The following is a 56,281-nucleotide window of genomic DNA, read 5'->3' on the forward strand; positions in this document are numbered from 1 at the left end:
CACCGCCTCGGAATCGTCCGCGTCCCATTCCAGCTCGGGTGGTACCGACTGCTCAGCAATGAATACAGTTTCACGAATCCGCCGCAGATCGGCATTGTCCTGCTGCCAGTCGGCGATGCGAACTTCTATATCACTCATCAGCAAACTCCAGACTTCCCTGTTTGACCAATTGCCATACCAGATTACGCCCGTCCTCGTCGTTCAGCCATTCAGAGAGGTTTTCCGTATGCAGAGCATCCGCTGAGCAGATCAGCTTCAGCAGGTCCTTCAGATGACCGGGCAGCAGGCGGCTTTGGCCGCTGGCGAATAATAGCAAGCCGATGTCGACTTCGCTCCAGGCCAGGCGCGCGCTTAGGTTTCGCACCAGCAGGGCGCCGTCCTCCAGCGCCGAAAATAGCGCCTGCTCTTCGATCTCAGGACCCTGCACGCGTTCCGGATAGCGGGGCTCGGTCATGAACTGACCGAACCAGGTGAGCAGCAGCCGCTCATCACCCATATGCTCGGCAAGCATGGCCCGCAGACGGTCCAGCGCATCGCTCTGGATCTGGTGCGGATCTTCTATCGGGGCCAGATCGGCGTCACTGTAACGCTCTTCATCAGGTAGGAACTGCACAAGAAAGTCGGTGAAATGGGTCAGAACTTCCGCCGCGCTAGGCGCTCGGAAGCCCAGCGAGTAGGTCATGCAGGCATTTTCGGCTATGCCGAAATGCGCCAGCCTCGGTGGCAGATAGAGTATGTCGCCGGGCTCGAGGACCCACTCGTCCGTGCCCTGGAAGTCGGCGAGGATGCGAAGATCCGCGTGTTGCAGCAGAGGGCTGTCACCATCGCACATCTGCCCCAGCCGCCAGCGGCGTTGGCCATGAGCTTGCAGTAAGAACACGTCATAGTTATCGAAATGCGGCCCGACGCCGCCACCCGGCGCCGCAAAGCTGACCATCACATCGTCGATCCGCCAGTTGGGCAAGAAGCGAAAATGCTCGATGAGTTCGGCTACTTCGGGTACCAGCTGATCCACCGCCTGGACCAGAAGCGTCCAATCGCGCTCTGGGAGGTTCTGGTAGGTCTCTTCGTTGAACGGACCGCGACGCAGCTCCCATGGATTCGCGCCGTGCTCGATGACGAGGCGCGACTCGACTTCTTCTTCCAGCGAAAGGCCGGCCAGTTCGTCCGGGGAAACCGGGCTTTCGAACGAAGGAATCGCCTGACGGATCAGGAGCGGTTTTTTTTGCCAGTAATCACGCAGGAACTCGCGGGCGCTGACGCCACCGAGAATTTGCAAAGGGATATCGGATGTCATGCCAGGTACCTTGCTCTGCTACAGAGCTGCAAATAAAAACGCCCGGCACAGCCGGGCGTGCAAATAGGGGATTCGCTCAGATCCGCTTGGCTTGAGCTGCGGCGTTGCCGATGTAGCTCGCAGGGGTCAACTTGCGCAATTCTTCCTTGGCGTCGGCCGGCATATCCAGGCCATCGATGAAAGCTTGCAGCGCCTCGGGACTGATGCCTTTGCCTCGGGTCAGTTCCTTGAGCTTCTCGTAGGGGTTCTCGATGGCGTAGCGGCGCATGACGGTCTGGATCGGTTCGGCCAGTACTTCCCAGCAGGCATCGAGATCTTCGGCGATGCGCGCTTCGTTGAGCTCCAGCTTGCCGATGCCCTTGAGGCTTGCCTCGTAGGCGATGACGCTGTGCGCGAAACCGACGCCCAAGTTGCGGAGCACGGTGGAGTCGGTCAGGTCACGTTGCCAGCGGGAGATCGGCAGCTTACTCGCCAAGTGCTGCAGCAGCGCGTTGGCGATGCCCAGATTGCCTTCGGAGTTTTCGAAATCGATCGGGTTGACCTTGTGCGGCATGGTCGAAGAGCCGATTTCGCCAGCAACGGTACGCTGCTTGAAATAGCCCAGCGAAATGTAGCCCCAGATGTCGCGGTCGAAATCGATGAGAATGGTGTTGAAGCGCGCAATCGCATCAAACAGCTCAGCGATGTAATCGTGAGGCTCGATCTGGGTGGTATAGGGATTAAATGTCAGGCCCAAATCGCCTTCGATGAATTCGCGGGCGTTAGCCTCCCAGTCGATATCGGGATAGGCCGATAGATGCGCGTTGTAGTTGCCGACGGCGCCGTTGATCTTGCCAAGCAGCGGGACGGCGGCGACCTGCGCGATCTGTCGCTCCAGGCGGTAAACCACGTTGGCCAGCTCTTTGCCGAGGGTTGTTGGCGAGGCGGGTTGGCCGTGCGTACGCGACAGCATGGGGACATCAGCATGGGTGACCGCCAGGGTGCGGATGGCGTCCGCGAGTTGGCGCATCAGCGGCAGCAGAACATCATCGCGGCCTTCACGCAGCATCAGCGCGTGGGAAAGGTTGTTGATGTCTTCACTAGTGCAGGCGAAGTGGATGAATTCGTTGACCTTGGCCAACTCCGGCAGCTGTTTGGCCTGCTCCTTGAGGAGATACTCCACTGCTTTCACGTCGTGATTGGTGGTGCGCTCGAATTCTTTGACCCGCTCGGCATGCTCGAGCTGAAAGTTCTCGGCCAACTGGTCGAGGAGGGCGTTGGCCTCGTCGGAAAAGGGCGCGACCTCCGGTATCCCGGCATGTGAGGCCAGACGCTGCAACCAGCGGACTTCAACCTGAACGCGGCAGCGAATAAGACCGAACTCGCTGAAAATGGGGCGCAGGGCGCTGGTTTTGCCGGCGTAGCGGCCATCGACAGGGGAAACCGCGGTGAGCGAGGAAAGCTGCATAGAAGGCATTCTCGGACAGTCGAGCAACGAAAAGAGGGCGCAGATTATACATGAATGCGGAGGAATGACTGCCGCCGTGGCTAGAACGGTTGTCGCGTCGGGCGGCCGCCGCTTATTCCGGTCGGAGCATCGGATACAGCGTGTCGAGCAACTTACGCCGGCTGAAAACCATTTGCCAACGGTGCCCGCCGAGCTGCCGCCAGAGACGCGCGGAGCGAATCCCGGCTAACAGCAGGGCGCGGATCTTGGCGGCATTATCGCTTTGTTGAAGGTGGCGCATATCGCCTTGCACCTGGATGCGTTGGCGAAAGGTACTGAGCGTGTCCTGATACAGACCACCAAAGGAGGCGATCACGTTTTCGTGGGTCAGCCCGAAATGGTCGACTTGCTGCTGTATCTGATCCAGGCGGTTGCCGATCACTTGTAACAGGTCCTTGCGCTTGTCCAGTTGACGCTCCAGGCCGATCATCGCCAAGGCGTAGCGCAATGGCTCGCGTTGCAGGCTGCTGGTGTCGCGCTCCAGGGCTCCGACAAGGGCTCGATAGCCGTCGCGCAGATTAAGGTCGTCGCCGCCGTAGATCTCCAGCGCAGGTTTATCCTCGCGAACCAGAAGGCTCCCCAGCATGCTGCCCAGCGCGGCGTTTGGTATTTGCCCTGTGCGGGCAATCCGGTCGACCAGCGCGGCTGCTTCGAAGACTGCGCTGAGCGCTATCAGCTGTTCTTGCAACGGCGTCATGGACGAACTCCTGCGAACCAGGGCTCGGCCTTTTCGATCACTCCGCCGCCGAGACAGACGTCGCCGTCGTAGAACACTACGGACTGCCCAGGGGTGACGGCGCGTTGGGGTTCGTCGAACACGGCCCGATAGCCGTTGGCGGTCTGCTCCAGTGTGCAGGCTTGATCAGCTTGCCGATAACGAACCTTGGCGGTGAGCCGCAAGGGAGCCGACAGTTCGATCGGATTGACCCAGTAAATCTCCGAGCAAAGCAGGGCGCGCGAGAACAGCCAGGGATGGTCGTTGCCCTGTCCGACCACCAGCACGTTGCGCTCGAGATCCTTGCTCAATACGTACCAGGGCTCGTCGCCCGCATCCTTGAGGCCACCAATGCCCAGGCCCTGACGCTGGCCGATAGTGTGGTACATGAGGCCGTAGTGACGGCCGATCACTTCGCCGTCGATCGTCTCGATGTCGCCTGGCTGAGCCGGTAGATATTGCTTGAGGAAATCGCTGAAACGCCGTTCACCAATGAAGCAAATACCGGTTGAGTCTTTCTTTTTTGCGGTCGCCAGGCCGTGCTTTTCGGCAAGGGCCCGGACGGCTGGCTTTTCCAGTTCACCCACTGGAAACAGCGTCTTACTCAGTTGGTCGCCGCCGACGGCATGCAGGAAGTAGCTTTGGTCCTTGTTCGGATCGAGCCCCTTGAGCAGCTCGCTGCGCCCAGCAATGTCACGGCGACGCACGTAATGCCCGGTCGCAATCATGTCGGCACCGAGCGCCAGGGCATAGTCGAGGAACGCCTTGAACTTGATTTCGCGATTGCAAAGGATGTCCGGGTTCGGAGTTCGTCCCGCTTTATATTCGGCCAGGAAGTGCTCGAACACGTTGTCCCAGTATTCAGCTGCAAAATTCGCGGTATGTAGCTTGATGCCGATCCGGTCGCAGACGGCCTGAGCGTCAGCCAGATCTTCCCGTGCGGTGCAGTATTCGGTGCCGTCATCTTCTTCCCAGTTCTTCATGAACAGGCCTTCGACCTGATATCCCTGCTCGAGGAGAAGCAGGGCGGAAACCGAGGAGTCGACGCCACCGGACATACCGACTATGACGCGTAGGTGTTCAGGAGCAACGGACGTTGAATCAGACATAAAGACTCAGGGCTGACTGCAAAGGAGCAATTCTAACAGGCTGGCCCAGCCAGCGGTTAAGGCGGATCAGTCGCGGATTACGGCAAGGTCGTAAACCAGTCCCGCTAGATAGTCGTCGATGCAGCGCAGGATCAACTCGCTGCGCCAACGCTCCGGTTGCGCTGCCAATTCGTCACGTGTCATCCAGGGCGCGCCGACGATACCGCTGTCGAGCGGGCGCTGTGGATGATGTCGAACCGGGTTGGCCGAGAAGCAGACGCGCTGATAGGTCACGCCATTGCTTGGCGCGGTATAGAGATAGATGCCAACGACACCGCTCAGCTCGACGTCCCATCCCGTTTCCTCGAGCGTTTCGCGCACAGCGGCCTGGCGCAGTGTCTCGTTGGGTTCGAGATGACCCGCCGGTTGATTCAGTACCAACCGGCCGCCTTTGGATTCTTCGACCATGAGGAAGCGGCCGTCTGTTTCCACTATCGTTGCCACGGTGATATGGGGGTGCCAGGTCATGTCCGGTGAGTCCTTCGCGTAAAAAAGCTGATGGTAGCGACCCGTGCGCAGCATAAAAACGAAAAACCCCGGCACCAGGCCGGGGTTCCGATACAGCGGCGCCATCTAGCGCCAGGCGACTCAGGCCAGCGCGGCGAGCGCGGCGTTGAAGGTCGCGCTAGGACGCATGACCTGGCTGGTCAGCTCCGGGTTGGATCGGTAGTAGCCACCGATGTCCACCGGCTTGCCCTGGACGGCGGCCAACTCGGCGATAATCGCTTCTTCGTTTTCGCTCAGCTGCTTGGCCAGCGGTGCGAAGTGCGCTTGCAGTTCCAGGTCTTCGGTCTGTGCGGCCAGCTCCTGAGCCCAATACAGCGCCAGATAGAAATGGCTGCCGCGATTGTCCAGCTCGCCAGTGCGGCGCGATGGGGACTTGTTGTTATCGAGCAGCTTGCCGGTGGCGGCGTCCAGTGTCTTGCCGAGTAGCTTGGCTTTGACGTTGTCGGTCTTGATTCCGGTTTCTTCCAGCGATACCGCCAGCGCCAGGAACTCACCGAGTGAATCCCAGCGCAGGTGGTTTTCTTCGATCAGCTGCTGCACGTGCTTAGGTGCCGAGCCGCCGGCGCCCGTTTCGTACATGCCGCCGCCGGCCATCAGCGGGACGATCGAGAGCATCTTCGCCGAGGTGCCCAGCTCCATGATCGGGAACAGGTCAGTGAGGTAGTCGCGTAATACGTTGCCGGTCACCGAGATGGTGTCCTGGCCGCGGATCAGGCGCTCCATGCTCACGCGAATGGCTTCGTTGTAGTCCATCATGCGGATATCAAGACCCGTCAGATCGTGCTCCTGGAGATAGACTTCGACCTTCTTCTGGAGCTCGCGGTCATGGGCGCGTTCCGGATCCAACCAAAATATTGCTGGGGTGTTCGACTGGCGGGCGCGGGTCACGGCCAGTTTGACCCAGTCACGAATAGGCGCGTCCTTGGTCTGGCAAGCGCGCCAGATATCACCTTTTTCCACCTCGTGTTGCATCAGGACTGTACCGTCCGCCAGCACGACGCGCATGGTGCCGTCGGCCGTCATCTCGAATGTCTTGTCGTGCGAGCCGTACTCTTCAGCTTTCTGCGCCATCAGGCCGACGTTCGGGACGCTACCCATCGTGGTCGGGTCGAACGCGCCGTTGGTTTTGCAGAAATTGATCATCTCCTGGTAGATGCGGGCGTAGGTGCTTTCCGGCATCACGGCTTTGGTGTCCTTGAGCTTGCCGTCCTTGCCCCACATTTGTCCGGAGCTGCGAATCATCGCCGGCATGGACGCATCGACGATTACGTCGCTCGGGATGTGCAGGTTGGTGATGCCTTTGACGGAGTCGACCATCGCCATTTCCGGGCGTCCTGCATAGCACGCGTGGATGTCATGCAGGATCTCTTCCTGCTGGGAATCAGGGAGAGACTTGATCTTGTCGTAGACGCTGCTCAAACCATTGTTCGGATTGACCCCCAGTTCCTTGAACAGCTCGCCGTACTTGTCGAACACGTCCTTGTAATAGACGCTCACGGCATGGCCGAACACGATTGGGTGGGAGATCTTCATCATCGTGGCCTTGACATGCAGCGACCACATCACGCCGGTTTCCTTGCAGTCCTGCAAGGTGTCTTCGAAGAATGCACGCAGTTTCTGGCAGCTCATGAACATGCCATCGAGAACTTCGCCTTGCTGCAGAGTGAGTTGCTTCTTGAGCTCCACTCCGCCGTCTTTGCCAACAAATTCGATGCGCACATCACCAGCGCTAGCCATGGTGATGGATTGCTCGCTGGAGAAGAAATCGCCGCCACGCATGTAGTCGGCATGCGACTGCGAAGCCTTGCTCCACTTGCCCATCGAGTGTGGATGCTTGCGGGCGAACGCCTTTACTGCTGCGGGCGCGCGGCGGTCGGAGTTGCCTTCGCGCAGTACCGGGTTCACCGCGCTACCGAGAACCTTGCTGTAACGTGAACGAGCGTCTTTCTCCGCTTCGGTCTGTGGATCTTCCGGGAAGTTGGGGATGTTGTAGCCGAGCGCCTGAAGTTCGGTAATGGCTGCCTTGAGCTGAGGAACGGAAGCGCTGATGTTCGGAAGCTTGACGATATTGGCGTCGGGCTGGTTGGTCAGCTCTGCGAGCTCGGCCAGGTCGTCAGCGACCGCCTTGTCTGCGTCCAACTGGTCGGCAAAGCTTGCAAGAATGCGCCCTGCAAGAGAGATGTCACGTGTTTCGACGGAGATGCCGGCGGAGGCGGCGAAGGCTTCTACAATAGGCAGAAGCGAGTAGGTGGCTAGCGCCGGGGCTTCGTCGGTGAAGGTATAGATAATCTTCGAGCGGGTGGACATGTAGAGTTGACTCTCTCTTGCTGAGCGTGCACAGAATCCAGAAATGCGCAGGTAAGCGCTCTGGCTACAGTTTGTCGAGCCAGTTTCGAGATTCGCCGCGATGATGTTGGATGCAGCACCACTAGAGTGTTGAGCGTTTGATCCGTCCGGCTGCGGTTGGCAGCTGGCGGTTTCAGGAGCAAGGATCTCGTTGGAGATCGGTTGGCCCCTCATGACTCGTTAGTCACCTAAGCAGTATATCACCGCGACCCGTTGTCAAAGAATGCCCAAGCCATAAGACGAATGAACATCTAGTTTCGGCCGATTCAGCTGGGTTACTCTTCGGAGATGACCACTGTTTAATGTTTAACCACAAAACGGAGTCCAGCATGGGATACCAAAAGATCCAGGTGCCTGCCAGCGGTGACAAAATCACCGTCAATGCCGATAACACCCTGAACGTTCCCAACAACCCCATCATTCCTTATATCGAGGGTGACGGGATCGGGGTCGATATCAGTCCGGTGATGATCAAGGTTGTCGACGCGGCCGTTGAAAAGGCCTACGGAGGCGAGCGCAAGATCGCCTGGATGGAAATCTATGCGGGCGAGAAGGCGACCCAGGTCTACGATCAGGACACATGGCTGCCGAAAGAAACCCTGGACGTCGTTCGTGATTACGTGGTGTCAATCAAGGGGCCGCTGACTACACCGGTCGGTGGTGGGATCCGCTCGTTGAACGTTGCTCTGCGTCAGGAGCTGGATCTCTACGTCTGCCAGCGCCCAGTTCGCTGGTTCACCGGTGTGCCTAGTCCAGTGAAAAAGCCTGCCGATGTGGACATGGTCATATTCCGGGAGAACTCGGAAGACATTTACGCGGGTGTCGAGTGGAAGGCCGGTTCACCGGAAGCGGAAAAAGTCATCAAATTCCTTACCGAGGAAATGGGTGTCAAGAAGATCCGTTTCACTGAGAACTGCGGCATTGGCATCAAGCCGGTTTCGCTCGAGGGCACCAAGCGTCTGGTTCGCAAGGCCCTGCAATATGCAGTGGATAACGATCGCAGCTCCGTGACGTTGGTGCACAAAGGCAACATCATGAAGTTCACCGAGGGTGCCTTCAAGGAGTGGGGCTACGAGGTGGCTCGCGATGAGTTCGGCGCCGAGTTGCTGGACGGCGGCCCTTGGATGCAGTTCAAGAACCCGAACACCGGTAAGAATATCGTCGTCAAGGACGCCATTGCTGATGCCATGTTGCAGCAGATCCTGCTGCGTCCGGCTGAGTATGACGTCATCGCTACGCTGAATCTGAATGGTGATTACCTGTCCGATGCGCTCGCGGCAGAAGTCGGTGGTATCGGTATTGCTCCGGGCGCCAATCTATCCGACACCGTGGCCATGTTCGAAGCCACCCACGGCACTGCCCCGAAATACGCCGGGCAGGACAAGGTCAATCCGGGCTCTCTCATCCTCTCCGCCGAGATGATGCTGCGCCACATGGGTTGGTTGGAAGCAGCGGATCTGATCATCAAATCGACCGAAAGCGCAATCGCTGCCAAGACAGTGACCTATGATTTCGAGCGTCTGATGGACGGCGCGAAGCTGATGTCCTGCTCGGAATTTGGCGACGCAATGATTTCCCACATGTAATTCGTGGGAGCAACACAAAAAGGCCGATCATCGATCGGCCTTTTTGCTGCCTGGAATCAGGCGTCTACGGTAGCGCTCTGTGAGACAGGCGCCACTGTTTCCACAGCGCTTTGCAGCGATTGAATATTGGTTGCGTGCAGGCCCTTGGGACCTTGCAGAATATCAAACATGACCGCTTGCCCAGCTTTCAGAGTTCTGTACCCTTCCATCTGAATGGCAGAGTAGTGGGCGAACAGGTCCTCATCGCCGCCGTCTGCTACGATAAATCCATAGCCCTTGGCGTTGTTGAACCACTTGACCTTACCGCTTAGCATGCTGTTATCCCTCTGCAAAGGAGTCCATCACTGGAGTAACATCCATTTCATTCCGCGCTGATGCAGCTCATGGTCCACACGCGCAGCCCGTTGCCGTTGTGGCACATACTGTTTGTATCATCGTTTTGCCGATAGTCAAGGCGACTCGTCAGGTGGCTGTGAAGCCCTTCCAATTACCCGGCCTCGGCGCCCCGATCTAGAACTGTTATACGCATGCGTGCATCTCCAAAGATTCGACTAATATTCAATCAGGATCGCCCCAAGCCCTTGGACGACGACTCTTCCGGCTTGGCAGTCGAAGAAGCCAAGCCGCAACTGAAGGCACCACCGATGTTCAAAGTTGTCATGTTTAATGATGACTACACGCCGATGGATTTCGTCGTGGAGGTGCTTGAGGGAATTTTCAATCACAATCGGGAGCTCGCCACCAAGATTATGCTGGCGGTTCATACCGAAGGGCGGGCCGTCTGTGGCGTCTATACACGGGACGTTGCGGAAACCAAAGCGATGCAGGTCAATCAATATGCAAGGGAATGCCAGCACCCGTTGCTTTGTGAGATCGAGAAGGACGGTTAAACCCGACTGCTGGGTAAGAGGTGAAAGCTATGTTGAACCGTGAGCTCGAAGTCACTCTGAATTTGGCGTTCAAGGAGGCTCGTACCAAGCGTCATGAATTCATGACGGTTGAGCATCTCCTGTTAGCCCTGCTGGACAATGAAGCCGCCGCAACGGTCTTGCGGGCCTGCGGCGCCGGCCTCGATAAATTGCGGCACGACCTGCAGGAATTCATCGACTCCACTACGCCGCTGATTCCCCAGCATGACGAAGAGCGTGAGACCCAGCCAACCTTGGGCTTCCAGCGCGTGCTTCAGCGTGCTGTGTTTCATGTGCAAAGCTCCGGCAAGCGTGAAGTGACTGGCGCGAATGTCTTGGTTGCGATCTTCAGCGAGCAGGAAAGCCAGGCGGTATTTCTGCTCAAACAGCAGAACATCGCCCGCATCGATGTCGTCAATTACATCGCTCATGGAATCTCAAAGGTTCCTGGGAATAGCGGTAATCCAGAAAGCGATTCGGAGATGCAAGACGAGGAGGGGGGGGACTCTGCTGCCTCGGGTAATCCGCTCGATGCCTATGCAAGCAATCTCAACGACTTGGCTCGTCAGGGGCGTATCGATCCGCTGGTCGGGCGTGAACACGAGGTCGAGCGAGTCGCTCAGATTCTGGCTCGTCGGCGCAAGAATAATCCGTTATTGGTGGGTGAGGCTGGGGTCGGCAAGACCGCTATTGCCGAGGGGCTGGCAAAGCGCATCGTCGATAATCAAGTCCCTGACCTGCTCGCCAGCAGTGTCGTCTATTCCCTCGATCTTGGCGCTTTGCTGGCCGGCACAAAATATCGTGGCGATTTCGAAAAGCGCTTCAAGGCGCTATTGAACGAGCTGCGCAAGCGGCCCCAGGCGGTCCTGTTCATTGACGAGATCCACACGATTATCGGCGCTGGCGCTGCGTCTGGCGGCGTGATGGATGCGTCCAATCTACTTAAGCCGCTCCTGTCCTCAGGAGAGATTCGCTGCATTGGATCGACCACGTTCCAGGAGTTTCGCGGGATCTTCGAAAAGGATCGGGCGCTGGCTCGACGCTTCCAGAAGGTTGACGTCTCCGAGCCGTCCGTTGAGGACACCATTGGTATTCTGCGTGGCCTAAAGGGGCGCTTCGAGCAGCATCATGGCATCGAGTACAGTGATGAGTCGCTTCGTGCAGCTGCTGAGCTGGCCTCGCGCTATATCAATGATCGGCATATGCCGGACAAGGCGATAGATGTCATTGACGAGGCGGGGGCGTTCCAGCGTCTGCAGCCGGAGGACAAGCGCGCCGCTCGGATCGATGTCGAACAGGTTGAAGACATCGTTGCCAAAATCGCGCGGATTCCGCCTAAGCATGTCAGCACGTCGGACAAGGAGTTGCTGCGCAATCTGCAGCGCGACTTGAAATTGACTGTGTTCGGTCAGGACGATGCGATTGATTCGCTGGCTACTGCCATCAAACTGTCCCGGGCAGGGCTCAAAGCGCCTGACAAGCCTGTGGGCTCGTTCCTTTTTGCAGGCCCTACCGGTGTCGGCAAGACGGAGGCGGCTCGTCAGTTGGCTCGGGCGCTGGGCGTCGAGCTGGTGCGCTTCGACATGTCCGAGTACATGGAGCGTCATACCGTGTCGCGTTTGATCGGTGCGCCGCCAGGCTATGTTGGCTTCGATCAGGGTGGATTGTTAACCGAGGCGATCACCAAACAACCGCATTGCGTGCTCTTGCTCGACGAAATCGAAAAGGCGCATCCAGAGGTGTTCAATCTGTTGTTGCAGGTGATGGATCACGGGACGCTGACGGACAATAACGGCCGCAAGGCGGATTTCCGTAACGTCATTTTGATCATGACCACCAATGCAGGGGCAGAGACCGCGGCGCGCGCTTCGATTGGTTTCACCCATCAGGACCATGCATCGGACGCGATGGAAGTTATCAAGAAGAGCTTCACGCCCGAGTTTCGTAACCGCCTGGATACCATCATCCAGTTCGGTCGTCTGAGTCACGAGGTCATCAAGAGCATCGTCGATAAGTTTCTCATTGAGCTACAGGCACAGCTCGAGGATAAACATGTCACGCTCGAGGTGTCGGATGCGGCGCGTGGCTGGCTGGCTGAGCGTGGTTATGATCCCCAGATGGGCGCGCGGCCGATGGCTCGTTTGATTCAGGATAAAATCAAGCGTCCGTTGGCCGAGGAAATACTCTTTGGTGAATTGGCCGAACATGGAGGCGTGGTGCACATCGATATTCGTGATGGCGAACCGTTCTTCGACTTCGAAACCTCGGCCGAGTTGGCTTAGAACCTGTCACTGCGCTGTAACAGAAACGCCCGGCGATGCCGGGCGTTTTCTTGTGATCATCTGGTCTGAGCGATGGCAAAGTCTTTAGCCGTCGGTGAATATGACAAGCGTCCGGCTAGGCCTGAATACTAACTCCGCAGAAACAAAAAGCCCGGTCATTACCGGGCATTCATTCTCGCGACCTGTTAGCGGGCGCGGTAAGTGATGCGACCTTTGCTCAAGTCATACGGCGTCAGTTCTACGCGAACCTTGTCGCCGGTAAGAATCCGGATGTAGTTCTTGCGCATCTTTCCAGAGATGTGCGCAGTAACGACGTGCCCATTTTCCAACTCCACACGAAACATGGTGTTGGGCAGGGTGTCGACGACAGTACCTTCCATTTCGAAGCTGTCTTCTTTCGACATTCAGTAGAGCCCTCGGTGTTCAATGATTGACCCGGTGCGAAGAATGCCCGGGTAAAAGCGGCAAGTATTGTGCCTGAAAGGGCTCCGAGAGCCAAGGGCTCAACTCAGAGTTATCCAGCGCTGGTTAACCAGCAGTTCGATAGGGCGATATTCGGTCTTGTAGCTCATCTTGCGGCAGTTCTTGATCCAATAGCCTAGATAGACTGCCTTCAGGCCGAGCCGTGCCGCCTCGCCGACCTGCCAGAGAATTGCGAAGCGACCAAGGCTGCGGCGCTCCTCGCTTGGGTCGTAGAAGGTGTAAACCGCAGACAGGCCGTTGGGCAGCACATCGGTCACTGCGAGGGCGAGCAGGCGACCGTCCAGGCGGAACTCGTAAAAGCGAGAGAAGGGTAGATCACGAACCAGAAAGGTATGGAACTGATCTCGGCTCGGCGGATACATGTCGCCGTCAGCGTGACGTCGCTCGATGTAGCTGGCGTAGAGCGAGTAGTACTCTTCGGTGAATGAAGGCCGAACATTGGTAACGATCAGGTCCGCGTTGCGCTTGAGAATACGCCTCTGCTGGCGATTGAGCTGTAGTCCTTCGGCAGATATGCGAGCAGGAATGCAGGCGGTGCAGCGCTGGCAATGGGGGCGGTAAAGATGATCGCCGCTGCGGCGGAACCCCATTTCCGAGAGTTCTGCATACACCTGTACGTCCATCGGCTGACTGGGGTCGAGGAAGAGCGTAGTAGCCTGCTCGTCGGGCAGATAACTGCACGCGTGGGGCTGGGTAGCATAGAACTTGAGACGAGCCAGTGAAGTCATGGTCAGCTCTCGAAAATCTTAAAGTCAGTGTAGGTCAGCTTGGCTTCGTGGACTAGGTCTCCCATCGGGCGGAACTGGGGTCGTCCAGGTATCTGGCGAGCATCTCGGCGAAGGTTTGGCGGGCGATGGTTCGCGCACCGAAACTGGCCAAGTGCTGTGTCGGCATCTGGCAGTCAATCAATTTGAAGCCCCAGCCTCGGAGACGTTCCACTAATGTCACGAACCCCACCTTGGATGCATCAGTCGTGCGGCTGAACATTGATTCGCCGAAGAATAGTCGACCCATGGCCAGGCCATAGAGGCCTCCGACCAGCCGTTCGTCTTGCCAGACTTCGACCGAGTGCGCGATGCCGAGCTGATGCAGTTTTTCGTAGGCTTCCTGCATCGGTGTCGTGATCCAGGTCCCGTCAGCGTAACTGCGCGGGCCGGCGCAGCCCTCGATCACGTCTCGGAAGGCGCGATCGAAAGTGATGTCGAACGCCCCTTGGCGTAGTTTCTTGCGCAAGCTGCGTGAGACGTGCAGCTCCTCTGGAAACAGCACCGTGCGAGGGTCGGGCGACCACCAGAGCAACGGTTGTCCGTCCTGATACCAGGGGAAGCACCCATGCCGGTAGGCTGCCAGTAAACGCTCTGGCGATAAGTCGCCTCCCGCGGCGAGTAGCCCGTTGGGGTCACGCATGGCCTTTTCTAGCGGGGGGAACGACAGGTCGTCGCGCTGCAACCAGGTCAGCATATCGATACGTCACGAGGGGCGGATGTGGACATCCGCCCTGAGGGCTGGTTATTGATCCAGATACTTTTCGGCATCGAGTGCGGCCATGCAGCCGGCGCCGGCGGAGGTAATCGCCTGACGATACACATGATCGGCCACGTCGCCCGCTGCGAATACGCCTGGAATAGTTGTGCAGGTAGCATCGCCTTCGCTGCCCCCTTTGATCTTGAGGTAGCCGTCTTTCATTTCAAGCTGGCCTTCGAACAGATCGGTGTTGGGCTTGTGACCGATAGCAATGAATACGCCCGACAGGTCAAGTTTCTGTTCTTCTCCCGACAGGGTACTCTTCAGTCGCACGCCGGTGACGCCGCTGGCATCGCCCAGTACTTCTTCCAGTGTGTGGTTCCAATGGAGGTGAATGTTGCCATTAGCGGCTTTCTCCATGATCTTGTCCTGCAGAATCTTTTCAGAGCGCAGCTTGTCGCGACGATGGATCAGATGTACTTCTTTGGCGATGTTGGATAGATAAAGCGCTTCCTCGACGGCCGTGTTGCCGCCACCGATCACTGCAACCACCTGGTTGCGGTAGAAGAATCCATCACAGGTAGCGCAGGCTGACACGCCGCGCCCCGCGAATGCTTCTTCCGATGGCAGTCCAAGATACTGAGCCGAAGCCCCTGTCGCGATAATCAGCGCATCGCAGCTGTATGTAGCGCTATCGCCTTTGAGAACGAAAGGACGCTGTTGCAGTTCGGCGGTATGGATGTGGTCGAACACTACTTCGGTGTCGAAGCGCTCTGCGTGTTTTTGCATCCGTTCCATGAGCGCCGGGCCAGTGAGTCCTTCGACATCACCGGGCCAGTTGTCCACTTCGGTGGTGGTCGTGAGCTGGCCGCCGGGCTGGATGCCGGTGATCATGACAGGCTTCAGATTGGCACGGGCGGCATATACCGCGGCGGTATAACCGGCCGGGCCCGAGCCGAGGATGATCAGACGTGAATGCTTGACTTCATTCATAAAAAGCCCTCATAAGCCTTTGTTGCGAATAGAGAAGCGTGCTCCAGTCGAGCCGCGCTGAAAAAACTGGCGTTTATGCTACACCGAAGCATCGAGAAAAGCCCAAGCCGGCGCGGAACCGGCATGCCATCGAATCGACAAACCCGTACAATGTCCAATTATCTGGCTGAATACGGTTCATAGAGCGCGCCGCAGGCGCAGGAAATAAAGCGTTTTGAAGAATACCTCCTCTACCGCGCCGGCTTCCGTCTGGCGGCAACAGTTGCATTACCGTCTCAAAGAGGGCGCTTTGATTGCGCTTGGCGCTCTGTGCGCGTACCTCTGGATGGCATTGCTCACCTACGATCCGGCCGATCCCGGCTGGACTCACACCAGCAACGTCCAGCAAGTCCAGAACGCCGCTGGTCGCGCCGGGGCCTGGTTCGCCGATGTCCTGTTCATGGCGCTCGGCTATTTTGCGTTCCTGTTTCCGTTGCTGCTGGGGATCAAGACCTGGCAGGTGTTTCGTGCGCGTCATCAACCCTGGGCCTGGAACGGCTGGCTGTTTTCCTGGCGGCTGATCGGGCTCGTGTTCCTGATCCTTTCGGGCTCTGCGCTGGCCTATATCCATTTCCAGTTCGCCAATAATCTGCCTGCTTCGGCAGGAGGAGCATTGGGCGAAAGTCTCGGTCAGCTCGCCGAGGCGGCGCTCAATGTTCAGGGCAGCACCTTGTTGCTGCTGGCTTTCTTCCTGTTCGGCCTGACGGTTTTCACCGACCTGTCCTGGTTCAAAGTAATGGACCTGACTGGCAAGATCACGCTCGACCTGATCGAACTGATCCAGAGCCTCTTCAGCCGTTGGTGGTCTGCTCGAAACGAGCGCAAGCAGCTCGTCGCGCAACTGCGTGAGGCTGATGATGTAGTCAACGAAGTGGCCGGTTCGCTCTCCGATCAGCGTGAGCGCGCCAGGGTGAAGGAGCGCTTGCTCGAGCGTGAGGAGTCGCTGAGCAAGCACATGAGCGAGCGGGAAAAACGCCCAGCGCCGGTTATCCCGCCCGTCGCACCGCCGAAGCCTGTTGAGCAAAGTAAGCGCGTCTTGAAGGAAAAACAGGCCAACCTCTTTGTCGACCCGCTTATCGAGGGCAGTGTCCCGCCGCTATCGCTGCTGGATGTCGCTGAAAAGCAGCAGAAGCAGTACTCGCCTGAGTCGCTGGAAGCCATGTCGCGGTTGCTGGAAATCAAGCTGAAGGAGTTCGGTGTCGAGGTCATTGTCGAGTCGGTCCACCCGGGTCCGGTCATCACTCGCTTCGAAATCCAGCCGGCGGCTGGCGTCAAGGTCAGCCGGATCTCCAACCTGGCCAAGGATCTGGCGCGCTCTCTGGCTGTGATCAGCGTGCGCGTGGTCGAAGTGATTCCCGGCAAGACCACCGTGGGCATCGAGATCCCCAACGAAGATCGTCAAATCGTGCGGTTCTCAGAAGTGCTGTCGTCCGCGCCATACGACGACGCCAAGTCGCCGGTCACCATTGCGCTCGGCCACGACATCGGAGGCAAGCCGGTGATCGCCGATCTAGCGAAAATGCCTCACCTGCTGGTTGCTGGTACCACCGGTTCGGGTAAATCGGTCGGGGTGAATGCGATGATCCTGTCGATTCTGTTCAAATCCACGCCTGAAGATGCGCGGTTGATCATGATCGACCCGAAGATGCTCGAATTGTCGATCTACGAAGGCATCCCGCATCTGCTGTGCCCGGTGGTGACCGACATGAAGGAGGCGGCTAACGCGCTGCGTTGGAGCGTCGCCGAGATGGAACGTCGCTACAAACTGATGGCAGCCATGGGCGTACGTAACCTGGCGGGCTTCAATCGCAAGGTGAAAGAAGCGGAGGAGGCCGGTACGCCGCTCACCGATCCGCTGTATCGCCGCGAGAGCATGGAAGATGAAGCGCCGTTGTTGAAGAAGCTGCCGACCATCGTCGTGGTGGTGGATGAATTCGCCGACATGATGATGATCGTCGGCAAGAAGGTCGAAGAACTGATCGCGCGTATCGCACAGAAGGCCCGGGCCGCGGGTATTCATTTGATCCTCGCGACCCAGCGCCCCTCGGTGGATGTGATCACCGGTCTGATCAAGGCCAACATCCCGACGCGCATGGCATTCCAGGTGTCGAGCAAGATCGACTCACGCACCATCCTTGACCAGGGCGGCGCCGAACAACTGCTGGGCCATGGCGACATGCTTTATCTGCCGCCGGGTACCGGTCTGCCGATTCGGGTGCACGGCGCCTTTGTTTCCGACGACGAGGTGCATCGCGTCGTCGAGGCCTGGAAAGCGCGTGGCGCGCCCGACTACATCGAAGAAATTCTGGTGGGCGTCGAGGAGTCGGGCAGCGGTTTCGATAGCTCAGGCGGTGACGGTGGAAGCGGCGAGGGTAGCGAGGAAGATCCGCTCTACGACGAGGCCGTGCGCTTCGTTACCGAAAGCCGTCGCGCATCGATTTCGGCCGTGCAGCGCAAGCTCAAGATCGGCTACAACCGCGCCGCTCGTATGATCGAAGCCATGGAAATGGCGGGCGTCGTCACCTCTATGAATACCAATGGCTCGCGCGAAGTGCTCGCGCCGCCTCCCACCCGCGACTAGTCGCACCGAGGGCCTCATGCAATTGATTCGCGTGTTGTTTGCATCCGCTCTGCTGTTTACCCTGGTCCCGGCTCAGGCTGACCAATCCGCCTCCGTGCAGCGCCTGACCGGCTTGCTGCAGCAGGCTGAAACCCTGACCGGGCGCTTTTCCCAACTGTCTCTCGACGGCACCGGTACCCAGCTTCAGGAAACGTCCGGCGAGATGGCCCTGAAGCGGCCTGGTCAGTTCCGCTGGCACACCGACGAGCCGATGGAGCAGTTGCTCATCTCCAATGGCAAGAAGGTCTGGTTGTACGATCCGGACCTCGAGCAGGTGACCATCCAGACACTGGATCAGCGTCTGACTCACACGCCGGCCTTGCTGCTTTCTGGCGATGTGTCGGCCATCAGCGAGAATTTCGACGTTTCGCATCAGGAAGCGGGCGAGGTGGTGGATTTCACGCTCAAACCCAAGGCCAAGGACACTCTGTTCGATACCCTGCGCCTGTCATTCCGCGGCAACGTGATCAATGACATGCAAATGGTCGATGGTGTCGGCCAGCGCACCAATATCCTGTTTCAAGGCGTCAAGCTGAATCAGCCGCTCAAGGCAGATCTGTTCACCTTCGACATTCCCAAGGGAACCGACGTCATCTCCGAGTGACCCGCGTCCGTACGTCCGCCAACCGATACGGCCTGCGCTCCCCGCGGGCCGTTTGCATGAGAGGTACCCGCCCGCGATGGACCTGTTCAGTCGCGATCCTATCGCCCAACCGCTAGCTGCACGTCTGCGCGCTGCCAGCCTCGACGAGTATGTCGGGCAGGAACATCTGCTGGCGCGTGGCAAGCCGTTGCGTGAGGCGCTGGAGCAGGGTGCGCTGCATTCAATGGTGTTCTGGGGGCCGCCCGGGGTCGGCAAGACGACCTTGGCACGTTTGCTGGCCAAGGTCTCCGATGCCCACTTCGAGACCGTCTCGGCGGTGCTGGCAGGCGTCAAGGAAATCCGCCAGGCGGTGGAGATCGCCAAACAGCAGGCGGCGCAGTCCGGCCGGCGCACCATCCTCTTCGTCGACGAGGTGCACCGCTTCAACAAATCGCAGCAGGATGCCTTTCTTCCATATGTGGAAGACGGCACGCTGATTTTCATCGGTGCCACCACCGAGAACCCTTCGTTCGAACTGAACAACGCCCTGCTATCCAGGGCTCGCGTGTACGTGCTCAAGAGCCTCGATGAGGCTGCTCTGCGACGATTGGTTACGCGCGCCTTGACCGAGCCGAAAGGCCTGGGGGATATGCACCTCAGCTTGCCCGAGGACAGTTTTCAGGTGCTCATGGCCGCGGCTGACGGCGATGGCCGCCGACTGTTGAACCTGTTGGAAAACGCCTCGGATCTGGCTGAAGAGGGCGGCGAGATCAGCGTCGAGTTGCTGCAGGATCTGTTGGGCGATAGCCGCAGGCGCTTCGACAAGGGCGGCGAGGCCTTCTACGACCAGATCTCGGCGCTGCACAAATCCGTTCGCGGTTCCAACCCGGACGCCGCACTGTACTGGTTCGCGCGAATGATCGATGGTGGTTGCGACCCGCTCTATATCGCGCGCCGGGTGGTGCGAATGGCCAGCGAGGAGGTCGGCAATGCCGATCCGCGCGCGATGGGGCTGTGCTTGTCCGCCTGGGATGTTCAGGAGCGCCTGGGCAGTCCGGAAGGCGAGCTGGCGGTTGCGCAGGCGATTGTCTATCTGGCCTGCGCGCCGAAGAGCAACGCTGTTTACATGGCCTACAAGGCGGCGATGCGCGATGTCGCTGAAAACGGCTCGCAGGACGTTCCTCTGCATTTGCGTAATGCGCCGACCCGGCTGATGAAGGAGTTGGGTTACGGCAATGAATACCGCTACGCCCATGACGAGCCCGATGCCTACGCTGCGGGCGAAGACTATTTTCCGGACGCGATGGTGCCGCGTCAGTACTATCAGCCGGTGCCACGCGGGCTGGAGAGCAAGATTCGCGACAAGCTCGAGCATCTGGCACGGCTCGATCGGGAAAGCCCGCGACAACGGAGAAAAACATGATTCGGATGGTGCTGGCAGTGGTAACCGGTGGCGTGGTCGGTACGCTGATCCGTTTCGGCGTCGCGACTTGGGTATCGGCCCATTGGCCCCGGCATTTCTATGTGGCAACGCTGGCAGTCAACCTGCTCGGCTGTCTGCTGATTGGTTACCTGTATGCGTTTTTTCTGGCGCGCCCGGACATTTCCCCGGAGCTGCGGGGCGGCCTCATCATCGGTTTTCTCGGTGCCCTGACGACGTTTTCCAGCTTTTCCCTCGACGGGTTGCGCCTGCTCGAGAGCGGCCAGCTTGCGACGGCTTTCGGCTATATCGGCGCCAGCGTGCTCGGGGGGCTGCTGGCCGCCTGGGCTGGCCTGGCGCTCGCCAGGTTATGAACCTTGCCGCGATGACAGTAAACTCCGTTTCCTCTCCGCCTTTCCTCAAAGCTTTCACAGACGAGACTCACCATGCTTGATTCGAAACTGGTACGCACACAGCTGCAGGACGTCGCCGATCGCTTGGCTACCCGCGGCTACCAGCTGGATGTGGCGCGTATCGAGGCGCTGGAAGCACAGCGCAAGACCGTACAGACCCGCACCGAGCAACTGCAAGCCGAGCGCAACGCCCGTTCCAAGTCGATTGGCCAGGCCAAACAGCGCGGTGAAGACATCGCGCCGCTGCTCGCCGACGTGGATCGCATGGGATCTGAACTGGAAGCCGGCAAGGTCGAGCTGGATGGCATTCAGTCCGACCTGGATCAGCTGATGCTGAGCCTGCCGAACTTGCCCCACGAATCGGTCCCGGTGGGCAAGGACGAAGACGACAACGTCGAAGTGCGCCGCTGGGGCACGCCGAAGGCATTCGAGTTCGAGGTCAAGGATCACGTGGCCCTGGGCGAGCAGCATGGCTGGCTGGATTTCGAAACCGCCGCCAAGCTGTCAGGTGCCCGTTTCGCCCTGATGCGCGGCCCAATTGCCCGTCTGCATCGGGCGTTGGCGCAGTTCATGCTCGACTTGCACACCCGTGAGCATGGCTATGAAGAGGCCTATACACCCTATCTGGTTCAGGCGCCCGCGTTGCAAGGTACTGGCCAGTTGCCAAAATTCGAGGAGGATCTGTTCAAGATCAGCCGTGAGAACGAGGCTGACCTTTATTTGATCCCGACTGCCGAGGTGTCGCTGACTAACATCGTCGCCGGTGAGATTCTCGATGCCAAGCAGTTGCCGTTGAAGTTCGTCGCGCATACGCCATGCTTCCGTAGCGAAGCTGGTGCATCCGGTCGCGATACCCGTGGCATGATCCGTCAACATCAGTTCGACAAGGTCGAGATGGTGCAGATCGTCGAACCGAGCGAGTCATTCGAGGCGCTCGAGAGCCTCACGGCCAATGCCGAAAAAGTCTTGCAACTATTAGGCTTGCCGTATCGAGTGCTTGCGTTGTGCACAGGCGATATGGGCTTCGGTGCGACCAAGACCTACGATCTGGAGGTCTGGGTTCCGAGCCAGGACAAGTACCGCGAGATTTCCTCCTGCTCCAACTGTGGCGATTTCCAGGCTCGTCGTATGCAAGCGCGCTTCCGTAATCCAGAAACCGGTAAGCCCGAGCTGGTGCATACGCTCAATGGCTCCGGCCTGGCGGTAGGACGCACACTGGTCGCGGTGCTGGAAAACTACCAACAGGCGGACGGTAGCATTCAGGTACCCGATGTGCTGAAGCCCTACATGAACGGTATCGAGGTCATCGGCTGATAGCGTCCGATGGGTACTTGGTGATGGTGGAGCCGGCGCGGTGAGTTGCCGCTCCACGGGCTGGTACTTGGCACTATCCTGACTTCTTGATAGCCGACAAGGGCCGTCTCCCGCGCAATGGTTGAGATGGACCAACTTTTCTCACCAGGACTCGCTGATGGATTTTCTGCCGCTGTTCCACAATCTCAAAGGTCGCGCGGTGCTGGTCATCGGTGGCGGTGAAATCGCCCTGCGCAAGGCCCGCCTGTTATCCGAAGCCGGTGCGGTGCTGCGTGTCGTGGCGCCAGAGATTGAGCCGCAGTTGACTGACTTGGTCGATCGGAGCGGTGGGCAGTCGTGTCTGCGCGGTTATGACCGCGACGACCTTGCTGGATGCGTGCTGGCGATCGCTGCCACCGATGACGAGCCGCTGAATGCACAGGTGTCGCACGACGCCAAAGCGCTCGGTATACCGGTGAATGTGGTGGATTCTCCTGAGCTGTGCACGGTCATCTTTCCCGCGATCGTCGATCGCTCGCCGCTGATGATTGCCGTATCCAGCGGCGGTGATGCCCCGGTTCTGGCGCGTCTGATGCGGGCGCGAATCGAAACCTGGGTGCCTGCGGTGTACGGTCAATTGGCTGGCCTGGCGAAGAAGTTTCGCAGTCAGGTCAAGGCTGCATTGCCGAATGTGCAGCAACGGCGGGTGTTCTGGGAAGAGGTCTTCCAAGGCACCATTGCCGAGCGGGCAATGGCGGGACAGCCGCACGAGGCCGAGCGACTGCTGGAGGAAAAGCTTTCCGGCGCAGCGCCCAAAAGCCTCGGCGAGGTGTATCTGGTCGGCGCGGGTCCTGGCGACCCGGATCTACTGACATTTCGTGCGCTGCGGTTGATGCAGCAAGCCGACGTTGTGCTCTATGACCGGCTGGTAGCGCCGGCCATCCTCGATCTGTGTCGTCGCGATGCTGATCGGATCTACGTCGGTAAACAGCGTGCCGAGCATGCCGTCCCTCAAGAGCAGATCAACCAATTGCTGGTGACGCTGGCCCGGCAGGGCAAGCGAGTGTTGCGCCTGAAGGGTGGCGATCCGTTCATTTTCGGTCGGGGTGGCGAGGAGATCGAAGAGCTGGCGGCTCACGATATCCCGTTTCAGGTCGTTCCCGGTATCACGGCCGCCAGTGGCTGTGCTGCCTACGCCGGTATCCCACTGACCCACCGTGACCATGCGCAGTCAGTGCGTTTCGTCACCGGTCATCTGAAGGACGGCAGCTGCGATCTGCCCTGGCCGGAACTGGTGGCGCCCAGCCAGACCTTGGTGTTCTACATGGGCTTGGTCGGACTGCCGGTGATCTGCCAGCAACTGATCGCTCATGGGCGCGCCGCCGCTACCCCCGTCGCGTTGATCCAGCAGGGCACTACCAGCCATCAACGCGTGTTTACCGGCACGTTGGCCAATCTGGCCGCGCGGGTCGCAAGCGAGCAGGTTCAAGCCCCGACGCTGATTATTGTCGGCGAGGTGGTGCAGCTCCGGGAAAAGCTCGCCTGGTTCGAAGGGGCCGGCACCGCATCCGAATAGACGCGGCGCTCGTGCGCTACGAATCCAGAGCAGATGCTGCGGCCGCGCGCTGTGCTCAGCGCGACCAGATGCCTTTACCCGGCAACCGGTCGCGATCATGCGCACGGCCCAATGCCAGCTGCGGTCCCTTGGGGATGATGCCGTTAGCATTGATATGACGGTGGCTCGCGTAGTAATGGCTCTTGATATGGGTGAAGTCGACGGTTTCGGCGATCCCAGGCCATTGGTACAGCTCCCGCAGCCAGTTCGACAGGTTTGGGTAGTCCTCGATCCGCCGTAGATTGCATTTGAAATGGCCATGGTAGACAGCGTCGAAGCGGACCATTGTGGTGAATAGGCGCCAGTCCGCCTCGGTCAGGTATTCGCCGGTCAGGTAGCGCTGTTCACCGAGGCGTTGCTCGAGCCAGTCGAGCTCGTTGAACAGCTCATCGAATGCGGTTTCGTAGGCCTTCTGCGTGGAGGCGAATCCGGCGCGATAAACGCCATTGTTGACTCGCGGATAGATCCGCTCGTTGAGCATGTCGATCTCGGCGCGTAGCGGTTCGGGGCAGAGGTCGAGCGTCGATCCGGTCAACTCGTCGAAGGCACTATTGAAGATGCGGATCAGCTCGGCGGACTCGTTGTTGACGATGCGTTGCTGCTGGCGGTCCCAGAGCACCGGTACGGTGACGCGGCCGGTGTAGTTATCGTCATCGCGCGTGTAGCGCTGATGCAGGTACTGATAGCCATCCAACGTGTCACCGGTCGAGCCGGTGTGTCTGTCGAAGGTCCAGCCATGCTCGGCCATCAGCCAGCTGACGACAGAAACATCGATCAACTGATCGAGCTGCTTGAGTTTGCGATAGATCAGGGTGCGATGTGCCCAGGGGCAGGCGAGAGAAACATAGAGGTGATAGCGCCCGGCTTCAGCCTTTACTGCAGGCTGACCCGTTGGGCCGGGCGAGCCGTCCGCAGTCACCCAGTCGCGTCGTTGCGCCTGTTCTCGCTGGAATTCGCCATCACGGCTGTTTTCGTACCAACGGTCCTGCCACTGCCCATCGACCAAGAGCCCCATGTTCTGCCTCCTCAGACTTTCAGATTAGGGGTCAGTCTATGGAGGATAGTTCGATGGATGGGTCACAATCCCCGGCCATACGCATCGTTCAAACCGATAGGTTGCGTTGCTCCCAGTACTGTCGCGCCTGGATAAATGCGCTCTCGCGCGATTGGCCGAGCCCGCGCAACGCCAGGGCCATCGTCGCCACCACCGCCAGTTCGCCATAGGCATCTTCGGCGGCGCCCCGCCAGACGGCGAGCAAATGCTGCGGATCGAGTTGCGCCGGTTTGACGTGACGTTGTGGCGAAAGCGCCGGCCAATCCTCGTCCCAGGACTCTCCTGCCTGAGTGCCGTACAGGTGCGCCACGCCGTCCGGGTTGATCTCGATCTCGCCGCCTTCACCCTTGATAACGATAGCCGTGTCACCCAGTAAACGGCTGGCTTCGCGGTGATTGCCCTGGTAACCGGGGTGGAAAATACTCTGCAGGCCGCAACGGGCACCGAGCGGATTGAGGATGCGCGCCAGCGAGTGGATGGGCGAGCGCAGGCCTAGGATATTGCGTTGATCGATCATCCGCTGCAGGCCCGGCATCCAGGCCCCGAGCGGCGCGAACGCGAGGTTGGCACGGCCCAGAGCGACGGCGACGCTGTTCCAGTCTTCGCAGCGGGTGATTCCGAGCAGATCGAGTTGCTGCTCGCTATACAGTCGGCCAGCCGTATGAGCGCCACCACCGTGCATGAGGATGCGAATGCCGTTGTGCGCCAGGCACTTGGCTGCGAGCAGGTACCAAGGCAAATGACGTTTCTTGCCGGCATAGGTCGGCCAGTCGAGATCGACGGCGATGGCAGGTGCGTGCAGCCGGTCGCGCACGGCCTCGGTGAAGCCGGCAAGCTCTTCGGCGCTTTCTTCCTTGTGCCGCAGCAGCATCAGGAAAGCACCGAGCTGCGTGTCCTCGACCTTGCCATCGAGCAGCATGCCCATGGCTTCGCGCGCTTCTTCTCGGGTGAGATCGCGGGCGCCGCGCTTGCCTTTGCCCAGGATCCGGACGAAGACGGCAAAGGGGTGTTCAGGCGGGGTGACGAGGCTCATATGCAATTGCTCGGTTTCGGCAATCCCGCCAGCTTTGCGGCGAGTTTGGCGGGGGTGCCTTTGAATAGACGGTTCAGGTGCATGCTGTTGCCCTTTTCAGGGCCGAGCTTCAGCGCGGTGTACTTGATCAATGGGCGCGTTGCCGGGGCTAGCTGAAACTCACGGTAGAACTCGCGGAGCAGGTGCAGAATTTCCCAGTGTTCGGTTTCAAGACTGAGGCCTTCAGCCTCGGCCAGCGCCGTGGCGACCGGTTCGCTCCAATCCTCGAGATTGACCAGGAAGCCCTCCTGGTCCACGGCAATGCCCACGCCGTTGACATTCAACCCACTCATAGCCAGGCGTTCGTCCGTGCGTATCGACAGCACAGCTCGACGAAGCCCGTATAGTCGACTTGCTGCAAGCGTTCGGGCAGATCTTCGAGGCCGCGTGCGGATACATCTTCCTCCAGCGCGAACAGGCCAATGCCGTCCGGCATCAATTCCAGCGCCTGGCGTTGTGCAGTCGACGTTTGCAGTGCATAGACCGCATCGCCGCTCAGCAGCAAGGCGTCGCCGGCCCCCAGAAGGTGCAGACAGCTGACCAGACGGCCATCGGCGAAGGGGGAGTGGGAAAGCAGATGCAAAGTGCTCATCAAAGGGTGATCACGTGGTCGTAGCGGTTGATAAGAATATTGAGGCCGGCATCGTCGAGCACCTCGATCGGCAGCGGCACGGCGGTTTCGTCAAGCCCTCGCTCGTCCAGGCTGCGTTTGGCTACAAACAGCGAATCGACACCAAACATCGGGAGGGCCTGCAGATTGGCCGTCAGGTCCTTTTGCTGCAGATGCGCCGGTTGCTGCGCGGGGGCTAACTGGAACACGCCGTCATCGAGAAAAAGCAACCCAAGCGGAAGCTCGAAGGCGCCACCGGCCAGCACGATGTCCAATGCCTCGCGAGCCGTTGGGCCGGACCATGGAGATTGACGGGTAATGATCAGCATCGAGCGGGCCATCAATGCCCTCCGAAGCAGACGAGGCGGTCGGCATGCTGACTGGCTTCATGGAGTTGCCCCAAACCGGACAGCTCCCAGCCAGACCCAAGATTCGCTGCAGGACGCTGATGCCGCTTGGCTTCCTGCTCATCCAGCACGCCACGGCGTAGACCGGCGGCAATGCACACCACCCCATCCAACTGATGGCGATCGACGAACTGGCTCCATTGCGCAGCGATATCCAGTTCGTCCTGTGCGCTCACGGTATTGGCCGACGCGCTATGTACACCGTCTTGGTAAAGAAACAGTCGGACGATTTCGTGCCCACCCGCCAGCACGGCCTCAGCGAAGCGTAAGGCGCGCCGCGAAGCGGGGGAATGGGAAGGGGAGAACAGGGCGATGACGAATTTCATGGGGCACCGTTGAGTTGCTGGGTGACATGATACGCCAGCTTCAGAAACGAAAAAGCCCGCCAAGGCGGGCTTATTCAACGAGCGGCTATCAGTCGTCTCCACCCATGATGCCCATCAGCTGTAGCAGGCTGATGAACAGGTTGTAGATCGATACATACAGGCCAATGGTGGCCATGATGTAGTTGCGTTCGCCACCGTGGATGATCGCGCTGGTCTGGAAAAGAATGCAGACCGACGAGAACAGCACGAAGCCGGCGCTGATTGCCAGTTGCAGACCGCTGATCTGGAAGAAGAAGCTTGCGACCATCGCGCCCAGCAGGACGAAGAATCCGGCGGTGATGAAGCCGCTGAGGAAGCTCATGTCCTTGCGCGTGATCAGCACGAAGGCCGACAGACCAAAGAACACCAGAGCCGTCATGGACAGCGCGGAGGCGATCAGCTCACCACCGTTGGCGGTGCCTAGGTACATATTGAGGATCGGGCCAAGCGTATAGCCCATGAACCCGGTCAACGCGAAGGTGGATAGCAGACCCCACGCGGAATTGCGCAGCTTGACGGTCAGGAAGAACAAGCCGTAGAAGCCGATCAGCACCACGAAGATGTTCGGGTAAGCCGCGTTGGCCTGCATGGCCATGTAGGCGACCAGAGCACTGAAGCCCAGGGTGATGGCCAGCAGGCCGTAGGTGTTGCGCAGAACACGGCTGACTTCCTGTTGTTCAACCTGCGTGTGCGTAGATGCGTACTGTTGCTTGAGCATGGCGACACTCCTGTAAATGTATTCAGCCCGAGGTGAATTGCCTCGGATCATAGCAGAGCTTTTGTTTCAGCCTAACAACAGAGTTTGACAGTGTGTTTCGTTCCGGTACTATTGCGCCCGCTCTCTGCGGAGGAGTGGCAGAGCGGTTGAATGCAACGGTCTTGAAAACCGTCGAAGGGGAAACTCTTCCGTGAGTTCGAATCTCACCTCCTCCGCCATATCTCAAAACTGAAGGCCCCCTAATTCGGGGCCTTCAGCGTTTCTGCAGGGGCGAATGCGTACGTACGCGTTTCCCGTGTCCGTCTGAGAGAAGTAAAAAAAGCCGCTGCCAGGGCTGCCGCGGTTTCGCCTGAATTCCGGATAATTCCACGGGCGTGGAGACAATGGTGCGCTGGATGCACCCCGCCGACGGCGTCGGCTGATCGGCGCGGGCTTGGTCTTGTCCCGTCTAAACAGAGCAAATGATCTGACTCACCGCTGAAACGTGAAGCAGTTTGCGTTTCTTTGCTGAGTGGTTTGTGTGCTTGGCTATTAAACTCTCCGCTCAGACAAAGGAATTGTCAGATGATCCGGATTAGACAGCCCGAGGCTTTGGCGCTCGTGCGGGAACACTTCAGACCGTTGTTGTTCACCGCCACGATGGATTCACCTCAAACCATCCAGGCAATGTTGCTTGACGAGCTGACAGGAGAATCGCTGGTCTTGACCGGACTCCCTTGCGGCGTATCGGTTACGCGAGCGCAGCTGGCGGGGTTGATCAGCTTGATAGAGCTCGACGTCGCCGCGCTAAGTCCTGCACTGCTCAAGCGCTCGAGAGAACGACAGATCGCGATTTAGCTGCGCGCCGGCTTAGCCTCATTCAGCGGAATTGATGACGAGTCGAATCTCAGCTGTTTCTCCATATTGCCGCCAAAAGGCCCCCGAAATCCGGGGCCTTTTTTGTTTGGGCATTCAAGACACAACGAGCTGGGCTGGTCAGGCTAGCGAAGCGGTTGTGGGGACGAGCCAACCTCCTCGGCGTAGTGGCAGGCCACCAAGCGCTCATCCAATGGCCGGAACGCGGGGATTTCCGTGCTACACCGTTCAGTGGCATACGGACAGCGCGTGTGAAAGACACAACCGCTTGGTGGGTCGAGCGGGTTGGGCAGTTCACCACGGACGCGGATCTTCGTCCTCACCGCGTCGGGTCGGATACTGGGTGTCGCCGATAGCAGCACCTGCGTGTAGGGGTGCAGGGGACGCGTGTAGATCAGCTCGGCAGGGCCCATTTCCATCGGACTGCCGAAATACATCACCAGCACCTTGTCCGCCACGTGGCGGACCACGGCCAGGTCGTGCGAGATGAACACATAGCCAGCGTTGAACTGCTCCTGCAGATCCATGAACAGGTTAAGAACCTGCGCCTGAATCGACACGTCCAGAGCCGAGGTGGGTTCGTCGGCGATCAGTACCTTGGGATTGAGCATCATCGCACGCGCCAAGGCGATACGTTGACGCTGACCGCCAGAGAACATATGCGGGTAGCGCTGGTAGTGTTCGGGCCGCAACCCCACCTGCTGCATCATCGCCTGCACCCGCTCACGGCGTTCGCTACGTGATAGCTGCGTGTTGATCACAAGCGGTTCGGCCAACTGATCACCGATTTTCTGCCTTGGGTTCAACGACGCGTAGGGATTCTGAAACACCATCTGCACATCTCGGCGAAGCTGCTTGCGCTGCGCCTTGTCGGCACCGGCCACTTCCTGACCGGCAATCTGCAGCGAACCGGAGGTTGGCTCCTCGATAAGGACCAGGGCGCGGGCAAGCGTGGATTTGCCGCAGCCGGATTCGCCCACAACGGCAAGCGTTTCGCCGGCCGCCAGTTCGAAAGACACGCCGTTCAGCGCACGTACGGTGGCGTGTGGTTTGAACAGCCCGCGAGAGATCTCGTAGTGGCGGGTCAGCTCACGTGCGGATAGCACGCTATCTGTCGACGTCTCATTAGACATGCTGATCTCCGGGAGGCTGGCTCGGACGTTGCGCCTCTGGAAGCACTTCGGGTGCTTCGCCTGGCGACATGTGGCGAGGGAAAAAGCAGCGCACTTCGCCGCGCTCATAAGGTTGCAGAGCGGGACGCTCCGAGCAGCGCGGCTGGGCATAGGGGCAGCGTGGCGAGAGCAGGCAACCGGCCGGGCGGTCGTAACGGCCCGGTACGATGCCCGGCAAGGTCGCCAGCCGCCGGCCATTAGAGTGCTCCGGGATGGAGGCCAGCAGCGCCTCGGTATAGGGATGAGCCGGGACGTCGAAGAGCTGCGGTACCCGGCCCGTCTCCACCGCTTGGCCGGCGTACATCACACATACGCGTTGAGCGGTTTCGGCGACCACCGCGAGGTCATGGGTGATCAGGATCAGTGCCATGTTCTGATCGCGCTGCAAGCTCAGCAGCAGTTCCATGACCTGTGCCTGGATGGTCACGTCGAGTGCGGTGGTGGGCTCGTCGGCTATCAGCAGCTGCGGTTCGCCGGCGATGGCCATGGCGATCGCCACGCGCTGGCTCATGCCGCCGGAGAGTTGGTGCGGGTAGGCATCGAGGCGACTGGCTGCGCCGGGAATCTCCACCCGCTCAAGCAGTTCGAGCGCACGCTGGCGGGCTGCCTTGCCCTTGAGGCCAAGGTGTTGGCGCAGAACTTCCTCGATCTGGAAGCCCACCGTGTAGCTGGGGTTGAGTGCAGTCATCGGATCCTGAAAGACCATCGCCAGGTCTTTGCCGATCAAGCGGCGGCGCTGGCGGCCTTTGAGGGTCAGCAGGTCCTGCTCGGCAAATCGCAGGCGGTCGGCTGAGACCTTGCCCGGCGCATCGACCAGCCCCATCAACGCCATCATGGTGACCGATTTGCCGGAGCCGGATTCACCGACGATGGCCAGCACTTCGCCCCGGTCGACACGAAGGTCTAGCCCATCGACTACTGGCGGTGCGCCGTCATCACCAAAGCGAACCGATAGGTTTTGAATTTCGAGAAGGCTCATGGACGGACTTCTCCCGGTTGAGTGGGCATTGGATCAGACATCGATGAGTTCCTCATGCGGCGTTTTTCAGCTTCGGATCCAGCGCGTCGCGCAGGCCGTCACCGAGCAGATTGATCGCCAGCACGCTGAGCAGGATCGCCAGGCCGGGTAAGGAAACCACCCACCAGGCACGCTCGATGTAGTCGCGGGCCGAGGCCAGCATGGTGCCCCATTCGGGGGTCGGCGGCTGAACGCCAAGGCCTAGAAAACCCAGCGCCGCGGCGTCCAGAATCGCCGAGGAAAAGCTCAGCGTGGCCTGGACGATCAATGGCGCCATGCAATTGGGCAGCACGCTGATGAACATCAGTCGAAGGGTGCCGGCGCCGGCCAGCCGAGAAGCCGTGACGTAGTCGCGATTGAGTTCGGTCATCACCGCTGCGCGAGTTAGTCGCACGTAGGAGGGCAGCGACACGATGGCGATGGCGAAGATGGTGTTGATCAGGCCCGGGCCGAGAATCGCCACGATCGCCACCGCCAGAAGCAGGGAAGGCAGGGCCAGCATGATGTCCATCAGCCGCATGATGAACGGGCCCATTCCGGTAGGGGAAAAACCGGCCAATAGCCCCAGCAGGATGCCGGGGATCAGCGAGAAAATGACCGAGGCCAGGCCGATAAGCAATGACAGCCGCGCGCCATGGATCAGACGCGACAGCATGTCCCGCCCTAGTTCGTCGGTGCCTAGCAGGAACTGTGAGGTGCCGGCTTCTTGCCAGGCGGGAGGCGTGAGCAGGAAATCGCGGAACTGCTCGGCGGGGCTGTAGGGAGCCAACGCTGGTGCGAACAGGGCGCAAATCACCAGCAGCGACATGAACATCAAGCCGCCCAACGCGCCCTTGTTACGACGAAAGGCGCTCCAGAACTCTCGCAGCGGAGAGGGGTAGTAGTCGGTTGGCTCGGCGGCCGGCAGGGTATCGAAGTTGTTCATCGTCCGGCCTCTTAACGCTGATGACGAATGCGGGGGTTGGCCAGACCGTAGAGGATGTCCACGATGAAATTGACCAGGATGACCAGACAGGCGACCAACAGAATGCCGTTCTGCACTACCGGGTAATCGCGGGCGCCGATGGATTCGATCAGCCATTTGCCGATACCCGGCCAGGAGAAGATGGTCTCGGTCAGTACGGCTCCCGCCAGCAACGTGCCGATCTGCAGGCCAAAGACGGTCAACACGGGAATCAGTGCGTTGCGCAATCCATGGATGAACACCACCCGGTTAGGCGACAGCCCTTTTGCCCGGGCGGTGCGTACATAGTCTTCGCGCAATACTTCGAGCATCGCCGAACGGGTCATACGAGCGATCACCGCCAATGGAATTGTCGCCAGCACGATGGACGGCAGGATCATATGGTGCAGGGCGTCCATGAAGGCACCTTCCTCATCACTGAGCAGGGTATCGATGAGCATGAAACCGGTGATTGGCTGCACGTCATAGAGCAGATCGATGCGCCCCGACACAGGCGTCCAGCCAAGGCCCACGGAGAAGAACATGATCAGAATCAGTCCCCACCAGAAGATCGGCATCGAGTAACCCACCAGCGATACGCCCATCACCCCGTGGTCGAACAAGGAACCGCGTTTCAGGGCGGCTACCACGCCAGCCAACACACCGAGAGTGCCGGCAATGATCAGTGCGGCAAGTGCCAGCTCGAGTGTGGCGGGGAACAAGGTGGTGAATTCTTTCCAGACACTGGTGCGGGTGCGCAATGACTCGCCCAGGTTTCCCTCGGCCAGCTGGCCAATGTAGTCGGCATATTGGAGATACAGCGGTTTGTTCAGGCCGAGGCGCTCCATGGCCTGGGCATGCATTTCCGGGTCGACCCGGCGCTCGCCCATCATTACTTCCACCGGGTCGCCGGGAATCATGCGAATCAGGGCGAAGGTGAGCAGTGTGATCCCGAAAAAGGTCGGGATCAGCAAAGCCACTCGGCGGGCTATGAAGCTGAACATCGTTGCAAAACTCCTGGTCGGGCCCCGCCGGCGGCGAGTGCGTTGGCGAGGCGATTCCGTAGTGGCTGATCAACCGCAACCGAAGCGGCTACCACCGAAACTCGGGTCGTGGTTGAAAAAACAATGGCGCGGACGCAACCGGACTAACCCCACAGGCTAGCCCGGTGTCGCCATCACTAGCGCTTGTTTTCCACGCCGTAAAAGGAGTTGAGTGAGAAGGGACTGATTTTGAAGCGTTCCACGCTGTTGCGCATCGGCTGGTAAACGGTGGAATGCGCGATCGGCGTGATCGGCACTTCTTGCTGGAGGATCTGCTGCGCCTGTTCATACAGTTTGGTGCGTTCAGCCTGATCCGTCATACGCTTGGCCTGCTTGACCACTTCGTCGTAGTTGGCATCGCACCAGCGCGACCAGTTGTTGCCGCCTATCGCATCACAGCCATAGAGGGTGTTGAGCCAGTTGTCCGGGTCGCCGTTGTCGCCAGTCCAGCCGATCAGCATGGCGTCGTGCTCGCCTGCATGGCCGCGCTTGATGTACTCGCCCCATTCGTAGCTGACGATGCGGGCCTTGATGCCGATTTTGGCCCAGTCGGACTGGATCATCTGAGCCATCAGTTTGGCGTTCGGGTTGTACGGCCGCTGGACTGGCATCGCCCAAAGGGTGATCTCGGTGCCTTCCTTCACGCCGGCCTGCTTGAGCAGCTCGCGTGCTTTGTCCGGGTTGTATTCAGTGCCCTTGATACTCTCATCGTAGGACCACTGCGTCGGCGGCATGCCGTTGACGGCCAGCTGGCCGGCACCCTGGTAGACCGCTTCGATGATTGACTTCTTGTCCACCGCCATGTCCAGCGCTTTGCGTACCTCGAGCTTGCCGAGTGGCTCGTGCTCAACGTTGTAAGCGATGTAGCCCAGGTTGAACCCGGGTTGGTTGGGCACTTTCACGTTGGGGTCTTTCTGCAACGCCGCGAGGTCGGCAGGGCGCGGGTTGAGCGTGATCTGACATTCCCCGGCGCGAAGTTTCTGTGCGCGGACCGAGGCATCGGTGGTGATGGCAAAGATCAGGTTGTCGATCTTCACGTCCTCTGGGACCCAATAATCCTTGTTTCCTTTGAAACGAACCTGCGCATCTTTCTGATAGCGGCTGAATACGAACGGACCAGTGCCAATCGGCTTCTGGTTGATCTGCTCACCCTTGCCGGCCTTAAGCAGTTGATCGGCATATTCGGCTGAGTGGATCGAGGCGAAATGCATCGCCATATTCTGGATAAAGGCCGCATCCACTTTGTCGAGGGTGAAACGCACCGTCATGTCGTCGAGTTTTTCGACGTTGGTGATGTTCTTGTCCATGCCCATATCAGTGAAATACGGGAACTCGCTGGGGTACGCCTTTCGGAACGGATGGTCCTTGTCGAGCATGCGCTGGAAGGTGAAGACGACGTCATCGGCGTTGAATTCGCGGCTTGGTGTGAAGTAATCAGTGGTATGGAACTTCACCCCCGGGCGCAGATGAAAGGTATAGGTGAGACCGTCATCGCTGACGTCCCACTTCGTTGCCAGGCCGGGCTGGGCGAGAGTGCCGCCTCGCTCGAACTGGGCCAGGCGATTGAAGACGGTTTCAGCCGAGGCATCGAAGTCGGTGCCGGTGGTGTACTGACCTGGATCGAAACCCGCGGGGCTGCCTTCAGAGCAAAACACCAGGTTGCTGGCGGCGAAGCTGAGCGGCGAGCCGAGGATCAGTCCTGCGGCGAGCAACGTGCGGATCGAGATAGTGTTTCGCATGCAAACCTCATTCTTTTTTATGTTCATCGAGGGTTGGTCTCGTGGACCGAACAGTGGCTCACTGCACGCCGGTGTCGCCGTTGGGGGTTGCCCGCTCGGCGCAGAACACTGTTGGTAGCTGAGTCCTGGAGACACAGCCTAGCCTGCCTCGAAATTAAGTCATGCTGAAAACAGGGTCAACCGAAATTAAGCACTGCTAAATTTCTTCGACCTGGCTTTCGGTTACGAGGCCTAGCAATAGTGATGCCAGTTAGCGGGTGGTCAGATCGTCAAACAAACCCATGGTCGTTACCGTCAGCACTTCGGCCGCCTGGTCGCCCACATTCGCCAGATGATGCGGCTTACCCGCGTCGAAGTGAATCGAGTCTCCGCTGCCCAGCGGATAGTCGCGACCGTCTACCGTGTAGACGATTCTTCCCGACAGGACATAGGCGAATTCAGCGCCCTCGTGGGCGATGAGTTCTGATTGATAGCCCACCGGCATGCTGACCTTGACGGCGTTCAGCAGATTACCGGGGAAATTCGTAGAGAGGCGTTCGTAGGCCAGCGGCTGCCCCTCGATGGTGTACCGCACGCGCTCACCCTGGTGCGAGTCGGGCTGCGCCTGGCTGGGTTGATCGAACAGTGAATTGAGCGGCACACCGAGCGATTTGGCGATGTTCGCCAGCGATGAAATAGAGATGCCCGTGAGGTTGCGCTCGGCTTGGGAAAGGAAGCTCGCCGTCAGGCCGGACTCCCTGGCTACTTGATTCAAGGTCTTGTTCGCGGCACGCCTGTGCCGGCGCAAACGCTCACCGATGCGATCGACTGTCATGGGGGTTCGCCTTGTCAAAGTGGCCAGTATACGGCCAGCCCAACGAGCTCGCGCCAGTCCTAGTTCTGGCTATTTCGCGGTTTGGTTGAAAAAAGCTTTGCTTGAAAATTTAAGCTGTACTTAAATCCCGCGAACTTTCTTGGGTTCGTTTTGGAGAGCAGGATGACCATCGGCGTCGGCGGCAGCACGCAAGAAGAGGCGCTCGGGCGCTTGGGCAACATGCTGGATGGCGTCGAGCCGATCGGGCTGGCGGAGTACCGGGCACGCATCGAAAAGGCGCAGCGGCGAATGAGGCAGCTCGGATTCGAGGCGATCTTTCTCAGCGCCGGCCCCAATCTCGAATACTTCACCGGGGTGCGATGGAGTCCGAGCGAGCGCATGGTGGGTGCGATTCTGCCCGCGAATGGTGCGCTCGAATATCTGGCGCCAGCGTTCGAGGAAGGCACGGTTCGTGACTTCATGGTGGTCGATGGTCTGGTCAATGGCTGGCAGGAGCACGAAAACCCCTATCGTTTGCTGTTCGGCTGCCTGCTGCGCCTGGGCATCGAGCCAAACCCAAGAGTCAGGCCGCGTATCGGGCTCTGTTCAACACTGCCGTTCTTCATGTTCGACGGTCTTCGGATGCTTGATCCCGGTTATGCATTCGTCGATGCAGGCGCGGTAACCGCTCATTGCCGCCAGTGCAAATCCACTGCGGAAATCGCTCTTATGCAGCGCGCAAAGGACATGACGCTGGCGGTGCACAAGGCCACCGCGAGTATTCTTCGCGAGGGAATCAGCACCGCGGAGGTGGTTGAATTCATTCACCAGGCGCATCGTGCCGTGGGTGCGTCAGGCTCGGTTTTCTGCATTGTTCTGTTCGGGGAGGCGAGCGCATTTCCCCACGGTGTGAAATACGAACAACGGCTAAAACCTGGCGATATGGTGCTGATCGATACCGGCTGCCGCGTGCACAGCTACCTTTCCGATATCACCCGGAGCTACGTCTTCGGCGAGCCGAACGAGCATCAGCGGGCGCTGTGGGGCTTCGAGAAGGACGCGCAACTGGCGGCATTCGCGGCCGCGCGACTGGGCGCTCGTTGCGAACAGGTGGATGAGGCCGCACGCAGTTCACTCGAAGCGTGCGGCCTGGGCCCGGGCTACCAATTGCCCGGCTTGCCGCATCGCACCGGGCACGGTATCGGGCTGGAAATCCACGAGAGCCCATACCTGGTGCATGGCGACCAGACACCTATCGACGTGGGGATGTGCTTCAGCAATGAACCGATGATCTGTGTACCAGGCGAGTTCGGTATCCGTCTGGAGGATCACTTCTACATGACAGAGAGTGGACCGCGTTGGTTTACCGAGCCGAGTCACAGCATCGATGACCCGTTCGCTCTTGACCGCTGAGGAGCAGGGTGATGCGACGAACTGCACCGGTAAACAAATAACTGACTGTGCTTATCCTCGGGTGGGGCAGCCTACTTAGAATGATCGGTCCCACTGCCGCTCGGGCTTTTACCATGCGCCGCTATCCTTTGCTGCTCGTGGGCGCTTTTATGGCGCTCTACTTGATCTGGGGCTCGACCTACTTCGTGATCAAGCTGGGCGTACAGGCCTGGCCACCGATGCTGCTGGCCGGGTTGCGGTTCGTCATCGCCGGTAGCCTGATGTTCGCCTGGCTGCGTTGGCGCGGTGTGCCGATACCGACGGTGAAGGAATGGCGATCATGCGCAATTGTTGGCGTGCTGCTGCTGAGTTGCGGCAACGGCGGCGTCACGATCGCAGAACATCTCGGCGTGGCCTCGGCGGTAGCGGCACTGGCGATTGCCACCGTACCGCTGTTCGCTTTGCTGTTCGGGCTGATCTGGGGGCAGCGAACCACGACGCTGGAATGGTGCGGCATCCTGCTGGGGCTGATCGGTATCGGCCTGCTCAATCTCGGCCACAACCTGCAGGCGAGTCCGCTAGGTGCGGTACTGGTATTGCTCGCGGCAGCCAGTTGGGCATTCGGTTCGATGTGGAGCCGACATCTCAGCCTACCGGCCGGCGCGATGGCCAGCGCGGCACAGATGCTGATTGGCGGCGCGGTATTGCTGGTTGGCAGCGTCGCCAGTGGCGAGCGTCTGCAGGAGATGCCCGATCTCGCCGGCTGGCTCGCGCTTGCCTATCTGACCCTACTCGGTTCCATTGTCGCGTTCAGCGCCTATCTCTACCTGCTCAAGCATGTACGACCCGCCGCAGCCACCAGCTACGCGTATGTCAATCCGGTGGTCGCCGTGCTACTGGGAGTGACGTTCGCTGGGGAACGGATCGGTACCGAAGAGTGGTTGGCAATGACGGTCATCGTATCTGCTGTGATACTGATCGGCTTGCCGCAGTGGCGTAAATCAGCCGTTCCGGCCGGTATCAAACCGGTCTGAGTCGCGGATCCCGCTCCGACCCGCTAGGGTTGTATGATGAGTTCCGCCTTGCCGAAATCAAAACCCATCGGTTAGAGCTCACATTCCATTGCATGGCGCAGTGCTTGCTCTTCGTGTTCTAAACAGTGCCGTCGAGCGGCCCGCCATCGTTCAATTCGCGTTTCATCACATCGACAGGCGAACCGATGCCCGCTGCGAAAACACCTGCTACAAACGACACTCTGTTCATCCTGTCGCTGGTGGTGTTCAACTTCATTTCGTTCATTTCCATCGGTATTCCCCTGGCATCGCTGCCGGGGTACGTCCACGAAAACCTCGGCTTCAGCACCGCGGTCGCGGGCATCGTTATTGGTGCGCAATATCTGACTACCTTGCTTTGTCGACCGCTCGCCGGGCGGTTGGCCGATGAGCGCGGCGCGAAGAAGACCGTACTGATCGGCATGGCGTCCGGTCTGGCCAGCGGTGTGTTGCTGCTGATCTCGGCGCTGCTGGAATCCTGGCCGATAGCGGGCATCAGCGTAATGCTCATGAGCCGGTTGATTCTAGGCTTTGCGCAGAGCCTTATCGGTATTTCGGCAATCACTTGGGGCATCAGCCGGTTGGGGCCGGAAAGCACCGCGCGGATGATTTCCTGGAACGGTGTCGCCGCTTATGGCGGCGTGGGCATCGGTGCGCCGCTGGGTGTGTTTCTGGAACAATCGCTGGGGTTGTGGAGCCTGGGCGTGGTGACCATGTTGCTGGCGGCGACCGGATTGGCGCTGGCCTGGCGCCGAGGAGATGCACCGCTTAACCCAGGCGAGCGCTTACCCTTCAGCAAGGTGTTGTGGAAAGTCGCTCCGCCTGGCCTCAGCCTCTCACTGGCCACCATCGGCTACGGCACGCTGACCGCTTTTATTGCCCTGTACTACGGCTCGCGCGGTTGGGAAGGCGCCGCCTGGTGCCTGACGGCGTTCGCTTTTGCGTTTATCGGGACCCGCTTGCTGTTTCCCAACCTGATCAACCGTGTCGGCGGCTATTCGGTTGCGGTGGTCTGTCTGGTGGTGGAGATCTTCGGGCTGGCGATGCTCTGGCTCGCCGAGGCGCCGAGCATGGCCTTGGCCGGCTCGGCGCTGACCGGATGCGGTCTGTCCTTGCTCTACCCGGCGCTGGGTGTGGGTGTGGTCTCCCGCGTCGGGGCCGTCAACCGCAGCTCGGGACTCAGCGTTTTTGCCATGTTCTTCGATCTGGCGTTGGGCCTGTCCGGCGCGATCATGGGTGCCCTGGCGGTCTATATCGGCATGCAGAATATTTTCCTAGGCGCAGCGGCAATGGCCGTGGCTGGCCTTGCAATCGTCTGGGGATTGCTCAAGCAGGAACGCAAGGCCGAAGGATGATCGCCGCAATACCGGCTACAGGGGAGCAGAGCCTGCCCGCTGAGATAGCCACTTCCCGAGCCGGAGGAGCAGCACCTAGGCGCAATGTCTGTCGCAAGCGAGCCCACCATCACGAATCAGAACGGGACGCAGGCGTTACGTGATGACACCTGGGCGGGCCGAAAGCACCGCTGAACCGGCGCCCGCTACCGCGTAGCGTCTAGAGCGATTCGGTAACGCAGTGGCTATCCCGCTGGTTACCGTCCTGCTGCACACATGCCGAGGTCCAGGGAGGCGCGTCGAGCCAGGGCTGCAGCACTCGGCCGATAGCTGCCCTTGCCTCGCTGGAGCTGCTTCCAGAACTCCAGCGGCTGCTTGGCACTGAGATCCGATTGCTTCACCAGGTTTTCCAGGGTCTTGCTGCTCATGTGGCCTCCAATAGCTCGATCGAGTGGTTGGTGGTCTTGAAAAAAGTCGCGTCCTTGCGCCAGCCGTCGCGGCTTTCCATGGATCTGAGATTGCCTGGCGCGAGTTACAGCTTGTTGACAGATTGCTCAGAACTCACCCGGGAGACGAACGGTAAGCCGCAGCCGAGGTTGTCGCCTGCGCTTGATCAATCAGAGCCGGGGAAATGCGTTATATCGATGTAAGCATCGCCGCTTCTGGAGTCGCCGTCTCGTTGCTATTGAAGTGCGATCATTTTGATTGATGGAATATATAAGGCGTGCCGGCTTCGCTCGATTTTTCGATTTAACCGTTCATCGTCAAGCTGGGATATTTGGCGAACTAATGTCCGCATCTTGTTTTCGGACATAGTGAGGCGGTTGTACTGCAGTCGCCATGTTCATTAGTACCATCCATGTAACTGGAGAAATCTCATGTCGAATGATAAGAGCGGAAATCCGGGTAACTTTGCAAATGATCGCGAGAAGGCGTCCGAAGCTGGGCAAAAGGGCGGCCACAACAGCGGCGGCAATTTTGCCAACGATCCGCAGCGCGCCTCTGAGGCTGGCCAGAAAGGCGGTCAGAACAGCGGCGGCAACTTCGCCAATGACCGCGAGAAGGCTTCCGAAGCTGGCCAGAAAGGTGGCCAGAACAGTGGAGGGAACTTTGCCAATGATCGTGAGAAAGCCTCCGAAGCTGGCAAGAAAGGCGGCCAGAACAGCCACGGCGGTGGCCGCAATTCGTAAGCCGTTATCGCTACAGCAGTAGCGGTTACGAGTACAAGCGGAGCCTGTATTGCAGGTTCCGCTTTTTTTGTGCGTACTAATTAACTGAGGCTCTTTAATAGCGCCATCAGAATTTTTATAAGCATATATTGCCTTAATCGATATGTAATATTTTATAGCCCTTTGTAAATATTTTAAGCAGGCGCCTCGGCTGTTCATTGCTTATCAAGTGCTAGTTCTTTTTCGTATTCGAACGGTGCTCCACGATTGGCCTGCGAACCGATCATGGCAAGCCGGCATGTGGCTTGGTATCGGCGAATTTCCCGAGCCGTTATGTTGAGTGCTGAACTCATCAGAGCCGTTGGGGCCGAAACAGATGGATACAAAAAAAGAAGTAGGACATGGCCCAGATTTTTCCCCGTTCGGCTGACATGTGGCTGCGTCTGGCCTTGCTCATCCTGTTCGGCGGGCTGGCTGGGCTATTCGTGGCACTCGTGGTGCTCGACCGTTCGGATTACAACAGCGGCAAGGGTTGGTTGGTACGCCAACCGGTGCCTTTCAGCCATGAGCATCACGCTGGCGCGCTGAAGATCGACTGCCGGTATTGCCATGACAGCGTCGAGACCAGTGCCGTGGCGGGGCTGCCGCCAACCGATACCTGCATGAGTTGTCATTCACAGATTTGGACGGGCGCCGAGATGCTTGCGCCGGTGCGTCAAAGCCTGGTCGAGCACCGGCCCTTGCGCTGGAACCGCGTAGCCGAGCTGCCCGATTACGTCTATTTCCAGCACAACGTCCACGTCAACGCCGGGGTCGGTTGTGAGACTTGCCATGGCCAAGTCGACACCATGCCGCTTATGTATCGAGCAGAGAGTTTCACCATGAGCTGGTGCCTGGACTGTCATCAAGATCCCGCGCCGCGCCTGCGGCCACGCGATGCGGTGACCACCATGGGGTGGAAAACCGAGCACGACCGTCGTGCTGTGGGCGAGGAAATGATCAAGGAGCACCACATCGATACCGAAAACCTGACCCACTGCTATATCTGTCACAGGTAACCCATGGATCGCACGCCGCTCGACTACGCCGCCATCCGCCAACGTCTTGAAGGCCAGCACGGGCCGCGTTATTGGCGCAGCCTTGAACAGCTGGCTGACGAACCGGCGTTCGCCGCATTCGTCGATGCCGAATTTCCCAGCGTCGCGCCGGAGATGGACCGTCGCCGCTTCCTCCAACTGATGGGTGCTTCCATGGCGTTGGCCGGGCTAGCGGGATGTGGGCAGGAGCCAGAGCAGGGCGTGCCCTACGTCATGCAACCGGAGAAAGTAACGCCCGGAGAGGCGCGCTGGTACGCGAGCGCCGTTCCGTTTGCCGGTTACGCGCAACCGGTGCTTGGACGGACCCACGTTGGTCGGCCGACCAAGCTCGAGGGAAACCCCGACCATCCGCTCAGCCGGGGCGCCGCAACCGCCTTCACCCAGGCGGCTATTCTGCAACTGTACGATCCAGACCGCTCCCAGGCACCTCGCTACGAAGGGCACATCAGTACCTGGAATGCGTTTCAGGGTGCGGCGGTGGAGCAGGCAGCCCGTGCCGACGCAGCGCAAGGCGGTGGCTTGCATGTGCTGATGGGCGCCAATAGCTCGCCGACTCTGCAGCGTCAGTTCGCCGCGATGATCGAACGTTGGCCGCAGGCGAGGCTGTACCGCTTCGAACCTTGGGAAGGCGAAGCCTACGCCGCCAGCGAACGAGCGCTGGGACGTCCGTTGGAAACCCACTATCGATTCGAAGATGCCGAGTGGGTGGTGAGCTTCGAGCATGACTGGCTCGGCCCCGGCCCACGTGAACTACCGCAGGCGATTGCCTGGAGCGAGCGCAAGCGGCGGGCCGCACGCGGTGAGGGCGAGGCACGCTTGATCGTGGTGGAATCCTTGTCCACCGTAACCGGCGCCAAGGCGGTCAATCGGCGGCGGGTCGAACCGTCCCAACTACGCGCTTACGTGCAGGCATTGGTGGCGGCGTTTGGCGGTGGCGCTGCGACGAGCCTGCCAGTCGATGCGCAACATTGGATCGATGAGCTGGCCAGGCAACTGCAGGCGCGTCGCGGTCGTTGCCTGATCACCGCTGGCGAATTTGCGCCATTGGACGTCCAGGCCGCGGTGCATTGGCTCAATCAACGGCTCGGCAACTTCGGCAAGACCGTTCTCTATACCGAACCGGTGACCTGGCTCGAAGCCGGAGGGCAGCGCGTCTCCGGTCTGGCGGAGTTGGTGGCGGCGATGCTGGCTGGTGAGGTCGAAACCCTGCTGATGCTTGATTGCAATCCAGCGCACACGGCGCCGGGGGGGTTGACCTTCACCGACGCCTTGGAGCGGGTTCCGCAGCGTATTCATGCCGGGCTCTATTACGACGAAACGGCGGCTCTCAGTCATTGGCATCTGCCCTTGACCCATGCACTGGATGGCTGGTGCGACAGCCGCGCCGCCGATGGCGGCGTCTGCCTGACACAACCGCTGGTGCGCCCGTTTTATAGCAGCCGCACCCAGGCCGAGGTGCTGGCGCTGGTGATGGGCGACCTGTCGCCAGACGCCCTGACGCTGATGCGGCAAACCTGGCAGATGCTGAATGACGATGCCTGGCGTCAGGCGCTGGAACTCGGGTTCATCCGCGACAGTGCCTTCGCATCGGTCGAGGCCAACGCGAGCGCGCCGCGGTGGGACGCTTCAGCTACTTCCGAGGCGGTCGGCCTGAGTGTGCTGTTCCGGCCCGACCCGAGCGTCTGGGACGGGCGCTTCGCCAATCTCGGCTGGCTCCAGGAACTGCCCAAGCCGATCAGCAAGCTCACCTGGGATAACGTCATCGGCGTTTCGCCGGCGCTGGCCGAGCGGGAAGGCATCGCCAGCGGCGACCGCTTGCGCGTCACGCTCGGGCGCGACGTGGCCGAGGGACCTGCCTGGATCATGCCGGGCCAGGCCGATGATACGCTGAGTCTTTTCGGCGGCTACGGGCGTGCTCGTGCGGGACGAGTCGGCGATGGGCTTGGTTACGATGTTTCGCCGCTGCGCACGGCGGACCAACCCTGGAAGCGTGAGGGTGCGCAGCTGACCCGGCTGGCGCGCCATACCAAGCTGGCGTCGACCCAGCCGCATCACGTTCTGCACGGCAAGGAGCTGATTCGCAGTCACCCGCGCGAGGTGGCGTTCGACGAAGCCGCACCCAAGCCGGAGCAGGTCACGCTTTATCCACCACCGAAGCAGGGCGATACCGCCTGGGGCATGGTCATCGATCTGGACCAGTGCATCGGCTGCAACGCCTGCGTGGTGGCCTGTCAGGCCGAAAACAACATACCGGTGGTGGGCAAGGAACAGGTCGAGATGGGACGCGGCATGCACTGGTTGCGCGTCGATCATTATTACGGCGGCGACCCCCGCGAACCGACCTCGGCGTTCCAGCCGGTGCCCTGCATGCATTGCGACCAGGCGCCCTGCGAAGTGGGTTGCCCGGTGAACGCGACGGTGCACGGCCCGGATGGGCTGAACGAGCAGATCTACAACCGCTGCATCGGCACGCGCACCTGCTCCTCGTACTGCCCGTACAAGGTGCGTCGTTTCAATTGGTTCGACCTCACCCAGGACGATCCGCCCTCGATCCAGCATCAGCGCAACCCCAATGTCACGGTGCGTTCGCGCGGGGTCATGGAGAAATGCACCTACTGCGTGCAGCGTATCAGCGAAGCGCGGATTACCGCCCGTATCGAAAACCGCGAGATAGCCGATGGTGAGGTGAAAACAGCTTGTCAGCAGACCTGTCCGACCCAGGCGATCGTCTTCGGCAACCTTCAGGACCCGAACGCAGAGGTCAACCGCGAACGCCACACCAGACGACACTACGCGTTGCTCGAAGAACTCAATACCCGGCCCAAGACCACCTATCTGGGCCTGGTCGAGGAGCCGGCAGCCCTGCCGGGCGATGCCGAGCCCCTGGAGTTGCGCTCGGCCAACGGGGAACGTGATGCCTGAGGCGCCGCATTTCCTGCCGCAAGGGATGCCGCTTGGCGCGGTGTCGGAGCGCGTGCTCGACCTGCCGACCGACTTCAACCGCTACCGGCGGGCCTGGTGGATGCTGTTCACTCTCAGCTGCCTGCTGCTGGGTGTGTTCGTTGTCGCCGCGGCGGTGGCGTTGTGGAGAGGCGTTGGTGTCTGGGGCAACAACATCCCGGTGAACTGGGGCTTCGCCATTCTCAATTACATGTGGTGGCTCGGCATCGGCCACGCCGGCACGTTCATCTCGGCTTTGCTGCTGTTGCTCAACCGCCCGTGGCGCAACTCGCTCAACCGCCTCGCCGAGTTGATGACGCTGATGGCCGTGGTCTGCGCCGGGGTCTATCCGATCCTGCACCTGGGACGGCCCTGGCTGTTCTACTGGACCGCGCCATACCCCAACACCATGGAGCTCTGGCCACAGTTCAAGAGCCCGACGGCCTGGGACTTTTTCGCGGTGCTGGGTTACCTCGGCGTGTCGCTGCTGTTCTTGTATGTCGGCTCCATCCCTGATTTCGCCTCGGCGCGTGATCGCGCCACCAAGCGGCACTATCAGTATTTCTACGGGCTGCTCGCGCTCGGCTGGCGCGGCGCGGCTTCGCACTGGAGCCACTGGCGCCGCACCTACCGATTCATCGCATTGCTGGCGGTACCGCTGGTGTTTTCGGTGTCCAGTGGCTACTCGTTCCTGCTCGATTTGGCGCCTGAAACGGGCTGGCACTCGACCGTCTTTCCACCGTATTTCGTCGCCGGTGCGGTGTTCTCCGGTTTCGCCATGGTTATCGTCATCGCGCTCGGATTGCGGCGGTTCTTCGGTTGGCACGAGCTGATCACTGACAGCCACCTGGAAAAGCTCGGGCTGCTGTTGCTGGCGACCAGCTGGATGACCAGCTACGGCTATTTCGCCGAACCCTTCATCGCGTTTTATTCGGGCAAGGAGCACGAAATCCTAGTGACCATGAACCGCATCGCCGGGCCCACGGCCTGGAGTTTCTGGACGGCAATCTTCTTCAATCTGGTGGTGACACAGGCGCTCTGGTGGCCGGCGGTGCGGCGCAACGGTCGGGCCATGTTGATCATCGCCCTGGGCGTGCTGGTGGGCATGTGGTGCGAGCGCTACATGCTGATCATCCAGCCGCCGACGCGTGATTACCTGGTCTCTAGCTGGCAGGCCTACAGCCCGTCGTTCTGGGATTGGGCGCTGTTCATCGGCACCTTCGGCCTGTTCATGGTGCCGTTCTCGCTGTTCATGCGCTTCCTGCCGATGATCTCGACCTTCGAGCTCAAGGAGGTGCTGCATCGCTACCGGGGAGGCGCCAATGAGTAAGCGCCATTACGGCCTGCTGGCTGATTTCGCTCATCCCGATGCGATGCTCGATACCGTGCGCGCTGCCCGGGCGGCGGGCTATCGGCGAATAGAGGCCTACAGCCCGTTTCCGGTGGAAGGAATAGAAGAATTGCTCGAGCACCGCAGCAATCGCCCTTACGGGTTTGGCGTGGTCGGGGCGCTGGTGGGTATCGTCATCGGCCTGGGCATGCAGATCTACGCCAACCTCAGCTATCCGATGGAGATCGGCGGAAGGCCACTGATCGCGTTGCAAAGCTTCAGCATCGTGACCTTTCTGCTGATGGTCAGCTTCGCGACGATATTCGCCGTGTTCGGCCTGCTCTGGTTGTGCCGGTTGCCCTTGCTCTGGCACCCGCTGCATGAGGCGAGCGCGTTCGGGCGGGCTACCGATGATCGCTTTCTGCTCTGTATCCGCGCTGATGATCCGCTGTACGACCAGACCGGCACAGCAGTCTGGCTGGCCGAACGCGCAATGTCAGTGACAGAGGTGCCGGCATGATTCGCTGGCTGTTGCTCTGTGCGCTGCTGTTGGGCCTTGTCGGTTGTGATGACATGGCTCAGCAGCCGCGTGCCGATGCGCAGGAGCCCAGCAGGTTCTTTCCGGACGGTAAGGTCAACCAGGTGCCGCCTGCCGGCACCGTTGCCCGTGGGGATCTCACTTGGGAAGCCGTATTGGCCGAGCGGCCAGCGCTGACGGTGGAACTCATGCAGCGTGGTCGCGAGCGCTTCGAGATTTACTGCTCGCCTTGCCACGGGGTAGCGGGCGACGGCAATGGCACCGTGGTCAATCGCGGATTTCCCCGGCCGCCGGATGTTGCCGAGCCCAGGCTCATCGCGGCGCCCGACCGGCATTTCATGGACGTCATCGCCCATGGCTACGGCCAGATGTACAGCTATGCCGCACGCGTGCTGCCCGCCGATCGCTGGGCCATCGTCGGCTATATCCGCGCCTTGCAATTCAGCCGTCGCGCCGAGGTTGGCGGCCTGCCTGAAATCGACCGCGACACGCTGGAGCGCCTGCCATGAGCGCTCGTAGAGTGGCATTTGTCGGCGTCGGACTCGGCGTGCTCGGGTTGTTGGCGTGCCTGCTACTGGCCAGTCGCGAGGCGGTGGCGGCGAGCCTGGCCAGTCTGCTGGGCCTGGCCGGCATTCCGTTGGGTGGGTTGTGTCTGGGCTTGAGCGTGGCGCTGGTCAGTGGCAATGCGCGGGACCAGTTATGGCCATGGACGCTGTTCAGTGCGCGTGCCTTGCCAATGCTGGCGTTGATCGCGCTCCCGGTGCTGGCGGGAGCCGGTGCGCTCTACGAATGGGTGGGCACCGACGAAGGCGGCTTCCGTGGTTTCTGGCTTGCCTGGACGAGCTTTGCGGTGCGCGCAGTGCTGTATCTGGCGGCGTGGTGGGCCTTGGCGAAATGGGTGCTACCGCTAAGCCTCAATCGGCCCGCAGCGGCCGGTCTGGGCTTGATCGCTCTGGTATTGACCACATCGCTGGCCGCGGTGGACTGGGCGATGTCGCTCGACCCGCATTTCACATCCAGCCTGTTTGGCATGGTCTGGTTCGGTCGGCTGATGCTCACTGGCATCGCCTTCTGCTGCTTGCTGGTGCTCAGTCGTGGCCGCGATCGGTCGGGCCGCGATCGGCCGGGCGTGCTGCGCGGCATGCTGGCCGCCGCGGCATTGGCGTGGCTCTACCTGCATTTCATGCAGTACCTGGTGATCTGGTACGGCAACCTACCTGAGGAAATTCGCTGGTATCAGCACCGCACCGAGGGTGTCTGGTTGTGGCTGACCTGGCTGTTGGGCGCCGGTCAGTCGCTGGTTTTCATCACGTTGCTCTGGCCGTTCTCACAGCGCCGCCCGGCATTGACGGCGCTGGCCGCAACGACCCTGGTGCTGGGGTTGGTCGAAGGTGTCTGGTTGAGCTTGCCGGGATTGAAGGCAATGCAACCCGTGGTTCTGGGGTTGGCGCTGGTCTGCGCCTGGATGGCTGGCGTCGGGCTGCTGGCTCTGGCCTTACTGCCGGGAGGAATGATGCCGAGGAGAACGCCATGAGTGTGCCGGTGGATCCGGTTTCGAAAGAAGACGGCTTCGAGCATCACGACGCCAACGTCAAAGTGCTACTGATCATCGGTTTCGGCATTTTCGCCGCCTTGCTGGTGGCGGGCATCGGGGTGGCTGGCTTGCTCTGGTGGTACGACCTGCAGCCGGACAAGCCGGTCACCGCGCTTGAGAGACGCACGGAGAAACCGCCCAAGCCGCGGTTGGAGAACGACCCGCGGGCAGGCGGTAACGAGGTCGTGGTGGCGGGGCGCGAATTGATCGAGCACTACGGCTGGGTCGATCGTGAGGCCGGGCTGGCGCGTATCCCGGTGGATCGCGGCATTGTGCTGTTGGCCCAACGTGGCTGGCCTTCACGTGCAGAGCCCGAACCGGGTGAAAAAATGCCGCCTCGTGAGCAACAAGCCAGGGGGAGGGCGCAGCAGTGATGCATCGATCTCTGTACCCGGACGGGGCGACGACGAACGGGTGGCACCCATCTTACGGATCTTCTGTGTGTATGCGCCTGCCTTGGCGCAAAGCCCCCGAACCATGGCGGCCGACTCAACACCCCCAGGCCACGACTCGCTTTCCACGCTACCTTGCCACCCTGTTTCTGACTGTCCTCGTCCTGCAGTACGGTGGGCCAGTGATGGCCGACGCACCGTTCGATCCCTTCGCCGCGGCTGGCATCGAACAGAAGCCCGGCGCGCAGGTGCCGTTGAAGCTGCGCTTTACCAATGTGAACGGCGACCACGTCACCCTCGACGAGCTATTCGGGGCGCGCCCGGTGATACTCGCGCCGGTCTACTATCGTTGCCCGAACGTCTGCGGCGCGCAGCTTTCGAGCCTGTTCAACCTGTTGTCGGCGTTGTCCTTCGAGCTTGGCAAAGACTACGAGGTGATCGCCTTCAGTATCGACCCGCGCGAAACCCCGCAGGATGCTGAGGCCGAGCGCGCCAAGTTGCGCAAACGTTGGCCGCAGCTGGTGGATTCGCCGCACGTGCACTTTCTCAGCGAGGTCGCCCCGGCGACTCGTCCAGAGCCGAACCCTTCACATCCGGCTGCTGGTGCCGCGCTGGCCGAGGCGCTCGGCTTCACCTACAGCTGGGATCCGGAGATCGGCGAGTTCGCCCATGCTTCGGCGATCGCCACGCTAAGCGCTGAAGGGAAACTGGTGCGCTGGCTGTACGGCCTCGGCTATCAACCGGATGACATGCGCCTGGCGCTGACTGACGCCGGGGAAGGAAAGATAGGCTCGCTGGGCGACCAGCTGCTGCTGCTCTGTTATCACTACAACCCACGCACTGGTGGCTACGACAACCTGGTCATCGGTGCGCTGCAGGTCGGTGGCATCGGCACCACTCTGCTGCTGGGCGGCTTCATCGGAGTCACCCTCTGGCGCGAGCGTCGCAAGTCGAAGGCTGACGCATGAACGAAGCCTTCGTCCGCTTCTGGCCGCAAACGGCCTCAAACTACGCCGGGAATGTCGACTGGCTGGTCTTCGCCTTCACCGGAATGATGATGTTCTTCGTGGTGCCGGTGTTCGTCCTGCTGGTGCTGTTCTCGTTCCGCTATCGCAAGGGCACACAGGTGCCGCGGGATCATCGCCCCCGCGGCAGCATGAAAGTCGAGATGACCTGGATCGCCTTGCCCTTCGTCGGCGCCATGGTCATCTACCTGGTGTCGGCCAAGCTCTACTACGAGGTGCGCACGCCACCGCCGGACGCCATGGAAATCCAGGTGGTCGGCAAGCAGTGGATGTGGAAGTTCCAGCACCCCGGCGGCCAGCGCGAGATCAATACGCTGCACGTGCCGGTCGACCAGCCGATCAAGCTCAACATGATCTCCCAGGACGTCATCCACAGCCTGTATTTTCCGGCCCTGCGGGTGAAGCAGGACCTGCTGCCCGGCCGCTACACCCAGCTCTGGTTCAAAGCAACCAAGACCGGACGCTTCCAGGCCTACTGCGCCGAGTATTGCGGCACCGACCATTCTCGGATGCTGGCGGATCTGGTGATCTTGCCTGCGCAGGAATACGCGGCGTGGCTGGAACAGGCCGGGACGTCGGAAAGCCTGGCCGATCAGGGCGGCGCGCTGTTCCGTCAGTTTGGCTGCAGCGGTTGCCATGGTGCGGCCAATGTCGCTCACGCGCCGAATCTGGTTGGCCTCTACGGCCGTCGGGTGGCGCTGCAGAACGGTGAATCGGTGCTGGCCGACGATGGCTACATTCGCGACAGCATCCTGCTGCCGAACAAGCAGGTCGTGGCCGGCTTCGAGCCCATCATGCCCAGCTTCGACAACGTGCTGGATGAGGAAGCGGTGCTGCGTCTGACCGCTTATATCAAGTCTTTAGGACACGTTGGTGAAGGAGGGCAGGATGCTGCTGACCAACCCTGAAACCAGCCTACCTCGGCACAGGAGTTCCACCCGTTGAGCCAGAAGAACCCCGCCGCGAACCAGCGCCCCAGCTACCTGGCCGACGAGCACGGCCTGCGCACCTGGTTCATGACCACCGACCACAAGCGCATCGGGATCATGTACCTGATCGCCGTCACCGCGTTCTTCTTCCTCGGCGGGCTGGCGGCCAGTGCGATCCGCATCGAGCTGATCACGCCGGAAGGCGACCTGCTGACCGCCGATGGCTACAACCGCGCCTTCACGTTGCATGGCGTGGTGATGGTGTGGTTTTTTCTGATTCCGTCGATCCCGGCGGTGTTTGGCAACTTCCTCGTCCCGATCATGATTGGCGCCAAGGACATGGCCTTTCCCAAGCTGAACCTGTTCAGCTGGTACCTGCTGGTGGGCGGCGGCGCGTTCACCCTCTTCGCGTTATTGGCCGGCGGCGTGGACACCGGCTGGACCTTCTACACGCCGCTCTCGACCATGTTCAGCAACGGCCATGTGGTGGCGGTGATCCTCGGCGTGTTCATCACCGGGTTCTCCTCGATCCTTACCGGGCTGAACATCATCGTTACCATCCACACGCTGCGCGCGCCCGGGATGACCTGGTTCCGCATGCCGCTGTTCTGCTGGTCGCTGTACGCCACCTCGGTGATCCTGGTGCTGGCCACGCCGGTGCTCGCGATCACGCTGATACTGGTCGCCGCCGAGCACCTGTTTCATATCGGCGTGTTCGACCCGACGCTGGGCGGCGATCCGCTGCTGTTCCAGCACCTGTTCTGGTTCTACAGCCACCCGGCCGTGTACATCATGATCCTGCCGGCCATGGGCGTGATGAGCGAACTGGTCACGGCGGCGGCACACAAGCGCATCTTCGGCTACAGCTTCGTGGCCTATTCGAGCCTGGCGATCGCGGTGATCGGCTTCATGGTCTGGGGGCACCACATGTTCGTCGCGGGCCAGTCGATGTACGCCAGCATGGTGTTTTCGCTGCTCAGCTTCCTGGTCGCGATCCCCTCGGCGATCAAGGTCTACAACTGGACCGCGACGCTCTACAAAAGCAACCTGACCATCAATGCGCCGTTCCTGTACGCGGTGACCTTCATCGGTCTGTTCGTGGTGGGCGGGGTGACCGGTCTGTTCCTCGCGTTGCTGGCGGCCGATGTGCACGTTCACGACACCTACTTCGTGGTCGCGCATTTCCACTACATCATGGTCGGCGCGGCGGTGGCAGGGTTCTTCGGCGCGCTGCATTTCTGGTGGCCGAAGATGACCGGGCGGATGTACTCCCAGCTGTGGGGCAAAATCGCCGCGGTAATGATCTTCCTCGGTTTCAACCTGACGTTCTTCCCGCAATTCCTGCTCGGCTACCTGGGTATGCCACGGCGATACCACAACTACGGTGAGGATTTTCAATTCCTCCACGTGCTGTCCTCGGCGGGCGCGGCGATTCTCGCGGTGGCTTATATCCTGCCGTTCTTCTACCTGCTCTGGTCGCTGCGCTACGGGCCAATCGCCGATGACGACCCCTGGGAAGCGGCCGGGCTGGAGTGGCGAACGTCGTCGCCACCACCGACGCACAATTTCGTCGAAACACCGATCGTTGATTTCGAAGCCTACGAGTATCCGCCCGAGGCGACTCATGGCCGTTCGTAAGCGATACCTCGCCGAACAGTTTAGTACCGCCTCGCAGCAGCGCGAGGCGACCTATCTGGGCATGTGGCTGTTCCTGGCCACGGAAATCATGATGTTCGGCGCGTTGTTTCTGGTGATCAGCTACTACCGCCTGCATGACCCGCAGGCCGTCGCCGAGGCGGTGCATCATCTGCACTTTGTGCTGGCCGGTTTCAACAGCGCGCTGCTGCTGACCGCCAGCCTGTGCATGAGCCTGGTGGTCAAGGCCTCGCGCCAGGACTATCACCGGCACGTGCAGCTCTGGTTGGTGCTGGCGGCCTTGCTGGGGCTGGGATTTCTCGGCCTGAAGGGCTTCGAGTACGCCTGGGAGTACCGTGAAGGGCTGCTGCCGGGCTCGCCCAACGAGTCGCCGCTGAAAAACCCGGGCTCGCGGCTTTACATGGTCATCTACCTGTACTCCACGGCGTTGCATGCGCTGCACGTATCGATCGCCGTGGTGCTGGCGCTGGGCATGGCGGCTCGCATTCATTTCGGCCACATGAAGCTGCCCGAGCGCGCCATCACCCTGGAAATGGTCGGCCTCTACTGGCATCTGGTCGACGTCATCTGGATTCTGCTGTACCCCGCTTTGTACCTGCTCGGGAGGCCAGCATGAGTCTTCGCAACCTGTTGCTGACCTACCTCGGTCTGATTTCGCTGCTTGCCGCCAATGTGCTTCTGGCCCTATGGCTGCCAGCCTGGTCCGACTGGGCATTGCTCGGGGCGGCGGGGCAGGCGGCACTGCTGCTGTTCGGTTTCATGCAGCTGGGTCAGCACTCGGCGCTGGTGCGCTTCTTCGCGCTGGGTGCCGGGTTCTGGCTGCTGCTGATGTTCACCCTGACGCTTATCGACCTGTTGACCCGCAAGGCTGGTTTTTAGCGACGCAGATCTGGCAAGCGAACCGAGCCGGCCCCTCTGGCATCTGGCCGGTGCGCAAGGTCTACGGGCGCGGTCAGATCGTCTACCTATGTTGAGCACGACGAAACGACATATGCATGGTCCGCAGCTCTAGAATCATCCCCAACAGGCACGGTCCCAAAACAATGAGCTTTATGGCGATAGGGCTTGTGCCGCATGGTTCAAACCGGCCAGGCCGAGCCAGAGCCGATACGGTGCGGGCTGCTGAGTACTGCACGCCACTCCGCGAAACGATCCGGTCAGGTTGACGCTTGGCGCTTCAACCCACCTGCAACGAGGAGGACCGAAATGGCCGATGCCAACGAGCAGCAGCCCGATTGCTTGGAAGATGTCATCAACGAGGTCGTCGACCTCGGTGATGGTCAGGCAAAGGTGTCGGTTGGCGATATACAGCAAACGATCGGTCAGCGAAGTTTCGGGCTGTTTTTATTCGTTCCGGCGATTCTTGAGATCAGCCCGGTAGGCGGCATTCCCGGGTTGCCGACCCTGTTGGCGCTGATCATCGCGATGTTCGCCGTGCAGCTACTGTTCGGGCGTGATCATTTCTGGATTCCGGGTTTCATTGCCCGTCGCTCAGTGAGCGGCGACAAACTTGAAAAAGGTCTGAACAAGATAAGACCGGTGGTGCGCTGGCTGGATAAGGTCAGCCGCAATCGATTGACGTGGGCGACGCGCAAAGCGTTTCTGAAAGTCATCGCGATTATCTGCCTACTGCTGACAGCTTCGGTGCCACCGCTGGAGCTATTGCCGTTCGCCAGCACCGCACCGTTTTCGGCGATCTGCCTGTTCGGCCTGGGTATCACCACGCGGGATGGAGCGGCGATCGTGGCGGGATTGGTGGTAGCGGTTGGTGCATTCGTACTGGCGGGCATGGGAATTAGCGGCTAAGCGCACGCGGCGGGTGATGGATGACTGCCGGCCTTGGCCATCGAGTAATCCAGCGAATTGACCGGTGGATCCTGCTGTACTGAGCCGCGCCCGGAATCTAGGGCTTGCCGTCAATCAGAGCGTCTTGGCTGCCAATGGCTGTACGGCCGGGCCATGGATGACGCCGCCGTTGGCCTCGAAAATCGAGCCGTGGCAAGGGCAGTCCCAGGTGCGGTCGGCGTTGTTCCAGGTCACGGTGCAGCCCATGTGCGTGCACGCTGCGGACACGCTATGCAGCGTACCGGAATCGTCTCGCCATACGGCGATCTTCTCATCGCCACGGGTGATCACACCGCCTTCTCCATGACCTATTGCTTCCAGCTCTTCGACCTGCGACTGACTGTCGGTGCTCTGGTTGAAATCATCCGGAGAGGGCCGCGTTGGATCGTAAAGATGCTTCCATGGCCGGCGTCCAGTGATGATCTGGCGAGCGATGCCCAGCCCGGCGGCGGTGCCGTTGCTTATGCCCCAGCCATTGAAACCGGTGGCAACGAACAAACCGGGCGCTTTCTCGCTATCCGGCTCGCCGACGTACGCCATGCGGTCGGCCGTGTCGTAGTCTTCGTTGCACCAACGCCAGGCGGGTTCGCTGACCGGCAGGTTGCCTCGTGCCCAGCTTTCCAGGTCGACGAAGCGCCGGGCGACGTCGCCGTCCTGGCCAGTCTTGAAGCGCGGACCCAGGACGATCAGCAGGGGGCCTTCGGTGTCGTGACCCATGCGGATCGAATGCGTCGGCTCGTCGACCCCGATGAACATCCCCTCCAAATGTGCGTCCCCTTGTGGACGGAAGGCCATCGCTACATGGCAGCGCGGTTGGGTAGGGCTGACGAGATCGATTGGCGTCTCGACCGGCATATGCGTGGCGAGGATCACCTGTTCGGCATCGATACTTCCACCCTCGAAACCGACCTGCCAACGCCCTTTGTGCTCGAAGCTCCGCGCACGGGTTTGCTGGTGGATGCGTCCACCGCGCGCCTGCACCGCATTGGCCAGCCCCAACAGATAGCGAGTCGGGTTGAACTGCGCCTGATCCGGAAATTCCAGGGCACAGGCGGTATCGAAGGGCAGGGGAGCACGCTCCAGAAGCCTGGCGGCAAAACCCAGGCAGCGTGCTGCTTCGGCTTCCTGCTCGATGGCCGCCCGCCAATCCGAGGAGCAGGCGTAGGCAAAGGCGGACTGGTGCTGGTAGTCGCAGTCGATCTGGAGGGTCTCGACCCAGTGACGAATGCGATTTACGGCTTCGCGATTGGCGTCGGCATAACACTGTGCCAGTTCTTGGCCGAAGGTATCGATCAGGTGTCGGTAGATGAGTGCATGCTGAGTGGTGACCTTTGCGGTGGAGCGCCCAGTGACCTGAAGGCCGACCTCGCGCGCTTCGAGCACCACGACGGATTTGCCGGCTTCGCACAGGGTCATCGCCGCGCTCAGCCCGACAATGCCGGCGCCAACCACCACCACGTCGCACTCGCTGTTGCCGGTCAGGCGTGGGAAATCGCCGTGCGGTGCGCTGGCGGTCCAGCAGCAATTGGGGGTTGCGGATAAGGCTGGCATGGCTGGCTTCTCCTCGGCTGAATCGATTGATTGATCTGTCGACGTTTCTCTGCGCGACGGTGAGCACAGGCTGCTCGGCACCGCGGCCTGCCGGCTTTGTGCGCTCACGCAACGTCAGGTACTAGCCAGTAGAACGACCCGATCCGGGCAGGTTCCTGACCATCGGGCAGGACGGAACACGCGCAACCAAGACCGTTCTCCTCTCGTCGGTTTGCCGACGCAGGATCAAACGGATGCCCGGATTGCCGGTCACCTGCTCGAAACCCCGATTGAGGATGTGACCGATGAAGCTCTACTACTATGACCACTGTCCCTTCAGCGCCCGAGTGCGCATGGTATTGAGCCTGAAAGGGATCGAAGCCGAGCGTGTGGTGTTGCCAGCCGATGACGAACAGACCATCACTCAACTGATCGGTAAGCATCAGATACCGGTGCTGGTGCGTGACGATGGCACGCCCATGGCTGACAGCATGGACATCGTCAAATACCTCGACGCTTTAGATGGCCAGCCGATGATTGGTGAACCGGACACCCCTGCGCTAAGCGAGTGGCTGGAGCCGTTCGTGCCGAACCTGCAATACCTCGGCTATCCCCGCTGGACGCAGATCGGCCTTGAGGAGTTCGCCAGCCCCTCGGCCTATGAGCATTTCCGCAGCAAGAAAACCGAAACCGTCGGCGACTTCGATGAGGCGCTGGCCAACACCGAGGCCAAGGCGCGTGACGCGGATGCACAGCTAAGGCGACTGCCAGACATTGTCGATCTGACGCCGACTCATCAGCACCCATGCTGGGACGACATCACGCTATTTCCCATGCTTCGCAGCCTGAGCGTGGTGAAGGCAGTCGACTGGCCCGAAGAGGTGCGTGCCTACACCGTGACCCAAGCGCAGCGGTGCGGGCTGGACACGTTTTTCGACCGGGCACTCTGAATCGTCTTGAGATTGGATGGGCAGTACGCCACGAACGATGCCGAGTCCCAGTTTCGCCATCCCTCGTTCGACAAGCGTGAAGCCCCCATGCCAGGCTCCGCAGCCATGCTGGCCAGGCGAATCGAAACGGGCGGCCCGGCTGGGCATCGACACGCCTGGGTCGCCTGTGTCTTGGCTAATTGCCTACGCGCTTCATGCACGCCAGGTGCCGATCGTTGACGCGGTTGGCGAACCAGGCCGTCGTCAGATTGCGAGTGATTTTCGGGCTTTCCAGCCGAATTCCAGGCAGCACCGCGCGCGGCAGCGATTTGCCTGCACGCTTTTCGGCCAGCGCGAACACGCGTTCATACAGGCTGGTTTTCTCGAAGCCGTGGGTATCGCCGCGCTCCAGCGCGTTGCGAATTGCCGTTTCGCTCATGTCCAGCTTGCTCGCCAGCGAGCGAACCGCGCGTTCGGTCTGTCCGGCTTTGCTGCTGCCGTGAATGATCAGATCGCCATCGAGGGCCAGCTTGATGCCGCTG

Annotated in this window: 56 protein-coding genes and 1 tRNA gene (2 of these 57 running past the window's edge); 29 read left to right on the forward strand and 28 right to left on the reverse strand. The window is 60.3% G+C overall.

Annotated features, from left to right (window positions below):
• The 7 genes from MCB86_RS21235 to MCB86_RS21265 all read right to left on the reverse strand — a co-directional run.
• On the reverse strand, positions 1–138 hold the beginning of the coding sequence (locus tag MCB86_RS21235; protein WP_045161604.1) for a GNAT family N-acetyltransferase. It extends 288 nt beyond the left edge of the window; the window shows 138 of its 426 coding nt (coding positions 1–138); the start codon lies at positions 136–138; its stop codon lies off the left edge, out of view.
• The gene (locus tag MCB86_RS21240; protein ID WP_239612090.1) at positions 131–1,297 is read right to left on the reverse strand and encodes a cupin domain-containing protein; all 1,167 of its coding nucleotides are present in this window, start codon (positions 1,295–1,297) and stop codon (positions 131–133) included. Before MCB86_RS21240 ends, MCB86_RS21235 begins: the two co-directional genes overlap by 8 nt.
• Positions 1,298–1,373: 76 nt before the next feature.
• Complete coding sequence (gene purB / locus MCB86_RS21245; RefSeq protein ID WP_239612091.1) at positions 1,374–2,744, reverse strand: adenylosuccinate lyase; 1,371 nt, start codon at positions 2,742–2,744, stop codon at positions 1,374–1,376.
• Between the two features lie 112 nt (positions 2,745–2,856).
• Positions 2,857–3,480, reverse strand: a complete 624-nt coding sequence (hflD, locus tag MCB86_RS21250; protein WP_045161608.1) for a high frequency lysogenization protein HflD — start codon at positions 3,478–3,480, stop codon at positions 2,857–2,859.
• Complete coding sequence (mnmA, locus tag MCB86_RS21255) at positions 3,477–4,607, reverse strand: tRNA 2-thiouridine(34) synthase MnmA (protein WP_196298643.1); 1,131 nt, start codon at positions 4,605–4,607, stop codon at positions 3,477–3,479. The genes hflD and mnmA overlap by 4 nt, the downstream gene beginning before the upstream one ends.
• Before the next feature lie 66 nt (positions 4,608–4,673).
• Entirely contained in the window at positions 4,674–5,114 is a 441-nt protein-coding gene (locus tag MCB86_RS21260; protein WP_239612092.1) for an NUDIX hydrolase, read from the reverse strand.
• Between the two features lie 120 nt (positions 5,115–5,234).
• Positions 5,235–7,460, reverse strand: a complete 2,226-nt coding sequence (locus MCB86_RS21265) for an NADP-dependent isocitrate dehydrogenase (RefSeq protein ID WP_239612093.1) — start codon at positions 7,458–7,460, stop codon at positions 5,235–5,237.
• Between the two features lie 368 nt (positions 7,461–7,828).
• Here MCB86_RS21265 and icd point away from each other — a divergent pair, with 368 nt between their 5' ends.
• Positions 7,829–9,085 (forward strand): NADP-dependent isocitrate dehydrogenase, encoded by a 1,257-nt coding sequence (gene icd, locus MCB86_RS21270; protein ID WP_045161611.1) that lies wholly within the window; start codon positions 7,829–7,831, stop codon positions 9,083–9,085.
• A gap of 56 nt (positions 9,086–9,141) precedes the next feature.
• Here icd and cspD read toward each other — a convergent pair whose 3' ends face one another.
• Entirely contained in the window at positions 9,142–9,399 is a 258-nt protein-coding gene (gene cspD / locus MCB86_RS21275) for a cold shock domain-containing protein CspD (protein WP_045161613.1), read from the reverse strand.
• Between the two features lie 213 nt (positions 9,400–9,612).
• Here cspD and clpS point away from each other — a divergent pair, with 213 nt between their 5' ends.
• Both clpS and clpA read left to right on the forward strand, forming a co-directional pair.
• A complete protein-coding gene (clpS, locus tag MCB86_RS21280) occupies positions 9,613–9,975 on the forward strand; it encodes an ATP-dependent Clp protease adapter ClpS (protein WP_045161614.1) in 363 nt (120 codons plus the stop codon).
• Between the two features lie 29 nt (positions 9,976–10,004).
• On the forward strand, positions 10,005–12,275 hold the full coding sequence (clpA, locus tag MCB86_RS21285) for an ATP-dependent Clp protease ATP-binding subunit ClpA (protein ID WP_045161617.1): 2,271 nt from the start codon (positions 10,005–10,007) through the stop codon (positions 12,273–12,275).
• A 185-nt stretch (positions 12,276–12,460) separates the two neighbouring features.
• On the opposite strand, the gene infA is transcribed toward clpA, so the two are convergent.
• From infA to trxB, 4 genes are all read right to left on the reverse strand, one after another.
• The gene (infA, locus tag MCB86_RS21290) at positions 12,461–12,679 is read right to left on the reverse strand and encodes a translation initiation factor IF-1 (RefSeq protein ID WP_002553999.1); all 219 of its coding nucleotides are present in this window, start codon (positions 12,677–12,679) and stop codon (positions 12,461–12,463) included.
• Between the two features lie 99 nt (positions 12,680–12,778).
• Positions 12,779–13,486: an arginyltransferase gene (locus MCB86_RS21295; RefSeq protein WP_045161618.1), complete on the reverse strand. Its 708-nt coding sequence runs from the start codon at positions 13,484–13,486 to the stop codon at positions 12,779–12,781.
• Between the two features lie 52 nt (positions 13,487–13,538).
• Positions 13,539–14,219 carry a leucyl/phenylalanyl-tRNA--protein transferase gene (gene aat, locus MCB86_RS21300; RefSeq protein ID WP_239612094.1) on the reverse strand — a complete coding sequence of 227 codons (681 nt, stop codon included), beginning with the start codon at positions 14,217–14,219 and terminating at the stop codon, positions 13,539–13,541.
• A 48-nt stretch (positions 14,220–14,267) separates the two neighbouring features.
• On the reverse strand, positions 14,268–15,215 hold the full coding sequence (trxB, locus tag MCB86_RS21305; protein WP_045161620.1) for a thioredoxin-disulfide reductase: 948 nt from the start codon (positions 15,213–15,215) through the stop codon (positions 14,268–14,270).
• 214 nt (positions 15,216–15,429) lie between these two features.
• Here trxB and ftsK point away from each other — a divergent pair, with 214 nt between their 5' ends.
• From ftsK to cysG, 6 genes are all read left to right on the forward strand, one after another.
• Positions 15,430–17,835, forward strand: a complete 2,406-nt coding sequence (gene ftsK / locus MCB86_RS21310) for a DNA translocase FtsK (protein ID WP_196298644.1) — start codon at positions 15,430–15,432, stop codon at positions 17,833–17,835.
• Between the two features lie 16 nt (positions 17,836–17,851).
• Positions 17,852–18,478 (forward strand): outer membrane lipoprotein chaperone LolA, encoded by a 627-nt coding sequence (gene lolA / locus MCB86_RS21315; protein ID WP_045161622.1) that lies wholly within the window; start codon positions 17,852–17,854, stop codon positions 18,476–18,478.
• 76 nt (positions 18,479–18,554) lie between these two features.
• Positions 18,555–19,880: a replication-associated recombination protein A gene (locus tag MCB86_RS21320; RefSeq protein WP_045161623.1), complete on the forward strand. Its 1,326-nt coding sequence runs from the start codon at positions 18,555–18,557 to the stop codon at positions 19,878–19,880.
• A complete protein-coding gene (gene crcB, locus MCB86_RS21325; RefSeq protein ID WP_239612095.1) occupies positions 19,877–20,251 on the forward strand; it encodes a fluoride efflux transporter CrcB in 375 nt (124 codons plus the stop codon). Before MCB86_RS21320 ends, crcB begins: the two co-directional genes overlap by 4 nt.
• 72 nt (positions 20,252–20,323) lie before the next feature.
• Positions 20,324–21,604, forward strand: coding sequence for a serine--tRNA ligase (gene serS, locus MCB86_RS21330; RefSeq protein ID WP_239612096.1), 1,281 nt, complete (start codon positions 20,324–20,326; stop codon positions 21,602–21,604).
• Positions 21,605–21,761: 157 nt separating this feature from the next.
• Positions 21,762–23,159 carry a siroheme synthase CysG gene (cysG, locus tag MCB86_RS21335; protein WP_239612097.1) on the forward strand — a complete coding sequence of 466 codons (1,398 nt, stop codon included), beginning with the start codon at positions 21,762–21,764 and terminating at the stop codon, positions 23,157–23,159.
• Positions 23,160–23,214: 55 nt separating this feature from the next.
• Here the strand turns inward: cysG and MCB86_RS21340 are convergent, their stop codons facing one another.
• The 7 genes from MCB86_RS21340 to MCB86_RS21370 form a co-directional block, all read right to left on the reverse strand.
• Positions 23,215–24,213, reverse strand: a complete 999-nt coding sequence (locus tag MCB86_RS21340; protein ID WP_239612098.1) for a glutathione S-transferase family protein — start codon at positions 24,211–24,213, stop codon at positions 23,215–23,217.
• A gap of 88 nt (positions 24,214–24,301) precedes the next feature.
• Entirely contained in the window at positions 24,302–25,285 is a 984-nt protein-coding gene (locus tag MCB86_RS21345) for a glycosyl transferase family protein (RefSeq protein WP_045161630.1), read from the reverse strand.
• Positions 25,282–25,617, reverse strand: coding sequence for a TusE/DsrC/DsvC family sulfur relay protein (locus MCB86_RS21350; RefSeq protein WP_239612099.1), 336 nt, complete (start codon positions 25,615–25,617; stop codon positions 25,282–25,284). The genes MCB86_RS21345 and MCB86_RS21350 overlap by 4 nt, the downstream gene beginning before the upstream one ends.
• A complete protein-coding gene (tusB, locus tag MCB86_RS21355) occupies positions 25,614–25,916 on the reverse strand; it encodes a sulfurtransferase complex subunit TusB (protein ID WP_239612100.1) in 303 nt (100 codons plus the stop codon). Before tusB ends, MCB86_RS21350 begins: the two co-directional genes overlap by 4 nt.
• Positions 25,916–26,275 carry a sulfurtransferase complex subunit TusC gene (gene tusC / locus MCB86_RS21360; protein WP_045161633.1) on the reverse strand — a complete coding sequence of 120 codons (360 nt, stop codon included), beginning with the start codon at positions 26,273–26,275 and terminating at the stop codon, positions 25,916–25,918. Before tusC ends, tusB begins: the two co-directional genes overlap by 1 nt.
• Positions 26,275–26,667, reverse strand: a complete 393-nt coding sequence (tusD, locus tag MCB86_RS21365) for a sulfurtransferase complex subunit TusD (RefSeq protein WP_045161634.1) — start codon at positions 26,665–26,667, stop codon at positions 26,275–26,277. Before tusD ends, tusC begins: the two co-directional genes overlap by 1 nt.
• An 88-nt stretch (positions 26,668–26,755) precedes the next feature.
• Positions 26,756–27,424: a Bax inhibitor-1/YccA family protein gene (locus MCB86_RS21370; RefSeq protein WP_045161636.1), complete on the reverse strand. Its 669-nt coding sequence runs from the start codon at positions 27,422–27,424 to the stop codon at positions 26,756–26,758.
• 128 nt (positions 27,425–27,552) lie between these two features.
• On the opposite strand from MCB86_RS21370, the gene MCB86_RS21375 reads away from it, so the two are divergent.
• Together MCB86_RS21375 and MCB86_RS21380 are read left to right on the forward strand one after the other, a co-directional pair.
• A tRNA-Ser gene (locus MCB86_RS21375) sits at positions 27,553–27,642 on the forward strand.
• 346 nt (positions 27,643–27,988) lie between these two features.
• A complete protein-coding gene (locus tag MCB86_RS21380; protein ID WP_045161684.1) occupies positions 27,989–28,261 on the forward strand; it encodes a DUF1652 domain-containing protein in 273 nt (90 codons plus the stop codon).
• Between the two features lie 143 nt (positions 28,262–28,404).
• Here MCB86_RS21380 and MCB86_RS21385 read toward each other — a convergent pair whose 3' ends face one another.
• From MCB86_RS21385 to MCB86_RS21410, 6 genes are all read right to left on the reverse strand, one after another.
• Positions 28,405–29,412, reverse strand: coding sequence for a peptide ABC transporter ATP-binding protein (locus MCB86_RS21385; RefSeq protein ID WP_045161685.1), 1,008 nt, complete (start codon positions 29,410–29,412; stop codon positions 28,405–28,407).
• On the reverse strand, positions 29,405–30,430 hold the full coding sequence (locus MCB86_RS21390) for an ABC transporter ATP-binding protein (RefSeq protein ID WP_239612101.1): 1,026 nt from the start codon (positions 30,428–30,430) through the stop codon (positions 29,405–29,407). The genes MCB86_RS21385 and MCB86_RS21390 overlap by 8 nt, the downstream gene beginning before the upstream one ends.
• A 52-nt stretch (positions 30,431–30,482) precedes the next feature.
• Entirely contained in the window at positions 30,483–31,394 is a 912-nt protein-coding gene (locus MCB86_RS21395) for an ABC transporter permease subunit (protein WP_045161687.1), read from the reverse strand.
• Positions 31,395–31,405: 11 nt separating this feature from the next.
• Positions 31,406–32,416, reverse strand: a complete 1,011-nt coding sequence (locus tag MCB86_RS21400) for an ABC transporter permease subunit (protein WP_045161688.1) — start codon at positions 32,414–32,416, stop codon at positions 31,406–31,408.
• Positions 32,417–32,592: 176 nt separating this feature from the next.
• A complete protein-coding gene (locus tag MCB86_RS21405) occupies positions 32,593–34,194 on the reverse strand; it encodes an ABC transporter substrate-binding protein (protein ID WP_239612102.1) in 1,602 nt (533 codons plus the stop codon).
• A gap of 250 nt (positions 34,195–34,444) precedes the next feature.
• Positions 34,445–35,008, reverse strand: a complete 564-nt coding sequence (locus MCB86_RS21410; protein ID WP_045161690.1) for a cupin domain-containing protein — start codon at positions 35,006–35,008, stop codon at positions 34,445–34,447.
• Between the two features lie 162 nt (positions 35,009–35,170).
• On the opposite strand from MCB86_RS21410, the gene MCB86_RS21415 reads away from it, so the two are divergent.
• The 3 genes from MCB86_RS21415 (at position 35,171) to MCB86_RS21425 (ending at position 38,786) form a co-directional block, all read left to right on the forward strand.
• Positions 35,171–36,400 carry a Xaa-Pro peptidase family protein gene (locus MCB86_RS21415; RefSeq protein ID WP_239612103.1) on the forward strand — a complete coding sequence of 410 codons (1,230 nt, stop codon included), beginning with the start codon at positions 35,171–35,173 and terminating at the stop codon, positions 36,398–36,400.
• 113 nt (positions 36,401–36,513) lie between these two features.
• Entirely contained in the window at positions 36,514–37,413 is a 900-nt protein-coding gene (gene yedA / locus MCB86_RS21420) for a drug/metabolite exporter YedA (protein WP_239612104.1), read from the forward strand.
• A 185-nt stretch (positions 37,414–37,598) separates the two neighbouring features.
• Complete coding sequence (locus tag MCB86_RS21425) at positions 37,599–38,786, forward strand: MFS transporter (RefSeq protein ID WP_239612105.1); 1,188 nt, start codon at positions 37,599–37,601, stop codon at positions 38,784–38,786.
• Positions 38,787–39,022: 236 nt separating this feature from the next.
• Here the strand turns inward: MCB86_RS21425 and MCB86_RS21430 are convergent, their stop codons facing one another.
• Positions 39,023–39,193: a hypothetical protein gene (locus MCB86_RS21430; RefSeq protein ID WP_155397612.1), complete on the reverse strand. Its 171-nt coding sequence runs from the start codon at positions 39,191–39,193 to the stop codon at positions 39,023–39,025.
• Between the two features lie 450 nt (positions 39,194–39,643).
• On the opposite strand from MCB86_RS21430, the gene MCB86_RS21435 reads away from it, so the two are divergent.
• The 14 genes from MCB86_RS21435 to MCB86_RS21500 all read left to right on the forward strand — a co-directional run bounded on the left by MCB86_RS21435 (position 39,644) and on the right by MCB86_RS21500 (position 53,241).
• Complete coding sequence (locus MCB86_RS21435; RefSeq protein WP_019339525.1) at positions 39,644–39,955, forward strand: general stress protein; 312 nt, start codon at positions 39,644–39,646, stop codon at positions 39,953–39,955.
• Positions 39,956–40,335: 380 nt separating this feature from the next.
• The gene (locus MCB86_RS21440; protein ID WP_239612106.1) at positions 40,336–40,992 is read left to right on the forward strand and encodes a cytochrome c3 family protein; all 657 of its coding nucleotides are present in this window, start codon (positions 40,336–40,338) and stop codon (positions 40,990–40,992) included.
• Between the two features lie 3 nt (positions 40,993–40,995).
• The gene (locus MCB86_RS21445; protein WP_239612107.1) at positions 40,996–43,953 is read left to right on the forward strand and encodes a TAT-variant-translocated molybdopterin oxidoreductase; all 2,958 of its coding nucleotides are present in this window, start codon (positions 40,996–40,998) and stop codon (positions 43,951–43,953) included.
• Positions 43,946–45,301 carry an NrfD/PsrC family molybdoenzyme membrane anchor subunit gene (nrfD, locus tag MCB86_RS21450; RefSeq protein WP_239612108.1) on the forward strand — a complete coding sequence of 452 codons (1,356 nt, stop codon included), beginning with the start codon at positions 43,946–43,948 and terminating at the stop codon, positions 45,299–45,301. Before MCB86_RS21445 ends, nrfD begins: the two co-directional genes overlap by 8 nt.
• Positions 45,294–45,821 (forward strand): DUF3341 domain-containing protein, encoded by a 528-nt coding sequence (locus tag MCB86_RS21455; protein WP_239612109.1) that lies wholly within the window; start codon positions 45,294–45,296, stop codon positions 45,819–45,821. Before nrfD ends, MCB86_RS21455 begins: the two co-directional genes overlap by 8 nt.
• A complete protein-coding gene (locus MCB86_RS21460; RefSeq protein WP_045161700.1) occupies positions 45,818–46,348 on the forward strand; it encodes a cytochrome c in 531 nt (176 codons plus the stop codon). Before MCB86_RS21455 ends, MCB86_RS21460 begins: the two co-directional genes overlap by 4 nt.
• The gene (locus MCB86_RS21465) at positions 46,345–47,373 is read left to right on the forward strand and encodes a hypothetical protein (protein ID WP_239612110.1); all 1,029 of its coding nucleotides are present in this window, start codon (positions 46,345–46,347) and stop codon (positions 47,371–47,373) included. Before MCB86_RS21460 ends, MCB86_RS21465 begins: the two co-directional genes overlap by 4 nt.
• Positions 47,370–47,807 carry a hypothetical protein gene (locus tag MCB86_RS21470; protein ID WP_052679287.1) on the forward strand — a complete coding sequence of 146 codons (438 nt, stop codon included), beginning with the start codon at positions 47,370–47,372 and terminating at the stop codon, positions 47,805–47,807. The genes MCB86_RS21465 and MCB86_RS21470 overlap by 4 nt, the downstream gene beginning before the upstream one ends.
• 71 nt (positions 47,808–47,878) lie before the next feature.
• Positions 47,879–48,793, forward strand: coding sequence for an SCO family protein (locus tag MCB86_RS21475; protein WP_239612111.1), 915 nt, complete (start codon positions 47,879–47,881; stop codon positions 48,791–48,793).
• Positions 48,790–49,758 carry a cytochrome c oxidase subunit II gene (gene coxB, locus MCB86_RS21480; protein ID WP_045161703.1) on the forward strand — a complete coding sequence of 323 codons (969 nt, stop codon included), beginning with the start codon at positions 48,790–48,792 and terminating at the stop codon, positions 49,756–49,758. Before MCB86_RS21475 ends, coxB begins: the two co-directional genes overlap by 4 nt.
• A 33-nt stretch (positions 49,759–49,791) precedes the next feature.
• On the forward strand, positions 49,792–51,417 hold the full coding sequence (locus MCB86_RS21485; RefSeq protein WP_239612112.1) for a cbb3-type cytochrome c oxidase subunit I: 1,626 nt from the start codon (positions 49,792–49,794) through the stop codon (positions 51,415–51,417).
• A complete protein-coding gene (locus tag MCB86_RS21490) occupies positions 51,404–52,051 on the forward strand; it encodes a cytochrome c oxidase subunit 3 (protein WP_239612113.1) in 648 nt (215 codons plus the stop codon). Before MCB86_RS21485 ends, MCB86_RS21490 begins: the two co-directional genes overlap by 14 nt.
• Complete coding sequence (locus MCB86_RS21495; RefSeq protein WP_045161706.1) at positions 52,048–52,314, forward strand: hypothetical protein; 267 nt, start codon at positions 52,048–52,050, stop codon at positions 52,312–52,314. Before MCB86_RS21490 ends, MCB86_RS21495 begins: the two co-directional genes overlap by 4 nt.
• A 327-nt stretch (positions 52,315–52,641) precedes the next feature.
• Entirely contained in the window at positions 52,642–53,241 is a 600-nt protein-coding gene (locus tag MCB86_RS21500; protein WP_239612114.1) for an exopolysaccharide biosynthesis protein, read from the forward strand.
• 114 nt (positions 53,242–53,355) lie between these two features.
• Here the strand turns inward: MCB86_RS21500 and MCB86_RS21505 are convergent, their stop codons facing one another.
• The gene (locus MCB86_RS21505; RefSeq protein ID WP_239612115.1) at positions 53,356–54,831 is read right to left on the reverse strand and encodes an FAD-dependent oxidoreductase; all 1,476 of its coding nucleotides are present in this window, start codon (positions 54,829–54,831) and stop codon (positions 53,356–53,358) included.
• 284 nt (positions 54,832–55,115) lie between these two features.
• On the opposite strand from MCB86_RS21505, the gene grxB reads away from it, so the two are divergent.
• Positions 55,116–55,760 carry a glutaredoxin 2 gene (grxB, locus tag MCB86_RS21510; RefSeq protein ID WP_239612116.1) on the forward strand — a complete coding sequence of 215 codons (645 nt, stop codon included), beginning with the start codon at positions 55,116–55,118 and terminating at the stop codon, positions 55,758–55,760.
• A 175-nt stretch (positions 55,761–55,935) separates the two neighbouring features.
• Here grxB and MCB86_RS21515 read toward each other — a convergent pair whose 3' ends face one another.
• Positions 55,936–56,281: the 3' portion of a DUF1615 domain-containing protein gene (locus tag MCB86_RS21515; RefSeq protein ID WP_045161711.1), read on the reverse strand. 809 nt of this gene lie beyond the right edge of the window; the window shows 346 of its 1,155 coding nt (coding positions 810–1,155); the start codon falls outside the window, past its right edge; its stop codon occupies positions 55,936–55,938.

Source organism: Pseudomonas sp. KSR10, from assembly GCF_022355455.1.
GTDB classification, from domain to species: Bacteria; Pseudomonadota; Gammaproteobacteria; order Pseudomonadales; family Pseudomonadaceae; genus Stutzerimonas; species Stutzerimonas stutzeri_E.

Coding starts and splice junctions, on each gene's coding strand:
- MCB86_RS21240 (WP_239612090.1), bottom strand. CDS start 1,297: ATGACATCCGATATCCCTTTGCAAATTCTCGGTGGCGTCAGCGCCCGC.
- purB (WP_239612091.1), bottom strand. CDS start 2,744: ATGCAGCTTTCCTCGCTCACCGCGGTTTCCCCTGTCGATGGCCGCTAC.
- hflD (WP_045161608.1), bottom strand. CDS start 3,480: ATGACGCCGTTGCAAGAACAGCTGATAGCGCTCAGCGCAGTCTTCGAA.
- mnmA (WP_196298643.1), bottom strand. CDS start 4,607: ATGTCTGATTCAACGTCCGTTGCTCCTGAACACCTACGCGTCATAGTC.
- MCB86_RS21260 (WP_239612092.1), bottom strand. CDS start 5,114: ATGACCTGGCACCCCCATATCACCGTGGCAACGATAGTGGAAACAGAC.
- MCB86_RS21265 (WP_239612093.1), bottom strand. CDS start 7,460: ATGTCCACCCGCTCGAAGATTATCTATACCTTCACCGACGAAGCCCCG.
- icd (WP_045161611.1), top strand. CDS start 7,829: ATGGGATACCAAAAGATCCAGGTGCCTGCCAGCGGTGACAAAATCACC.
- cspD (WP_045161613.1), bottom strand. CDS start 9,399: ATGCTAAGCGGTAAGGTCAAGTGGTTCAACAACGCCAAGGGCTATGGA.
- clpS (WP_045161614.1), top strand. CDS start 9,613: ATGCGTGCATCTCCAAAGATTCGACTAATATTCAATCAGGATCGCCCC.
- clpA (WP_045161617.1), top strand. CDS start 10,005: ATGTTGAACCGTGAGCTCGAAGTCACTCTGAATTTGGCGTTCAAGGAG.
- infA (WP_002553999.1), bottom strand. CDS start 12,679: ATGTCGAAAGAAGACAGCTTCGAAATGGAAGGTACTGTCGTCGACACC.
- MCB86_RS21295 (WP_045161618.1), bottom strand. CDS start 13,486: ATGACTTCACTGGCTCGTCTCAAGTTCTATGCTACCCAGCCCCACGCG.
- aat (WP_239612094.1), bottom strand. CDS start 14,219: ATGCTGACCTGGTTGCAGCGCGACGACCTGTCGTTCCCCCCGCTAGAA.
- trxB (WP_045161620.1), bottom strand. CDS start 15,215: ATGAATGAAGTCAAGCATTCACGTCTGATCATCCTCGGCTCGGGCCCG.
- lolA (WP_045161622.1), top strand. CDS start 17,852: ATGCAATTGATTCGCGTGTTGTTTGCATCCGCTCTGCTGTTTACCCTG.
- MCB86_RS21320 (WP_045161623.1), top strand. CDS start 18,555: ATGGACCTGTTCAGTCGCGATCCTATCGCCCAACCGCTAGCTGCACGT.
- crcB (WP_239612095.1), top strand. CDS start 19,877: ATGATTCGGATGGTGCTGGCAGTGGTAACCGGTGGCGTGGTCGGTACG.
- serS (WP_239612096.1), top strand. CDS start 20,324: ATGCTTGATTCGAAACTGGTACGCACACAGCTGCAGGACGTCGCCGAT.
- cysG (WP_239612097.1), top strand. CDS start 21,762: ATGGATTTTCTGCCGCTGTTCCACAATCTCAAAGGTCGCGCGGTGCTG.
- MCB86_RS21340 (WP_239612098.1), bottom strand. CDS start 24,213: ATGGGGCTCTTGGTCGATGGGCAGTGGCAGGACCGTTGGTACGAAAAC.
- MCB86_RS21345 (WP_045161630.1), bottom strand. CDS start 25,285: ATGAGCCTCGTCACCCCGCCTGAACACCCCTTTGCCGTCTTCGTCCGG.
- MCB86_RS21350 (WP_239612099.1), bottom strand. CDS start 25,617: ATGAGTGGGTTGAATGTCAACGGCGTGGGCATTGCCGTGGACCAGGAG.
- tusB (WP_239612100.1), bottom strand. CDS start 25,916: ATGAGCACTTTGCATCTGCTTTCCCACTCCCCCTTCGCCGATGGCCGT.
- tusC (WP_045161633.1), bottom strand. CDS start 26,275: ATGGCCCGCTCGATGCTGATCATTACCCGTCAATCTCCATGGTCCGGC.
- tusD (WP_045161634.1), bottom strand. CDS start 26,667: ATGAAATTCGTCATCGCCCTGTTCTCCCCTTCCCATTCCCCCGCTTCG.
- MCB86_RS21370 (WP_045161636.1), bottom strand. CDS start 27,424: ATGCTCAAGCAACAGTACGCATCTACGCACACGCAGGTTGAACAACAG.
- MCB86_RS21380 (WP_045161684.1), top strand. CDS start 27,989: ATGATCCGGATTAGACAGCCCGAGGCTTTGGCGCTCGTGCGGGAACAC.
- MCB86_RS21385 (WP_045161685.1), bottom strand. CDS start 29,412: ATGTCTAATGAGACGTCGACAGATAGCGTGCTATCCGCACGTGAGCTG.
- MCB86_RS21390 (WP_239612101.1), bottom strand. CDS start 30,430: ATGAGCCTTCTCGAAATTCAAAACCTATCGGTTCGCTTTGGTGATGAC.
- MCB86_RS21395 (WP_045161687.1), bottom strand. CDS start 31,394: ATGAACAACTTCGATACCCTGCCGGCCGCCGAGCCAACCGACTACTAC.
- MCB86_RS21400 (WP_045161688.1), bottom strand. CDS start 32,416: ATGTTCAGCTTCATAGCCCGCCGAGTGGCTTTGCTGATCCCGACCTTT.
- MCB86_RS21405 (WP_239612102.1), bottom strand. CDS start 34,194: ATGCGAAACACTATCTCGATCCGCACGTTGCTCGCCGCAGGACTGATC.
- MCB86_RS21410 (WP_045161690.1), bottom strand. CDS start 35,008: ATGACAGTCGATCGCATCGGTGAGCGTTTGCGCCGGCACAGGCGTGCC.
- MCB86_RS21415 (WP_239612103.1), top strand. CDS start 35,171: ATGACCATCGGCGTCGGCGGCAGCACGCAAGAAGAGGCGCTCGGGCGC.
- yedA (WP_239612104.1), top strand. CDS start 36,514: ATGCGCCGCTATCCTTTGCTGCTCGTGGGCGCTTTTATGGCGCTCTAC.
- MCB86_RS21425 (WP_239612105.1), top strand. CDS start 37,599: ATGCCCGCTGCGAAAACACCTGCTACAAACGACACTCTGTTCATCCTG.
- MCB86_RS21430 (WP_155397612.1), bottom strand. CDS start 39,193: ATGAGCAGCAAGACCCTGGAAAACCTGGTGAAGCAATCGGATCTCAGT.
- MCB86_RS21435 (WP_019339525.1), top strand. CDS start 39,644: ATGTCGAATGATAAGAGCGGAAATCCGGGTAACTTTGCAAATGATCGC.
- MCB86_RS21440 (WP_239612106.1), top strand. CDS start 40,336: ATGGCCCAGATTTTTCCCCGTTCGGCTGACATGTGGCTGCGTCTGGCC.
- MCB86_RS21445 (WP_239612107.1), top strand. CDS start 40,996: ATGGATCGCACGCCGCTCGACTACGCCGCCATCCGCCAACGTCTTGAA.
- nrfD (WP_239612108.1), top strand. CDS start 43,946: ATGCCTGAGGCGCCGCATTTCCTGCCGCAAGGGATGCCGCTTGGCGCG.
- MCB86_RS21455 (WP_239612109.1), top strand. CDS start 45,294: ATGAGTAAGCGCCATTACGGCCTGCTGGCTGATTTCGCTCATCCCGAT.
- MCB86_RS21460 (WP_045161700.1), top strand. CDS start 45,818: ATGATTCGCTGGCTGTTGCTCTGTGCGCTGCTGTTGGGCCTTGTCGGT.
- MCB86_RS21465 (WP_239612110.1), top strand. CDS start 46,345: ATGAGCGCTCGTAGAGTGGCATTTGTCGGCGTCGGACTCGGCGTGCTC.
- MCB86_RS21470 (WP_052679287.1), top strand. CDS start 47,370: ATGAGTGTGCCGGTGGATCCGGTTTCGAAAGAAGACGGCTTCGAGCAT.
- MCB86_RS21475 (WP_239612111.1), top strand. CDS start 47,879: ATGCGCCTGCCTTGGCGCAAAGCCCCCGAACCATGGCGGCCGACTCAA.
- coxB (WP_045161703.1), top strand. CDS start 48,790: ATGAACGAAGCCTTCGTCCGCTTCTGGCCGCAAACGGCCTCAAACTAC.
- MCB86_RS21490 (WP_239612113.1), top strand. CDS start 51,404: ATGGCCGTTCGTAAGCGATACCTCGCCGAACAGTTTAGTACCGCCTCG.
- MCB86_RS21495 (WP_045161706.1), top strand. CDS start 52,048: ATGAGTCTTCGCAACCTGTTGCTGACCTACCTCGGTCTGATTTCGCTG.
- MCB86_RS21500 (WP_239612114.1), top strand. CDS start 52,642: ATGGCCGATGCCAACGAGCAGCAGCCCGATTGCTTGGAAGATGTCATC.
- MCB86_RS21505 (WP_239612115.1), bottom strand. CDS start 54,831: ATGCCAGCCTTATCCGCAACCCCCAATTGCTGCTGGACCGCCAGCGCA.
- grxB (WP_239612116.1), top strand. CDS start 55,116: ATGAAGCTCTACTACTATGACCACTGTCCCTTCAGCGCCCGAGTGCGC.